Origin of the sequence: Mycobacterium sp. 852014-50255_SCH5639931 (genome assembly GCF_001665605.1) — a bacterium.
Classification (GTDB): domain Bacteria; phylum Actinomycetota; class Actinomycetes; order Mycobacteriales; family Mycobacteriaceae; genus Mycobacterium; species Mycobacterium paraffinicum.
In genome coordinates this window covers 56,821-114,491 of the sequence record NZ_LZSV01000003.1, presented here as the reverse complement: position 1 = coordinate 114,491, position 57,671 = coordinate 56,821, and the positions used below count along the sequence as shown (strand labels likewise).

Sequence of the window (57,671 nt, the reverse complement as noted above, 5' to 3'; positions counted from 1 at the left end):
ACGTCGGCCCGGTCGACGGCGACCACCAGCGACTCGCGGGCGGTGACCACCTGCGGCGGCAGGCCGTCGAGGAAGCCGCCCTCGCGCCACAGCCGCAGCGACTCCAGCCCTAGCTGCAGCAGCCGCTCCTCACCGGGCCAGCCCTCGCTGTGCGGGGCCAGCATGCCGCCGGCGACCCACGACGCGCCCTTGTCGGAAGTGCGGTGCACCCGGACCGACCAGCCGGCCTGCGCGGCGCGGCGCGCCACCGCCAGCCCGATGACGCCGCCGCCGATGACCGCCAACGACCCAAGGTCTGATGGCATCCCGTCCATTCTGGGCCCTCCCTTCGCCGGCATCACCCGGATCAGGTGTGACGGTAAGGGCAGGCGCGCCCATTCTCAGACCCCGTTCCCGGGACTCCCGTGTCTGCAAGTTCTTCGGCTTCCACGCTAGCGCGCTAGCGTCGCGGTGTGCATCAGCGAGTTATCCGCCTGGCGGCCGCGCGGTTATATCTGTGCACCGACGCGCGCCGGGAGCGCGGCGATTTGGCCGAGTTCGCCGACGCCGCGCTGGCCGGCGGGGTCGACATCATCCAGCTGCGCGACAAGGGGTCGCCCGGTGAGCAGCGGTTCGGGGCCCTCGAGGCGCGCGACGAGCTCGCGGCGTGCGAGATCCTGGCCGACGCGGCCCGCCGGCACGGCGCCCTGTTCGCGGTCAATGACCGGGCGGACATCGCCCGGGTCGCGGGTGCCGACGTGCTGCACCTGGGGCAGGGCGACCTGCCGCTGGAGGCGGCCCGCGAAATCGTCGGCCCCGACACGCTGCTCGGCCTGTCCAGCCATGACTCCGGCCAGGCCGCCGCGGCTAGTTCTCCGGGGCGGGCCGGGCCCGACTACTTCTGCGTCGGCCCCTGCTGGCCCACCCCGACCAAACCGGGCCGCGAGGCGCCGGGCCTGGGGCTGGTGCGGGCGGTCGCCAATCTCGGCGGCGCGAAGCCCTGGTTCGCGATCGGCGGCATCGACGAGCGGCGACTGCCCGAGGTGCTCGACGCCGGCGCCCGGCGGATCGTGGTGGTGCGTGCGATCACGGCGGCCGCCGACCCGCGGGCCGCGGCGCAGCGGCTCAGTTCGGCGCTTGCAGCAGCGAGCTGATGCGCCGACTGAGGTGCGACGGCTCCTCGTCGGCGTCCCCCGGCATGCACCAGACGAAGACGCCGTCCTCGATCTCGATGGTGCGGGGCAGGTGCCGCCGTCGTTCGTCGGCGTGGCCCAGCGGCACCAGCGCCGTGGCCGTGCGCAGCCGGTGCCAGCTCGCCGCGAAGCCGGGATGCAGCGGCAGCTCGGCCACCTCGTCCTCGGCGACCCAGCGCATCTCGGCGCTTTCCCCGTTGGGCACGGTGTGCAGCAACTCGGCCGCGTCGGCGACCACGGTGGTGTAGGTCCAACGCGCGCCGCCGAGCCCGCCGACCTCGGCCGTGACCACCGTCGACCGCACGGTCAGCAGCTCGCCGTGCAGGCCGGCCTCCTCGTGCGCTTCGCGGACCGCGGTCTCCTCCGGGGTCTCGTGGCTGTCGCGGGCACCGCCCGGCAGGCCCCAGGTTCCGCCCTGATGGCTCCACACCGCGCGGTGCTGCAGCAACACCGCGGGGGTGCCGTCCGGCCGCGGGGCCCGCAGCAGCAGACCGGCCGCGCCGTAGCGTCCCCAGTAATGGGCGCCGCTGTGGGAGACCACCCAACCGTCACCGTCGCCCTGCACGAGTTCAGGATATGCACGTGATCGCCTGGTCAATTGGTCTGCCTCCACCCATCCGCCGCAACATTCTCTTAGAATTCGCTTATAGAGGTTCGTGCATCGTTCCAGTGGCCGCGAAAGATGAGGGCTGATAACACGTGACGGTTGAGCTGGCGCACCCGTCGACAGAGCCGCAGGGGTCGCGGTCGCCGGCCGAACCAGCCCATCCGCGCTGGTGGTTCATCTCCACCACGCCCGGCCGCATCCTGACCATCGGGATCGTTCTGGCGGTGCTCGGCGGTATCTGCGCCTTCGCCACCTCGACCACCATCAACCACCGGCAGCAGGTGCTGACCACGGTCCTCAACCACACCGAGCCGCTGTCGTTCGCCGCCGGGCGGCTGTACACCACCCTGTCGGTGGCCGACGCTGCTGCGGCCACCGCGTTCATCGCCGAAGCCGAGCCGCCGCCCGTCCGGCAGCGCTACGAGCAGGCCATCACCGACGCGTCGGTCGCGGTGACCCGGGCATCGAGCGGGCTCACCGACGAACCGCTGGTGCAGCTGCTGGGCCGGATCAACGCCGAACTGGCCGTCTACACCGGCCTGATCGAAATCGCGCGCACCAACAATCGCGAGGGCAACCCCGTCGGGTCGTCGTACCTGTCGGAGGCCTCGGGCCTGATGCAGTCGACGATCCTGCCGGACGCGGCGCAGCTGTATCAGGCCACGTCGGAACGGGTGGACGCGGAAACCACCGCGTCCACGCAGATTCCGGCGCCGGTCATCCTGGTGGTCAGCGCCACCGCGGTCTTCGGCGCCTTCGCCCACCGATGGCTGGCCAGGCGCACCCGGCGCCGAATCAACCCCGGCCTGGTCGTCGGGGGCCTCGCTATCCTCGTCATGGTGGTATGGGTCGGAACGGCGCTGACCATCTCCACGGCCGCCAGCCGTAGCGCCAAGAACACGGCCGCCGATTCGCTGCGGATCGTGACCAACGTCGCGATCACCGCGCAGCAGGCGCGGGCCGACGAGACGCTATCGCTGATCCGCCGCGGGGACGAGGAGAAGCGCAAGCAGTCGTTCTATCAGCGGATCGACTCCATGCACCAACAGCTGGACCAGTACATGGTCCGCAGCGACGCCGTCGACAAACCCGACCTGGAAGGCGCCGACCAGCTGCTGTTGCGCTGGCGGCAGGCGAACGACCGGATCAACTCCTATATCTCGGTGGGCAACTACCGGGCGGCCACGCAGGTGGCCCTGGGCAGCAGCGAGGACGACTCCACCCCGGCGTTCGACAAGCTCGAGGACGAGTTGGGCAAGGCCATCGCCCAGAGCCGCACCCACCTGCGCAACGACGTCCTCAACGCGCGCAGCGGGCTGTCCGGCGCCCAGGTCGGCGGCGTGGTGCTCAGCCTCGGGGCCGCCATCGCCGTGGCGCTGGGCCTGTGGCCGCGGCTCAGAGAGTACCGATGAGGACGCGGCTGGCCCGGGCGGGCGCCGTCCTCGCGACGGCGGCCGTGCTGGCCGGATGCGGGCACACCGAATCGCTGACCGTGGCCAACGTGCCGACGCTGCCGCCGCCCACCCCGGTCGGCATGCAACAGCTGCCGCCGGAGCCGCCGCTGCCGGCGGACGACCCGGCCCAGGGCTGCGACCTGACGGCGAGCCTGCGGCCCTTCCCCACCAAGGCCCAGGCCGACGCCGCGGTCGCCGACATCCGGGCCCGCGGCCGGCTGATCGTCGGGCTCGACATCGGCAGCAACCTGTTCAGCTTCCGCGACCCGATCACCGGCGAGATCACCGGTTTCGACGTCGACATCGCCGGTGAGATCGCGCGCGACATCTTCGGCGCCCCGTCGCACGTCGAATACCGCATCCTGTCGTCCGACGAGCGCGTCACCGCGCTGCAGAGCTCCGAGGTCGACGTGGTGGTCAAGACCATGACGATCACCTGCGAGCGGCGCAAGCAGGTGAGCTTCTCGACCGTCTACCTCGACGCCAACCAGCGCATCCTGGCCCCGCGCGATTCGCCCATCACCAAGGTGGGCGACCTGTCCGGCAAACGGGTCTGCGTGGCGAAGGGCACGACCTCGCTGCACCGGATCCGCCAGATCGACCCGCCCCCGATCGTCGTGTCGGTGGTCAACTGGGCCGACTGCCTGGTGGCGATGCAGCAGCGCGAGATCGATGCCGTCAGCACCGACGACTCGATCCTGGCCGGGCTGGTCGAAGAGGACCCCTACCTGCACATCGTCGGGCCGAACATGGCGACCCAGCCCTACGGCATCGGGGTCAACCTCACCAACACGCCACTGGTGCGGTTCGTCAACGGCACGCTGGAGCGGATCCGGCGGGACGGCACGTGGAACACGTTGTACCGCAAGTGGTTAACGGTGCTGGGGCCGGCACCCGCCCCACCCACGCCGAGGTACCTGGACTGATGACCGAGTCAGAGAACACCGAACAGCCGGAATCCGGTTCCGAAGACGTGAGCCCGGGCACCCAACCGCCGGACACGCAGGGCGGCGGCCCGACGACGGGGCGCATCCAGGCCACCCAGGCGCTGTTTCGTCCCGATTTCGACGACGATGACGACGACTTTCCGCACATCTCGCTCGGCACCCCGGACAGCGAGCCGCAAGACCGGGTGACGATCGGCACTCGGGTGCTCCCGCCGGTCAGGCACCTCGGCGGCGGACTGGTCGAGATCCCCCGGGTCCGCGACATCGACCCGCTTGAGGCCCTGATGACCAGCCCGGTGGTGCCGGAGGCCAAGCGGTTCTGCTGGAACTGCGGAAAGCCGGTCGGCCGGTCCAGCAAGGAGGGCAAGGGAACATCGGAGGGCTGGTGCCCCGCCTGCGGCAGTGCGTATTCGTTTCTGCCACAACTGAATCCTGGAGAAATCGTCGCCCACCAGTATGAGGTGAAGGGCTGCATCGCGCACGGCGGCCTGGGGTGGGTGTATCTCGCGGTCGACCACAACGTCAACGACCGCCCGGTGGTCCTCAAGGGCTTGGTGCACTCCGGTGACGCCGAGGCGCAGGCGATCGCGATGGCCGAACGGCAGTTCCTCGCCGAGGTGGTGCACCCGCAGATCGTGCAGATCTTCAACTTCGTCGAGCACAAGGACCGGAACGGCAACCCGGTCGGCTACATCGTCATGGAGTACATCGGCGGGCAGCCCCTCAAACACGGCAAGGACAAGAAGCTGCCGGTCGCCGAGGCCATCGCCTACCTGCTGGAGATCCTGCCCGCGCTGACCTATCTGCATTCCATCGGCTTGGTCTACAACGACCTCAAGCCGGAGAACATCATGCTCACCGAGGAGCAACTCAAGCTGATCGACCTGGGCGCGGTGTCGCGGGTCAATTCCTTCGGCTACCTCTACGGCACCCCGGGCTTCCAGGCGCCCGAGATCGTGCGGACCGGCCCGACGATCGTGTCCGACATCTACACCGTGGGGCGCACCCTCGCCGCGCTCACGGTGAACCTGCCGACCCGCAACGGCCGCTACGTCGACGGCCTGCCCGAAGACGATCCCGTGCTGACCACCTACGACTCGTTCCGCCGGTTGCTGCGCCGGGCCACCGATCCCGACCCGCGGCGCCGGTTCGGCAGCACCGAGGAGATGTCAGCCCAGCTGATGGGCGTGCTGCGCGAGGTGGTCGCCCAGGACACCGGGATACCGCGGCCCGGCCTGTCGACGGTCTTCAGCCCCAGCCGCTCGACGTTCGGGGTGGACCTGCTCGTCGCGCACACCGATGTCTACCTGGACGGCCAGGTCCATTCGGAGCGGCTGACGGCCCGCGAGATCGTGACCGCGCTGCAGGTGCCGCTGGTCGATCCGGCCGACGTCGCCGCTTCCGTCCTGCAGGCGACGGTGCTCTCCCAGCCGGTCCAGACCCTGGACTCGTTGCGCGCGGCCCGGCACGGCACGCTGGACGCCGACGGCGTTGAGGTCTCCGAGTCGATCGAATTGCCGCTGATGGAGGTCCGCGCGCTGCTGGACCTGGGTGACGTGGCCAAGGCCACCAGGAAGCTGGACGACCTGGCCGATCGGGCGGGCTGGCAATGGCGATTGGTCTGGTACAAGGCCGTAGCCGACCTCCTTACCGGCGACTATGACTCCGCCACAACGCATTTCACCGAGGTGCTGGACACCTTCCCCGGTGAGCTGGCGCCGAAACTGGCGTTGGCCGCGACGGCCGAGCTGGCCGGCGACGTCGACGTGCAGAAGTATTACCAAACGGTGTGGAAGACCAACGACGGGGTGATCTCGGCGGCTTTCGGGCTGGCCCGATGGCTTTCCACCGAGGGTGATCGAGCCGCCGCGGTGCGCACCCTGGACGAGGTGCCGCCCACCTCAAGGCATTTCACCACCGCGCGCCTCACCAGTGCAGTCACCCTGCTGTCCGGGCGGACGAAGAGCGAGATCAGCGAGGAGGACATCCGCGACGCCGCCCGGCGCGTGGAGGCGCTGCCGCCCACCGAACCGCGCGTGCTGCAGATCCGCGCGCTGGTGCTGGGCTGCGCGATGGACTGGCTGGACGACAACGAAGCCAGCACCAACCACATCCTCGGCTTCCCGTTCACCGAGCACGGGCTGCGGCTGGGCGTCGAGGCCGCGCTGCGCAACCTGGCCCGGGTGGCGCCCACCCAGCGCCACCGCTACGCGCTGGTGGACATGGCGAACAGAGTGCGGCCCACGAGCACGTTCTAGATCGGCGGCTTTCGCGGCACTCTCCCCTCAACCGTTCTCCCCTGGCGTCGAGTGCGCGTCCAGGGCTTTGTGTGTGCATCGAGGGCGTGAAAATCGCCTAGATCCCACCGTGAGCGCACACTCAAAGCCGTGAACGCACACTCGATGCGGCCAATGCGGCCTTAACGCGGCGCACGATGGTGGCGGGCCGGTCCTCCGCGACGACCCGGACAATGATCCACCCCATCTGCTCGAGCATCTCAAGACGCCGAACGTCCTTGACGTATTGCCTTCTGTCCGTGCGGTGTTGGTCCTCCCAGCCAAGGTCAAGGTAGGCGAGGGGCATTCCGTCCACACCCAACACCGGGATCTGGGTGTGCGGCCGTGTGAGCCCGGCATCGATCAGGAGCAGGCGCAGGTAGCTCTCCCTGGGCGACTGGGCGCCGGCGTCGACCAATTCCAGCGCGGTCTCGAGTCGCCGCAGGCCGGGTGAGCCTGGATGGCACTTGGCGATGCGCTGCACGTCGTCGACCTTGAAGCCCGTTGCCCGCGCCAGCGCGTCGAGCCGCACCACGGCCGAGCGCACGGCCCCACGCCGGCCGATATCGAAAGCGGTGCGCTCGGGTGTGGTGACCGCATAGCCGCCCACGATCTGCGTCTCGCCGTCCAGCAGCGCGTCGCGCCGCGTCAGTACACCGCGGGGAGGACGGGCGTTGGCGTGATTCAGCTCGACGGGCACGTCGTCGGGAATCCATTCGGCGCCATGCAATCTGGCGGCCGCTGCGCCCACTATCGTCGCCGTCCGCCCAGACCACAGCCAAGCCGCCGAGATCCGCCGCTCGAGCGACAGCTGGGCATCGTTGGACACGTAGACGTTCGGGAAGACGGCACGATAACGCGTCCGCATTTGATGGCGGCTCAACGCGCCCGACGTCAATGCCTCGCTGCCGACAAACGGTTCCCCGGGTTCCATGCCGGAACGGTCGCACATCGACTACCCTCCGCGACTCCCGCTATGCACAGGGCAGTCGAGTGTGCACCAAGGGCGCTGCGCGTGCGCCCATGGCGGAAATCCGGGAATCTTCCCACCGTGAGCGCACACTCAAAGCCGTGAACGCACACACAGCGAAAGCGGAGACCGCTTGGAGCCCTTACCCGCTTAGCCCGCTCACGCACTCGCGGGCGATGGCGAGTTCTTCGTTGGTCGGGATCACCAGCACGGCGATCGGCGACGCCTCGGCGGAGATCTGCCGGGCGCCCTTGCCGCCGCCGAGGTTTCGGCGTTCGTCGAGCACGATGCCCAACTCCTCCAGCCCGGACACCGCGTCGCGGCGCACCGCCGCATCGTTTTCCCCGATCCCGGCGGTGAAGGTGATGACATCGGTGTGTCCGAGCACCGCCAGGTAGGCGCCGATGTACTTGCGCAGCCGGTGAGTGAACACGCTGTAGGCCAATTGGGCTGCGCCGTCGCCCGATTCGATCATGGTGCGCAGCCGGCGGAAGTCGCGCTCGCCGGACAGGCCCAGCATCCCCGACCGCTGGTTGAGCATGGACTCGACCTCGTCGACGCCCATCTTCGCGGTGTGGCAGAGATAGCTGACGATGCTCGGGTCGATGTCACCGCTGCGGGTGCCCATCACCAGGCCCTCGAGCGGCGTCAGGCCCATCGACGTGTCGAGGGGCCGGGTGCCGGCGATCGCCGAGGCGGAGCAGCCGTTACCCAGATGCAGCACAATCTGTTTCAGACCGCGCAGGGGCCGGCCCAAGAAGGCGGCGGCCTGCTCGCTGACATACCGGTGCGACGTGCCATGAAACCCATAGCGGCGGATCCGCCAGCGCTCGGCCAGGCTGCGGTCGATGGCATAGGTCGCGGCCGCGGGCGGCATGTCATGGAAGAACGCCGTGTCGAAGACCGCGATGTGCGGAATGTCCGGAAGCAGCTTGCGCGCCACCTCGATTCCTTTGACCGCGGGGGGATTGTGCAGCGGCGCCAGTTCCGATAATTCGTCCAGCTTGTCGAGCACAGCGTCGTCCACCGGTGTGGGCTTATAGAACGTCTGGCCGCCGTGCACGACCCGGTGGCCCACCGCCACCAAACCGCAATCGCGTAGGTCGATGCCCTGCTCCGACAGCGCGTCGAACGCTTGCCGCAGCGCCGTGTCGTGGTCGCGAACCGGGGACGACTCCTCCCCGATCCGTTCGACGTTGCCCGTCGCCCGGGCCTTGCCGGAGTCGGGTTCGACCAACTGGTATTTCAGCGAGGACGAGCCGGAGTTGATCACCAGCACAGTCCGGTTGGCGTTAACCACGGGCGCCCTGCGCCTGAATCGCGGTGATGGCAACCGTGTTGACGATGTCTTCGACCAACGCACCCCTGGACAAATCGTTCACCGGCTTGCGTAAGCCCTGCAGCACCGGCCCTATCGCGATCGCCCCCGCACTGCGCTGCACCGCCTTGTAGGTGTTGTTGCCGGTGTTGAGGTCGGGAAAGATCAGCACGGTGGCGCGGCCGGCTACCGGCGAGTCGCCCAGCTTGGCGGCCGCGACCGACGGCTCGATCGCGGCGTCGTACTGGATCGGACCCTCGACGGGCAGGTCGGGCGCCCGGGAACGCACTAATTCCGTTGCTGCCCTGACCTTTTCCACATCGGCTCCGGCACCGGAGTCGCCGGTGGAATAGGACAGCATGGCCACCCGCGGCTCGATGCCGAATTGCGCGGCGGTACGCGACGAAGAGATGGCGATGTCGGCCAGCTGTTCCGGCGTCGGGTTGGGGACGATCGCACAGTCACCGTAGGCCAGCACCCGGTCGGGCAGGCACATGAAGAAAACGCTGGAGACGGTGGAGACGTCGGGGATGGTCTTGATGATTTCGAACGCCGGCCGAACGGTGTGCGCGGTGGTGTGGGCCGCGCCGGACACCATCCCGTCGACCATGCCGTCGTGCACCATCATGGTGCCGAAGTACGTGGCGTCGCACATGATCTCGCGGGCGTGCTCGACCGTGATCCCCTTTGCCTTGCGTAACTCGGCGTACTGGTCGGCGAACTGATAGCGCAATTCGCTGGTGCGCGGGTCGATCACCTTCGTGTCACCGAGGTCCACGCCGAGTTCCGCTGCACGTAAACGGATTCCGGCTTCATCGCCGAGGATCGTCAGGCCGGCGATCTGGCGCTGCAGCAGGCGGCCGGCCGACTTGAGGATACGGTCGTCGTCGCCTTCGGGAAGCACGATGCGCTTGCGATCCGCGCGAGCCAGCAGGTGCAGACGGTGGGTGAACATCTGCGGGGTGGTCACGGTCGGGATCGGAATAGCGAGCTGCGCCAACATGTCCGCGATATCGACGTAGCGGTCCATCAGCTGCAGCGCGGTGTCGATCTTGCGCTGCGAGGTGGCCGTCACCCGGCCGCGAGCCGATGCCGCGGCGCTGGCCGTGTCGTAGGTGCCCAGCGTGGTGGTGACGATGGGCAGCCGGAGCCGCAGGCCGGCCACCAGAGCGCTGATCGACGGATGCAGCTCGAACCCGCCGTTGAGGACCATGCACGACAGCGACGGAAAGCCTTCGGCCGCATGGGCGCTGGCGACCGCCAGCACCACGTCCGAGCGGTCGCCGGGGGTGATGACCGCGACCCCGTCAGACAGCCGCTCCAGCACGTGATCGGCGGTCATACCCGCGACCATCACGCCCAGCACTTCACGTCCCATCAGCGCGGTGTCACCGCTGACCAGCGTTCCGTTCACCGCCTTCTGCAGGTCTGAGACCGCAGGAGCGGGCAGCAACGGCTCGTTCGGCAGCACGTAACTCTGCGGGATGAACGCGTGCAACGCCTCCGCGACTGCGCTCACCTGCGACGGCTCACAGCGGTTGGCCACCACCGCCGCGGTGTGGGCGTGCTGGGCGGCCAACTCGTCCAGACACGCCTGCACGACATGCACGACGTCCTCCGCGGTGCGCCCCTTGGCCCGCACCACCAGCAGCACCGGTGCGCCGAGGTTGACCGCGATACGGGCGTTGACGGAAAGCTCAGCGGGGCTGGCGACGTCCGTGTAGTCACTGCCGACGATCACCACCGCGTCGCACGCTTCGGCCATCGCGTGGTATCGGTCGACGATGTCGGCAAGCGCGGCGTCGCGGTCGGCGTGCAACTCCTGATAGGTCACGCCTACGCACCGCTCGTAGGGCAGGCCGGCGGTGCTGTGCGCCAGCAGCAGCTCGAGGATGTAGTCGCGGTCTTCGCCGAACCGGGTGATCGGCCGGAACACCCCGACCTTGGCCACGGTCGCGGCGAGGTGGTGCATGATTCCCAAAGCGATCGTTGACTTGCCGGTGTCCCCCTCGGGCGCGGCGATGTAGATCGCCGAGGGTTGGGAATCCGGCCGGGAGGCCTCGGGCACGCTGAACGCCTGCCCTATGAGGCCAGCCTGCGCAGCCTGGGCGCGAGGTCCTTCTCGAACAGCTCCAGGAAGCGACGCTGGTCGTGGCCGGGCGCGTGGAACACCAAGTGGTTCAGGCCCCATCCCACGTACTGGGCCACCTTCTCGACGGCCTCGTCGGGGTCCGACGCCACGATCCAGCGCTTGGCGACCTGCTCGATCGGCAGCGCGTCGGCCGCCTTCTCCATCTCGATCGGGTCGTCGATGCTGTGCTTCTGCTCGGCGGTCAACGACAGCGGCGCCCAGAACCGCGTGTTCTCCAGCGCCAGCTCGGGATCCGGGTCGTAGGAGATCTTGATCTCGATCATCTTGTCGACGTCGTCGATGTTGCGTTCCGCGGCGGCCGCTCCCTCCTTCACCGCCGGGATCAGCTTGTCCTTATACAGCTCTTCGCCCTTGCCGGACGTGCAGATGAAGCCGTCGCCCGCGCGACCGGCGTATTTGGCCACCGCCGGGCCGCCGGCGGCGATGTAGATGGGGACGCCACCCTCCGGCACGTCGTAGATCGAGGCGCCCTTGAGGCGGTAGTACTCGCCGTCGAAGTCGACGCGGTCACCGCGCCACAACTCCCGCATCAATCGCACCGATTCGCGTAGCCGGGCGAAGCGCTCCTTGAACTCCGGCCAGTCGCCCTCGTAGCCGGTGGCTATCTCGTTCAACGCCTCTCCGGTGCCGACGCCCAGGAAGATCCGGTTCGGGTACAGGCAGGCCATGGTGGCGAACGCCTGCGCGATCACCGCGGGGTTGTATCGGAACGTCGGGGTGAGCACCGAGGTGCCCAGCACGATCCGTTCGGTGCGCTCCCCGACCGCCGTCATCCAGGCCAGCGAGAACGGCGCATGCCCGCCCTCGTGCCGCCACGGCTGGAAATGGTCGCTGACGGTGGCGCTGTCCATGCCGTGGCCTTCGGCGGCCACGGCCAGTTCGACGAGCTCACGAGGTGCGAATTGTTCGGCGGACGCTTTGTATCCAAGTTTCAGTTCAGCCACGGGTCATTTCTACTCCTCGGGGCGAACGCTCCTAAACTCGCGGGCATGGGACCGGCGCCGACTCTCGTTCAAGTCACCGACACGGTGTACCTCGCTCAGGGCCACGCCGTGAACTGGACGGTGGTCGCCGACGACACCGGGGTGATGTTGATCGACGCCGGCTATCCCGGGGACCGCGACGACGTGCTCGCTTCGCTGCGGGAGCTGGGCTACGACGCCGGCGACGTGCGCGCCATCCTGCTGACGCACGCGCACATCGACCACCTGGGCTCGGCGATCTGGTTCGCCAACACCTACGGCACGAATGTGTATTGCCACGCGGACGAAGTGGGGCACGCGAAGCGCGAGTACCTGGAGCAGGTCTCGATTTTCGATGTCGCACTTCGCATTTGGCGCCCCCGATGGGCGGTGTGGGGTCTGCACGTGGTGCGCAGCGGCGGCCTGATCCGCGACGGCATCCCGTCCACCCGGCCGCTGACCCCCGAGGTGGCCGCCGGTCTGCCGGGGCGCCCGATGGCCATTCCAACCCCGGGACACACCGGCGGGCATTGCTCGTATCTGGTCGACGGGGTGCTGGCCAGTGGCGACGCCCTGATCACCGGCCATCCGTTGCTGCGTCGCGGTGGGCCGCAACTCCTGCCGGCGGTGTTCAGCCACAGCCAGGACGATTGCGTCCGCAGCCTGGCAGCGCTGGCCCTCCTGGAGACCGAGACGCTGGCGCCCGGCCACGGCGACCTGTGGCGCGGTCCGATCCGCGAAGCCACCGACCGGGCGACCGCGCTTGCCCGCGGGGGATGAGGTGGAAGCTCGCTGGCTCGCCATGGGCGAGGATGACCTACCCGCCGGTGAACGATGGCTGGCGCCGGCGGAGGCGGCCAGCCTGGCCGCGCTGCGGTTTACCAAGCGGCGCACCGAATATCTGCTGCGGCGGCTGGTCGCCAAGTACGCCGTCGCCGCAGTGACCGGCCGGCCCACCGACCCGGCGGCCCTCGCCGGCATCGAGATCCGCAACGCGCCCAGCGGCGCCCCATACGTCTGCGTCGAGGGAACCACGCTCGGGTTGGAGGTGTCGATCACCGACCGCGCGGGTTGGGCGGTCTGCGTGGCTCGCCCGGCGGGCGAGGGCGCGGAGTCGCCGGTTGGCTGCGACCTGGAGCTGGTGGAGCCGCGCACACCCGGCTTCGTGCTCGACTTCCTCACCGCGGCCGAGCGAGAACACGTTGCCTCGCGCGCCGCCGGGGACGAGCGTGACATGGCCGCGAACCTGATCTGGTCGGCGAAAGAAAGTGCGCTCAAGGTGTTGCGCACCGGACTGCGCCGGGACACCCGTTCCTTGGAGGTGACGCTGACGGCTCCGCGCGGTGACGGCTGGGGCGAGCTGACGGTGGGCGCCGCGGAGGGAACGGTATTTCCCGGCTGGTGGCGGCGAGACGGTCGTTTCGTGCTCACGGTGGCCACAGAGGTCACAGCGGTAGCGACCGAACCGCCTGTCGCCCTTGGCGATCCCGGCGTGCTGGCGGCGGCCCAACCGCGACATTCTTGGCTCGACCGGCCGCTACAGGGTTGACATGCCCCGGTCTAGAGCGTCGACGAGGTAGGGCCGCAGCCCGCGGGCGGTGATGATGTGGTTGACCGAGCCGACCGCCAGCGCGCGCTCGACCGTGTGCACGCGATCGAACTCGTCGGCCACTTCGCTGAGCTTCTCGGCGTGCACCGCCGCCCTGAGCTCGGCGAGGTGGGCCCGTGCGCTCGCGGCATCGGAACCCATTGCGTCGCGGGCTGTTTCGGTGGCCTCGCGGACCCGGGGATCGGAATCGGTGCGCGCCTCCACGTCCCGGACGAAGACGGTGGCGGCGGCCGGCGCACCGCCGATCACGGAGGCGAATGAGCCCTCGACGGCGGCGATCTCCAGCCGGTCGTTGAGTTTCGTCGAAAACACCACGAAGGCGCCACCGTGGTAGCGGGACACCACGACGAAGACGATCGGCCCGCGGAAATTCGTCACCGCGCGGCCGATTTCGGCCCCGTACTCCAGTTGCCAGCGGCGCATGGACTCCGGCGAGCCGTCGAAACCGGACAAGTTCGCCAGCACGACGACCGGGCGGTTGCCGCTGGCCGCGTTGATCGCGCGGGCGAGCTTGCGGGACGACTGGGGAAACAGCGTCCCCGACGACCACGCGGTGGGGCCGCCCGCGGGCACGAATCCGCGACGGGGCACGGCGTGCGACTCGATTCCGAGCAGGCACACCGGGATTCCGCCGATGTGGGCGTCCCACACGATCGCGGTCTCCGCGCCGCGCCAATGGCTCCAGCGTTCCAGCGGCGCGGAGTCGGCGTCGGCCGCGGCCCGCATCACCGAGCGCATGTCGAACGGCTTCTTACGCTCCGGATTGTGGTCGGCGGAGAAGATTTCGCCAACCGTCGCCATGTCGCACCCGGAGTGCGGCGCGGATCGCACGTCACGTTCCACCGGGTCGGTGGTGGTGCGCCGGCGCGGCCACCGCTCGCCGGGCGGCACGTAGGTGTACTCGTAATGGCGCAGCAGGATGTCGCAAGCGTCGGCCAGCGTGGGAGCCCAATACTGCCCCTGGCCGTTGGGCCCCATGATGCGGTCGAAACCGCCGATACCGAAGTTGTCTTCGGCGGACACCCCGCCGGAAAAGTCCAGCGCCTGTTTACCGGTAAGCACCATCGCGCTGGCCGGCGTCATCACCAGGATGCCCCGCGTGTGCATCAGCATCGTCGACTCGCCGTTCCAGTACGGCTGGGCGCCCACGTTCACCCCGGTGACAATGATGTTCACCTCCCCGCCGGCCTGGGTGAACTCGATGAGGCGGCGCAGCACGGCGGCAATCCAGTCCATGTTCTCCGTGCCGCTGTCCATCGCGATCTTCGCCCCGGACGACAGCGCGAACCACTCGACCGGCACCCGCATCCGCTCGGCCAGATCCAGCGCAGCGATGATGCGCCGGCACTCCGGCTCGGCCAGGTTGCCCAGCCCGCGGGTCGGATCGCCGAACAGCGCCACCCGGGACATGCCCTCCGGGATTTTCTCGGTGTCGTTGCCGAGCACGCCGACCACGATGTTGGCGCTGTTGTTTCCGTACGGCCGCGACACGGGCGCCAGGCTGCCCCGCTCGTCCAGGTCGTGTTCGACGAACCGCCCGGCGGGAAACCGTGAAACGGCACCAGGCGGAGGCGTAAGCATCCGCACGATCTCGTACGGATAGGGGGCACCAAAGCGATTGGCGCGCAATAGCTTCTGCTGATACGCCGTCAACGGACGGACGGGTTGCTTGTCCGGCGGGCGTTCGCGTATCGTCATGCCCCCGTCTAAGCCCTCCAGGTCGAGCACGGCATCGCGACCGTCCGGGTAGCGCACACGCAGCACCACCTTCTCCAGCCCGGCGCCGACCGCCAGCGGCGCCAACGATCCGGCCAGTTCGTCCCACGCCCCGCGGGAAACCTCCCACGGGGGCCGCACGTAGAGCACCATCCGGTTGGTGGCCGGCCGGTTGCGCGCCTCGAACGTGGTCAGCGCCTCCTGCATCGCCGACAGTGCCAGCAGACCCATCAGCTCCAGGCGCGGGTATCGCACCGCGCCGCCCGCGGCCCGCACCGGCGTCAGGTCACGCACTTCGGCGAGCGCGAAAAGCCGGTGATCGGTGGGATTGTCGTGGGCCACCGCGTGGAACACGTACACGTCTTCGGCCGAGCGCAGCCGCCGCAGTTCGAAGTTCGCCAGCCGCCATAACTCGAGCCGCTTGGCCAACATCGGATGCAGATTGCGATAAAGCGCGTCCTCGACGAATTGACCGTCCCGCTGCCGGTAGGTCATGTGGTGGGTGCGGAAGCGCTCCGGCGCGGCCCCGTCGAGGGTTGTCACGGTCAGATCCAGGCGCCACAACAGGCGCCCGAAATGGCATCCGGCAAGCAGCTTTTCGGCTTCCGCGATGACGGTGTCGATATCCGCCGCCTCGCCGTGCCGCCACAGCTCCAAATCCACCACGACATGCCGATCGGGATCGGCCGTCCGCAACTGCCCCGCGATCGCCGCGGACAGCTCGGGCAGTTCCGCCCAGGGCGCGTACGCGGTGACCAGGTGAATGTGCTTGTTCTCGAAGTCGTAGTCGGCGCTCCCCAACATCCAAGCGTCATGCTCACCGACGGACACGTTGCGCAGTCGCCGGATCCGGTAGAACCGGCGGATGTAGACCTCCGCCAACACCCGGTGCAGCCCCGGGTCGCGGCTGGAACGCCATCGCCGCAGCAGCTCCGCACGCAGCGGCTGCGCGCATGCGACGAGGCGGTCGATCCGGCGGGACCGGCCGGCGCCGTCGGGTTCGTCCCGCAGCCCATCGAGATCGCGCTGCACACGGGAGTACTCGTGGGTGATGGTCGCCGCCAGCAGCGGCTCGTCGAAGTAGTGGAACCGCACATCGCGAGCCAGGTCCGCGACGTTGCGCTGCCGACCCTGCATGGCCGCCAGCCGGTCCAGCCGGGACCGCATCTCGGGGTCGGCCACCTTCGCCAGCTCGGCGCGGTGGCGGAGTCGGCGCTCGAGGATGTCGGTCACCGCTCCGGCCAGCTCGCCGACCCGGCGAAATGAGCGGAACATCCAGACAACGGCTTCCTCGAGCTCGGGCGTGCGTTCCAGCCCACGCACCCCGTACCGCGACAGGGCGCGCTCCAGCCGGCCCCGATACGAGTCGGGCAGACCGGCCCGGTCCGCGTCCAGCCACTGCAGGAACGACAGCAGGTACTCCCGGGTGCTGCCGTCGACGAGCGCCTCCTCCGGCTCGACCTCGCCGCGCGGCCGGTACAGCGAACCGACGTCGGTGAACAGGTCCAGCAGGCTGTCCTCGCAGCGCAGCAGGTCGGTGTCGGTGGGGGTCGCGATCTCGCCCAGCCGGCGCTGCCGGGTCAGCATGGCCTGAACCGAGGTGGGATCCAGGTCGTAGCCGAGCAGATAGGAGCGCAGCGCGCCGTACACGCGCTCGCACGCCGGCGTTCCGGGTGGCTCCGCGACCCGCAGGCCGGTGAAGTCGACAGCGGCCGCGCCGACGCGCTGACGGGTGTCGGACGTCGCGATGCGGACCACCGGCGCTCCCGCTTCCACCTGCACGTTCGCGCCGGCTTCGACCGAGGCGACGGTGCCGGCGAACGGCGCCGTGAGAGTGGTTTCCATCTTCATGCTCTCCAGCACGGCGAGCCGGTCGCCCTCGACGACCTGGTCACCGGGCTCGACGAGGACCGACACCACGAACGCCGGCCCAGGGCTGCGCACCAGGCCCCCGTCGTCGCGCGACACGGTGTGCGCGACGCCGTCGATCTCGACGCGCAGGGTGGCACCTTCCACCACCGACAGCACCCGGTGCGCCACACCGCCGACCACCACCCGCCGCTCGTATCCGTCGCGGTCGGAGACCGTGACGTCCGCGGCGCCGGCGCCGGTGACGCGGTAGGTACGGACACCGGTGCGGTAAACGTCCACGATGTATCGCTGGCCCCGGTAACGCAGGCGGCATCGGTGTCCCACCTCTGCCGAGGTTTCGGCACCGCCGCGGGCGGCGCGGGCGTGGAACGCGGCCCGCTCGGCGGCCTCTTCAAGGTCGTACGACTCCACGGCGGCGACCAGCAGGGCGACCGGGTCCGGGGCGGGCAGGTGCGCCCCCTCCGCGGTCAGCCGGTCCAGCCAGTGGTTGTCGAAACACCCGTCGCGCACCTCCGGTCGATTGAGCAAACTCAGCAGGAACGAGCGGTTGGTGGTGCCGCCTTCCACCACGATCGTGGTGTCGAGCAGTGCACGACGCAGCCGGGCGAGGGCCTCGGTGCGATCACTTCCCCAGGCGACGATCTTGGCGATCATCGAGTCGAAGTCGGGCGGGATCCGGTCCCCTTCGCGCACGCCCGCGTCGACGCGGATGCCGTTGCCGGTCGGCAGGCGCAGGCAGGTCAACCGGCCCGGCGCGGGGGTGAACGCCTCCTCGGGATCCTCGGCGCATACCCGGGCCTCGATCGCATGCCCGAACACCTGCGGCGGCGCGCCGACCAGCCGCCCGCCCCGAGCCACGTGGAGCTGCAGCTTCACCAGGTCCAGCCCGGTGGTCACCTCGGTCACCGGGTGCTCGACCTGCAGCCGGGTGTTGACCTCCATGAACAGGAAGTCCCCGGTGCCCGGGTCGACCAGGAACTCCACCGTGCCGGCGTTGCGGTAGCCCGCCGCTGCGGCCAGGCGTACCGCCGCTTCGCGGATCGCCCGCTCCCCGGCGGCGTCGAGCACCGTTGACGCCGATTCCTCCAGCACCTTCTGCCTGCGGCGCTGCAAGGTGCAGTCGCGGACCCCTGCCGCCCACACGGTGCCGTAGTGGTCGGCGATCACCTGCACTTCGACGTGACGGGCGGCCGGCACGAGCTTCTCCAGGAACACCGTCGGGTCACCGAACGCCAGCTGCGCCTCGGCCCGCGCCGAGGGCAGTGCCGCGGCGAGTTCGGCGGCGCTGTAAACCGTTCGGATCCCGCGGCCGCCTCCGCCGGCGGCCGCCTTGACCAGCAGCGGATAGCCGAGCCTGGTCGCGAGTGCGCTGGCGTGGGCCACGTCGTCGACCGGCCCGCCGCTCCAGCACACCACCGGGACGTCGACCTGCTCGGCAAGCCGTTTGGCGGCCACCTTGTCCCCGAGCCGCCGGATGGTGGCGCTGCCCGGCCCGACGAAGACGATGCCGGCCTCCTCGCACGCCTGCGCGAAAGACGCGTGCTCGGCGAGGAATCCCCACCCGACCCACACGGCATCGGCCGCACTCTCGCGCAGCGCCGCCATCACCGCCGGCTGGTCGAGGTAGCGCGACCGGCGGGTGCCGTCGGCCGGGTCGGCGAAGGTTGCGGTCCCCAGCAGCACGGCCTCGTCGGCCTGGCGCACGTACCAGGCGTCGGCGTCGGCGTCCGTATAGAACACGATGGTCCGGATGGGCGGTTGGTCGCCGGCCTGATTGAGTTCGGCCACCGCGGTCAGCGCGCGGACCGCGGGTTCACCGCGGTTGACGATCGCCAGCCGGCGAATCTCGGTGTTCATAGCGATGCTTCCCCTCAGCCGCGCATGACGGAGCGGATCGGGGCGACGACGTCCGCAGGCGGTGGCTGCGGCAGCGGCACGGTGCGGTACCCGTCGACCCGCAGCACCGGCCTGCCTTCGTCGTCGCGGACAATGCAGACGAAACCGCCGCGCCCGTCCGGCCGCGCGGTGGCCACCAGCCCGGCCCCTTCGGTCGGGGTCCCGTTCAGGTGCACCGCATCGACATGCAGCGGCAAGGCCAGGACGCCCTCGGTGCCGGCCTCGAACAGCCCGACGGTCTGGAAGCACAGCTCGACCAGTCGCGGCCCGATCAGCACCGGCTCGTCGGTTTGCGGCGGCAGCTCGGCGGCGAATCGGGCGGCCGCGCCGTCGTCGCACCTCCACACCGAACCGACCACCCGATAGGCCGGGCCGTGGAAGTAGAGCCGGTAGACCTGCTCCGGGCTCAGCGCGGGCACTTCGCCGCCGCGACCAGCGCCGCCGTCGGCGAGGGTGGGTGGCTCGGCCGTCAGCCGCACCGAGCCGGTGAAGTGCACGGTGCGCTGCGGCACCTCGCTGCCGGGCAGCGTGCGCTCGGCCGACAGCCGGCATTCGGCGACCAGGTCGTCCCCGTCGGGGCGTACCAGGGCCGTCACCGTCAGGGTGCGCGGCTCGTCCCGATAGAACTTGAGCGGCGCCCGGAAGTCGACGTTCTCAATGGCGGCGACGTGCAGGTCGGGCGCCAGCAGCCGGGCGGCTTCGGCGAACGTCTCCATGCCCATCACGCCGGGCAGCACCGGCGTGCCCTCGATGCGGTGGTGATCCAGGAACGGCCGGGTGGCCGGGTCGAGGGTGGTGTGCAGCACCAACCCGTCGCGCACGCTGGCGCGGACGACCTCGCCGATCATCGGCCCGACCGCCGTCAGCGAGGCCGGGTTGATGCCGCCGGTGTCGTGCGGTTCGGCAGTGAGCGCGCCGAGCGCCCCGGCGACGACGACCTCGCCGTCGGTCAGGGCTGCGCCCAGTTCGCGCCTGATCCACGCCACCCCCGCCTCGGGCGGCAGCATCTCGACCCCGGCCGCCGCCATGATCTTCGGGATCGATCCGCGGGTGGCCATGCCGATGCCGCCCCAGGCGGTCCAGTCGATCGCCAGCGTCCTTACCTCCGGACGGGTGCGGCGCAAATTGCTCAGGATCTTGCACTGCAGGTCGTTGGCGGCGCTGTAGTCGGTCTGGCCCATGTTGCCGAACCGGCCTGCGACCGAGCTGAACGCCACGACGGCGCCCAGCGGAAGGTCGGCATGCAGCACGTTGAACAGGCCGTCGCCCTTGACGCCGAACACCAGGTCGAACTCGGCGGGCTCCTTGTCGGGAAGGCCGTGGCTGACCTCGACTCCGGCGGCGTGCAGCAGGACGTCGATGCGGCCGCTGGTCTCCCGCACTTGCGCCATCACTTTGTCCACCGCGGCCGCATCGGTGAGATCGACGCTGTGGTAGCGCGCCGAACCGCCGGCGGCCTCGACCGCACGAATTGCGGCCAGCGCGGCCTGCAAGCGCTCCAGGCGGGCCAGTTCCCGCTCGATCAGGACCGGTGTCGGGCGTTCGCCCCGCGCGCGCATCCGATCCGCCAGTTCGACCTTGAGCCCGTCGCGGTCTTCGGTGTACCGGCGCAGGTCGGGGTCGGCCGGGTCGGGTTCCGGCGTGAGGTCCAGCAGGTGGAAGGTGCCCCGCCAGGCCGCGGCGAGATCGGCGGTGATCGCCGACACGATGCTGCCGGCGGCCCCGGTGACGAGGAAGACCGGGTCGGGGCCGAGAGCCCCGCCCGCCTCGGCGGAAAACGGTCGCTCCGCCAGCCCGACGCCCCAGCGGCGGCCATCGGCGTGACCGACCTCGACGCAACCGGGATCGCGGAGGGTCTCGTCGATCAGCGCGTCGGCCAGCGCCGCGGTCTTGCGGTTGACCGGGAAGTCGACCGCCTTGACCAGCGCCTCGGGGCGCTCGCGCCGGTATGCCTTGGCGAACCCGGTGACCGCCCCGCCCAGCGGGCAGGTCGCCCCGGTCGCGTCGTAGCCGTGGTATCCGCCCAACCGGGTGGCCACGACCAGGAACGGGCTGCGCTCATACAGGTGTCGCATGGTGGTGTAGAGGTTGCGCACCCGGCGTCGCAGCGCTTCGTGCCAGCCGGCGAGGTCCAAGCGCTCCAGCGGGCCCTCGTCGTCGAGGGCCGCCAGCCAGTAGACGCCGTCGACCCCGTCGCTCAGGACGGCGCTGATGTCGTCGTCGGGCCGCAGCGCCACCACGTCGACGCCGAGCCGGGTCAGCCGCGCGATCAGCGCATCCGCGACGCCGCCTTCGTCGCCCATGACGGCGACGCGCGTGCCTTTGTCGAGCGTGACTCCGGTGGGCACGCAGGCCGCGAGCTCTGGTCGCAGCGCGGGTACGGGCACCTGCCGGGTGATCCGGTCGGTGGCGGCAATGTCACCTTCGATGGCCGGCGGCACCGTGACGGCGCTTTGCGCCGCCTTCGGTGACTCAGCGGGCGCTTTTGGGTGGGCCTGGGCCTCCGCCTTGTCGCGGATCCAGGCGATCACATGGTTCAGCGTCGGAAAATCACGCAGCTTGAGGTTCTCATCGCGAGCCACCCCGTAGTGCTCCCGGATCGCCGCGAAAATCTCGGCCTGCTTGACCGTGTCCACCCCAAGATCGGCCTCCAAATCCAGGTCCAAATCCAACAATTCACGCGGATAGCCGGTCAACTCCGCCACCGTGCCCACCACCACATCGATGACCTCGTCCCCCGCGGGCGCCGCCGGGGCGGCCGCCACCGGGGCCGGCTTTGGCGCAGACACCTCGGCGGGAGGAGCCGCCACACCGGCCTTGTCGCGGATCCAGGCGATCACATGGTTCAGCGTCGGAAAATCACGCAGCTTGAGGTTCTCATCGCGAGCCACCCCGTAGTGCTCCCGGATCGCCGCGAAAATCTCGGCCTGCTTGACCGTGTCCACCCCAAGATCGGCCTCCAAATCCAGGTCCAAATCCAACAATTCACGCGGATAGCCGGTCAACTCGGCCACCGTGCCCACCACCACATCGGTGATGTCGTCCCCGGCCGGCACCGCCGGCGGTTCCGGCGCCGACACCACCGCCGGTCCCTGCGCCGGGGCGGGCACCGCGGCGGCTACCGGAACCCGCGGAGCCGGCACCGGCGCTCCGGTGTCCACGATCCGCAGCCGGTGCTGCACGATCTCCAGGTCGGCATCGGGCCTGCCCGACACCTGGGCGAGCCAGCGCCGCCAGGCGGCGCGGTCGATGATCCGGTACTCGTAACCGAGTTCGTCCGGGGGCCGGTGGCGGCCGTCGGGAACTGGGGTCCAGCGCATCAGCGTCATCGCGATCTGCGAACCGAAACCGGCGCCCAACCGGAGCGCGTATTGCACCGGATAGCTTCCGCCCACCGACAGGTTCAGCCGGCCCAGCTCCGGGTCGGGTTCCTTGAAGTTCGGGACGGGGGGAACCAGACCGGTCTCCAGCGACTTGATCGCCACGATGTCCTCGATGCCGGCGCCCATCGCGTGCCCGGTGAAGCCCTTGGTGTTGGTGATGACCACGGCGTCTGCGTCAGACCCGAAAACCCTTCGCAGGGCATTGATTTCGGCCGCGGCGCTGCCCCCGCGGGCCGGCGTGTATGTCTCGTGGGAGACGAACATGGTGTTGGGCGCGATGGCGTGGCGGTCCACGCCGCGAGCTTCGGCCTGGGCAACCAGGTGTTCCATGACGCCGCCGATGTGCTCGACGTCGAGCCTGGTGCCGTGGAAGGCGCTGTTGGCGGTGACGGTGCCGAGCACCTCGCAGATGGGTTGCAGCCCGCGTTCGGCGGCGGACTCGGCGGACTCCACCACGAAGGCGGCCGCGCCCATGCCGAGGATCATTCCGTGCCGCCGCCGGTCGAACGGTGTGGCGGCCTCCTCGACGATGTCGTCGGTGGCGGCGGCGCCGGACGCCAAGAAGCCGGATCCCAGCCAGGGCAGCAGGGCGTCGGAGCTGGCGTCGTCGGCGGAGACGACGATCACCCGGCGGCAGCGGCCGACCCGGATCCAGTCCTCGGCGAGCGAGGTCGCCTGCGTGGTGCTCGCGCATGCGGCATTGACCTGCGTGTTGGGCCCGCGCGCGCCGATGATCTCGGCGAATTGTGAATGGCCCATCGCCAGGCAGCGGAAGATGAACCGGCGGTCGAACCGGTACGGGTTGGACTCGCACGCGTGACGCAGCTCGTGGATGCGCCGGTCGACCTCAGTCGCGGCGGGTTCATCGCCGCTCATCCGGGCGCGCACCGCCTCCAGTGCGAGGAGATGCTCCCGGTTGCCCCGGTCGACGTAGTAGTGCTCGAGGTCGCGGGCGAAGTTGTCGTAACCCGGGAACGCGGAGGCGAAGATGACGCCGGTGTCGTCGCGCATCGAGTCGGGCAGCCCCCACCGGTCGGGCAGCTGGGTGCCCAGCGTCGTGGTCTTGTAGTGCATGACCAGCGGGATTCCGGCGTCGCGCAGCGCGTCGAAGCCCGCCCCGATCGCCAGCTTGGTGGTCGAGTCCAGCGCGGCGTCGCGGGCGGTGTCGACCGCGAACTCGGCGACCACGTCCAGCGGTGCGCTGCGCCCGGCCAGTTTGATGACGTCGGCCTCGTTGTCGATCGTCTCGAACGTGGGGTCGCCCGATTCCCGCTTGACCAGGCGGGTGATGTGCCGGTCGAGCATCGACCGGCGCAGCCGGTGCGGGATGGTGTCGATGAACTGTTGACCGTCGAGGATCCGGGCGATGTTTTCGTCGTCGAAAACACGCTCGACACCGGGCAGCCCAAGCGCCGCACCGGTGATCACCACCGGCTGTTCGCTGATCATCGCGGACCTCCCATCCGGCATTGCGGCTTGCGGGGCGCTCGCCACGGCGGCGGTGTCCGTACCCGCCACGGCGGCGGTGTTCGTACCAGCCGCGGCAGGCGAGCCGAATCCCAGCCCGGCCGCGTACAGCCCGCACAGCGCCCGGTTGAACGAGGCGACATCGCCGGTTTTCGGGTGATTGGTGAAGAGCGCCGACACATCGTCACCGAGCACGTCTTCGACGAAGCCGTGCAGCGCCTTCTTGGGGCCAACCTCGACGAAGACGCGGGCGCCCGCGTCGTACAACGTGCGCAGTCCGTCGACGAACCGCACGGGCGAGGCCACCTGACGGGTGAGCAGGTCCAGCATGGTGTCGAGGTCGGCGTCCGCCGGATAGAAGTCACCGGTCACGTTGGACACCACCGGCAGCCGGGGCGCGCTCACGCCGAGCCGGCGCAGGACGGTCTTCAGCGGTTCGCTGACCGGCGCGACGATCGCGGTGTGGAACGCGTGGCTGACCGGGAGGCGGGAGGCGCTCATGCCGGCGGTCTGTAGTGCGGCGACGGCACGCTCGACGGCGTCGGTGGCGCCGCCGATGACAGCCTGATTGGTGCTGTTGATGTTGGCGATGACGACGTAGCCGTCGGTGGCCCCGACAATCCGCTCGATCTCGGACAGCGGACCGGTCACGGCCGCCATCGCACCGTTGTCGGGACCGGCCAGCTTGGCCATCGCCCGGCCGCGGACGCTGGCGGCTTCCAGGGCGGCATCCAGCGACAGCGCGTCGGCGGCCATCAAGGCGCCGTATTCGCCCAGGCTGTGGCCGATCACCATGTCCGGCCGCACGCCGTAGGCATCGAGCAGCCGGGCCAGGGCGAGATCCGTGGCCAGGACGGCCGGCTGGGTGATCTCGGTTTGCATGAGTTGCTGCGAGAGCCGTTGCGCGACAGCCTCATCGGTGCTGTCGGTGAAGATGTAGTCGGTGAGCGGCTTGTCCAGCAGATGTCTGGTGACGCGGTCGGCTTCGTCGAACATCGCCTGGACGATCGGCTCCCGGGCGCGCAGGTCGGAAAGCATGTTGACGTACTGCGAGCCCTGACCGGTGTAGAGGAACGCGACCTTGCCCGGTGCGCCGCGGCCGACGAAGACTCCCTGCGCCCGCAGCATCCGCCACACGGCCGGGTCACCGTGCCGCAGCGCGCCGGCCGCCTTCGTCGCCTTGGTGGCGAGGTCGGCCGCGTCGGCATAGTCGATGGCAACCCGAACGGGCGCGCTCGCCAGGGTGGGGTCCGGTGGGGCCACCGCGGGGGCCTGGCCGGCCGACGCCCGTGCGGCGAGCCGGTCCAGCTGGGCGGCCACGTCGGAGTCATCCGCGCCGCCGACCACCGCCGCGCCCCGCAGCGGGGCCTTCGCCCCGACGGGTGCGTCCGTCGCCGGCGCGGAGCGCTGCTCGATGGTCGCGCCCGGGTAGGAGCGGGCCTCCCCCGGCGGGCGATGCCGACCGGGCACGTACTCCTCGAGCACGGCATGGAAATTGGTGCCGCCGAACCCGAAGGCGCTGACCCCGGCGCACCGCACCCCGTTGTCCGGTGCCGGCCAATCGCTCAGTTCGGTGTTGACCCGGAACGGGATGTCATTCCAGTCCACGTTGGGGTTCGGCTGCTCGAAGTGCAGACTGGGCACCAGCACCTTGTCGTGCAGACTGAGCACCGTCTTGAACAGGCCCGCGGCACCGGCCGCGCCCTTGAGGTGGCCGATGTTGGACTTGACCGAGCCCAGCGCGATCGACCCGGGCTGCGCGCCGGCCTTACCGAAAACGTCTGTGAGGCTGGCCAGTTCGGTGGCGTCGCCCACCCGGGTGGACGTCCCGTGCGCCTCGACGCAGGTTGCCGCCGCCGGATCGAGGCCGGACACCGCCCAGGCTCGCTCCACCGCCAGCCGCTGGCCCACCGGATTGGGCGCGGTGATGCCCTTGCCGCGACCGTCACTGGAGCCGGCGATGCCGAGCAGCACCGCGTAGATCCGGTCGCCGTCGCGTTCCGCGTCGGACAACCGCTTGAGGACGAACAGCGCTGCGCCCTCGCCCATTACGAAGCCGTCGGCGCCCGCGTCGAACGGGCGGGTGCCGGTCGCCGACAGCGCACCGATCTTGCAGAACTTCACGAATCCCGCCGGGTCCATGTTGCGGTCGAGGCCGCCGGTCACGGCGGCATCGAAGTCGCCGGCCTGCAATCCCCGCACGGCGGCCGACATGGCGGCCATTCCCGAGGCGCACGCCGCGTCGGTGGTGAAGTTGGGGCCCCGGAAGTTGAACAGGTTCGCCACCCGGCCGGCTGCCACGTTCGCGAGCTCGCCGGGCATCGTGTCCTCGGTGATTTCGGAGATTCCACCCAGGAACGAGGCCCGGGTCTCGGCGAGCACGGCGTCGCGCACCGACTCCGGCAGCGCCGCGAATGACGGTGCGGCGCGTAACTTTTGAATGATCGCGGGAAACTGGATCCGGAGGTTGGTCTGGTGCTGCTTGTCGCCGCCGATGGCGCTGCCGATGATGACCGCGACTCGTTCGGGGTCCACCGTCCAGTCGGGCCACCCGGCTTCGAGCAGGGCGGAGCGGGCGGCAGCCACCACCCACTTCTGACCGTCGTCCATCTGCGCGCTGACCGCGGGCGGGATGGGTAGCCGCCACGCCAGCGGTTCCCACGTGAAGTCGCGGACCCACCCACCGATGCGGGAGTAGGTCTTGTCGGGCGCGTGGGGGTCGGGGTCGTAGTAAAGCTCCGGGTCCCAGCGCTCGGGCGGCACGTCGCTGATGCTGTAACGGCCGGCCTTGATGTTGGCCCAGAAGGTGGCGGCGTCGGGCGCGTCGGGCATGATCGCGCTGACGCCGATCACTGCGATCGGCTCCTGTTGCGTGGTCGTCATGATGATCCGGCCTCTCTTCGATACAGCGCGTCCCCCACCCGGTCCATGTCATCCAGCAGGCCGGTCTGCGCGGCCCGCACCCGGTCGAGCGGCAGCGCGACGGCGAGGTCGGACCCGGTGCCGGCGCCGGTCACCCAGCGTGAGCCCTCCTCGGCGACCTTCTGCGCCGCGTCGCGCGCGAAAACGCGGCTGATGGCGGCCAGCGCGGCCGCGTCGAAGCGGGTGTCCGATTTCGCCGGCAACGCACCGGTTGCCGCCGCGGCGGCGCGGCGCGCCAGTGCGCCCGCGCACTCGGCGTAGCTGATCAGTTCGCCCAGCCGCAACAACACGTGCTGGCTGCGGGTCAGCCGGCCGACGCGGCACGATTCCAGCACGGCGGCAAGGCATTCCAGCGCCAGCGCCGCCGTGGGCCCGCCACATTCACCGGGGACATCGTCAAGTGCGCGAGCCGCGTCGCGGTAATAGGCGCCGGACGTCTTGAGGTGCTGCTGCCAGCGGCCGCGCGCGATCGTCATCTCCATGATCTCCGAGGTGCCCTCGTAGATCGTGGTGATCCGGACGTCGCGCTTGATCTTCTCCACCAGGTACGGACGCGTGTAGCCGTATCCGCCGTGCGCCTGGATCGCCGCCTCCGCGGCCGCGTTACCGGCCTCGGTGGCCAGGTATTTGGCGATCGCGCCCTCGGTGTTGAGCGCGCCGCCGGCACCCTCGCCGCTGTCGATCCGGGTCGCGGTTTCCTCGATGAACGCGCGTGCCGCCTCCAGCCGCACCGCATGCGGCACGATCAGCTTGTGGGTAAAGCCTTGCTTGTTCGAGAGCGGCGCGCCGCCCTGCACCCGCTCGGTGGAGTAGGCGATCGCCCGGTCCAGGGCCGACCAGCCGCCACCGAGCCCGAATGCGGCGACCATCACCCGCGTGTAGCCGAAAACCTGCTGGGCCTGGGCAAGTCCGTGGCCCTCCTCCCGGCCCACCAAGTGCTCCGCCGGGACCAGCACGTCATCGAGGAATAGCGCCGCGGTGTCGGACAACCGGATGCCGTGCTTGTCCTCCGGGGGCGCCGCCGAGAAGCCGGGGGTGCCCTTCTCCACGACGAACCAGGACGGTCCGCCCGGCGCCAGGGCCAGGACGGAATAGGCATCCGCGATGGAGCCGTTGCTGATCCACTGTTTGCGCCCGTTGAGCCGGTAGCCGGTCACCTGACCGTCGGTTTCGACCGGTGTGGCGGTCGTCTTCATCGCGGCCAGGTCGCTTCCCGCCTCGGGTTCCGTTGCGGCGTAAGCGAATAGAATGCCCCGTTCGGCGATGCGCCCCAGCCACTCCTTGCGCTGCTGCGCGGTCGCGCCCACGACGATCGGGTCGCTGCCGAGGAACGTGGCCAGCACGGCGGTGGCTACGCCGATGTCGAACCGGGCGAGTCGTTCGCAGACCCGGTAGGAGTCGAAAGCCCCGCCGCCGAACCCGCCGTACTCCTCCGGGATGAAGACGAGCTGCACGCCGAGGCCTTCACCGCACATCGCGCGAACGGTTTCCTCCGGGCAGACGTCGTCGTGGTCGAGGTCCAACCGGCGAGCATCCGGCAGCGCCTCGGCGAGGAAATCATCGAGTGAGGCCAGCATCATTTCGAGGCTGTCGCGGTCCAGGCCGACGTCGGTGGTCATCGCATTGCCCCCGGCCCCCGACTGGCCATGACGATCAAGCGCCACGTGCCGGACGCGGCGGACGACATGGACCTTTTCATCGAAAATGTCCTCCCTAAGAGGCGGTGGCTCCCCTCCCACCGCTGCTATTAGTGATTCTTTGACCGTCCGGGTGTCGCGGGCGAGAGCCGAAAGTCCTATTGCCGGAGGAGACAAGGTCCTCGCTGGCCTGCATGAATTCGTGCTCGGCGGCATCGGTCAAGGTGTGCGTACACTCGGCGGGGTATTCAGTCCAACGGGGGGTTGGCGCGAAAGGGCGTGCATGACCGCCGTTGATGATCAGGGCCTGGGCTTTGCCGGGGTGGCGCGGCTGGCGCAGTTGGTGCGCGATCGTGAGGTTTCGCCGCGAGAGCTGGTGGAGTTCCACCTGGAGCGCATCGCTCAACTCGATCCGATTTTGAATGCGTTCCGAGTCGTGCTCGCCGAGCAGGCGCTGGCAGAAGCGGCGCAGGTCGAACGCCGGCTCGCCGCCGGCGAGGTGCTGCCGCTGGCGGGCGTGCCGATCGCGGTCAAAGACGACACCGATGTGGCGGGAGTGTCGTCGATGTGCGGCACCGCGATCGACACCGGCCCGGTGAGCCGCGACAGCGCCGCCGTGCGGCGCCTTCGGGAAGCCGGGGCGGTGATCATCGGCAAGACGAATCTGCCCGAGTTCGGCGCCGTCCCGATGTGCGAGTCCCCCACCTGGGGCGTTACCCGCAATCCTTGGCACCTGGAGCGGACAACCGGCGGTTCCAGCGGCGGTTCGGCGGCGGCGGTGGCGGCCGGCATGGTGCCCGGCGCGCTGGGCACCGACGGCGGCGGCTCGGTTCGCATCCCGGCCGCATGCTGCGGGGTGGTGGGCCTGAAAGGTCAGCGGGGGTGGATCAGCACCAAGCAGTCGCCGGAGCGGGCGTACCGATTCCACGGGCTGCATCACATCGGTGCACTGGCCCGCAGTGTGGCCGACGCGGCGCTGCTGCACGACGCGATGGCCGGCCTGGAGCCCAACGACGAAATCGTCTCTGCGACGCCGCCGCCGACACTGATCGAGGCGGTGTCGCGCGAGCCACGGCGCCTGCGGATCGCCATGTCCTTCAAACCGGTCATCCCGGTGCCGGTCAGCGACGAAGTGCGCCGGCCGGTATTAGAGACCGCCGAGCTGCTGCGCTCGCTCGGCCACGAGGTCGTCGAGCGCGATCCGGTCTATCCGCCGGCCGCCGTCCTTTCGGTGTTCGCGCTGATGATGCACGGCCTCGCCGATGAAATCGAGCGGCTGCCCACACCCGAGCTGCTGGAGCGGCGGATTCAGGCCGAGGGACGTACCGCCCGGCTGATCCCCGACTGGCTGGCGCACCGCGCGCTGGCCGCGCGCGACCGGATGAGCGAGCGCGGGCTGCGGCCCGTAGCCGATTTCGACGTGCTGATCACGCCGGTGTTGGGTAAGCCGCCGGTGCCCGTCGGGCATCTCGAGGGGCTGGGACCGACTCGCGCGATGGCGCGGGTGTTGGGGTTCATGCCATTCACCCCGACGCAGAACTACACCGGGCAGCCGGCGATGTCGGTCCCGGTCGGAATCTCGCCGAACGGGCTGCCCGAAGCGGTCCATCTGGTGGGGCGACCCGACGATGGGCTGACGCTCATTTCGCTTGCCGCACAACTAGAATCGGCGCGCCCGTGGGCACAGCACCGGCCACCGGCCGCGCGGTATCGCACACCGGCTTAGGGTTGGCTCCCCAAACACCATGCCTCAGCGGGCTAGCTGCCGAGGATCTGCTGCGAGGCCGGCCCGCCGTTGGCGAGGTCGAGGCCCAGCAGCCGCTCCCTGCACTGAGGCCATTTCCGTTGCGCCGCATGCCTTTCGAGCGGGCGGGTGATTCGCGGAATTGCACGACGAAAGACGTCTTATTTCGCCGCTAATGAATTCTTAGATACTCCAGAGCCCGGAAGGGGCCTCGACCCCGAAACAGGCGCTAGGCTGACATAATCATCGCCGCATTTATCGCGGTGTTTCCCGTTGAAAGGTTATTCATATGGTCACGTTTTCGTGGACCAGATTGGCAGTCGCGACTGGTGGTCTGGCGTTATCCCTCGCCACCGGAGCCGGCATCGCGTCCGCGGATCCCGCTCCTGCTCCCGATCCCGATCTGGAACGGGTCATCAACTCGACCTGTACGTACGATCAGGCGACGGCGGCGCTCAACACGCAATATCCGGACGATGCCGCGAAATTCAACGGATCGCCGATTGCGCAGGGCTTCTTGCATCAGTTCGTCGATTCGCCGCCGGATCAGCGCCGGCAATTGGCAGCACAGATCCAGGGCATGCCCGACGCGCAGCCGTACCTCCAGACGATGAAGAACGTCGCGAAAATCTGCAACAAGTACTGAGCACCGGGCCCGGGCCGTATACCAGGCGCAATGGCCGGCCCGGGCCAGGTTGGTCCAAGGTCCGAAGGGCCGAAGGGCCTCGGAATTTGGGCCGATTGGCGGGTTGTCGAACGGCGTGTGCGGGGTGAGGCTGTAGTTGGAACGAATCAACTACTGACCGAAAGAGGCGAGCTCCTTCAGATGTCGCCGAGATCGGCATCGACGCCTCAGTAAAAGGGGGGACAAATGTTCACATCAGCATCGGCCAAATTGGCCGTCGCAATTTTTGGGTTGGCGTTGCCGTTGACCGCTGGAATCGGAGTCGCATCCGCCGACCCTGACATCACTCCGGCCGTAAACAGCCCGTGCAATTTCCAGCAGGTGGTGGCGGCGCTGAATGCGGAGTTCCCGGGTCCCGCGGCGCAATTCAACGCCTCGCCGGAGGCGCAGGCCTGGTTGCACGACCTCGTCGCAGCGCCGCGGTCCAAGCGCCGCCAGATGCTGCAGGATATGGGAAGCAACCCCGACGCCGCCCCGTTCCACGACATCGTCGTGCCATTGGCCAACTCCTGCCGCAACTACTAGCTGTCCGCTGCGGGCTCGACGTTCTGGTTGAGGGCGAAGCGGTTGTCCGGATCGAGGCGCGCCTTCAGCCTGGCGAGCCGACGGTAGGTTGCTTCACCGAAGCTGGCCCGGATACGTAGCGGCCCTTCATCACCCACGAAATTGAGATACACGCCGGCCGGACCGAGGGGACGCAGCGTTTCGTACGCTTCGTCGGTCCACGACTTGCACCGTTCGGTGTCGGCGCGGTCGGTCCATGTGGTGATCAGATGGACGATGTAGGGGTAGTTGCGGGTCGAAAAGGCGGTCGCCTGCGGCGGAACGCGGCTCGGAACGCCGCCGAGCCGGATCAGGTGCACATGCGTCTGCGGCGCGGGGCGGGTCCGCCCGAGCACCGCGATCCGCCGGATGGCGTCGTCGGATAGCTCCGTGAGGAAAGTCGACTTCCAATAGTTCAGCCGCCCGAACGGGGCCGTGTGGTCGAGGGCCTGTTGCCAAGTGGGATAGGCGATTTCGCGTTGCAGCGCTATCACCGGTTCGGTGGTCATCCCGTGCACCTGCGCCAGCGCGCCGACGGCGGCCCGACCGATCTCGTCGGGCCTCGTCGAACAGCTCAGTATCGTGACCAGCCCGCGTCCCGAACCCTCATCGGTGCCGAAGTCGACGAGGGACGCGAGCTGGTCGTCGGCGTTGTTCATCTGGGCGCGAAAGTGTTTCAGCACGGCCTCGGCGTCGGTGTCGTCGTAGGCCTGGATGCCCCCGATGACCTGATCGACCGGGTGCAGGTCGAGCACGAAGTGTGCGACCACGCCGAAGTTGCCGCCGCCGCCGCGAAGTCCCCACAGGATCTCTTCGTTCTGTGCCGCACTGACGTACAGCACCTCTCCGTTGGCCGGCACGAGCTCAGCTGCGGCCAGATTGTCGCAGGTCAGGCCGTATGCGCGGGACAACCACCCGACCCCGCCGCCGAGCGTGAACCCGCCCACTCCCGTCGTGGACACCACCCCGCCGGGGCAGGCCAGACCGTGGCGGGCGGTGGCCCGGTCGATGTCGCGCCAGGTCGCGCCGGGCTGGACGACCGCGATCCGGTGTTCGGCGTCGACGACGACGCCGCGCATGAGGGAGAGGTCGATGAGGATGCCGCCATCGGTCGAGGAGTGTCCGGCGACGCTGTGCCCGCTGCACCGCACCGCGATCTCGGCCCCCGAGCCGACTGCGTAGCGGACGGCGGCGACGATGTCCGCTCGGGAGCGGCAGCGCAGCACGACGGCGGGCCGCTTGTCGACCAGGGCGTTGAAAACCTGCCGCGCCGAGTCGTAGTCGTGGCCGCCGGGGTGGACTATGTGGCCGGTGAAGCCGGGTATCGCGTCGATCGCGCGTGTCATCTCCGTATGCGCGCCCGGGAATCCGCGGGTTGTTCCGGCAGGTAGTGGTTTTCCAAGTACCAGTCGTAGGCACTCTGGGCGGCCGTCCGAAACGGCGTATAGGGGACGCCCAACTCGGTGCGGGCCCGACTGCCGTCGGCGTAGATGCCGACGGACGACAGCCGCATCTGCTTGCCCCCGACTGGCAGTCGTGGGCCGACCACGAAGCGGGCCGCGCCCACGGCCGCGGCTGCCACCGGTATGGTCCACGCGGGGAGCACGACCCGGGGCCCCGGCCGGCCGGCTATGTCGTTGACGGTTGCGAAAGCCTCAGGGAAGCTGAGGTTTTCGCCGGACAGGATGTAGTGTTCACCGGCGCGTCCTCGCTCCGCGGCCGCGATGTGACCCGCCACCACGTCGCCGACCGCCACGAAGTTGGTGCCCCCGGGTGCGGCGACCCGCAGCCGTCCGCGTGCGGCCTGGACGAACATCGCACTCTCCGTGCCGTTGAGGTCGCCCGGCCCGATGACGACCGATGGATTGACCGCCACGGCCGCAAGGCCCGCGGCGGCGGCGAGGCGCAGCTCGGATTCGGCGAGGTGCTTGCTGTAGCCGTATGGAAACTGGCGCGGACGCAGGTTGAATCGGTCGGACTCGGTGAGCAGGTGTCCTGGCTCCGGCACCCCCAGCGCGGCGAGGGAACTGGTGAGGACGAACCGTTTTACACCCGCGCGCAGGGCGGCGCCCAACATGTTGCGGGTGCCGCCAATGTTGGTGCGGTAGAGGAGGTTTTGCCCGCGGTAGCGCCAGTAGTCGGAGATCGCGGCGGTGTGGAACACCCAGTCGCAGCCGGCCATCGCGGCGGTGAGGGTGTCGATCTCGTCCAGCACGTCGCCGACGCACGTCTCGCAGTCCAGGCCGGCCAATGCAGCCAGCGACGACGTCGACCGCCGCAGCACGCGAACATCGATCCCTCGTTTGACCAAGGCGGCCACCAGGTTCGACCCCACGAACCCGGTTCCTCCGGTGACGAATGCGCGCATGGGATCAGAAACGGTAGGTCGTGCAGCCGATCTCGACACCCGAGCCGGCGGTGAGTATCAACGCGACGTCGCCCGGTTGCGCCAGCCCCTGCTGCCGGGCTTGCTCCAGCCCGTACGGCACGGACGACGTGAACGGGTCGCTGTCGGCGGCGAGCTCGACGAACCTCGATCTCGGGATGCCGAGCTGGGCGGCCAGTTCGTCGAGCGCCTCCGGGGATAGATATGGGGGGAGCACCGCCGCGATGTCGGTGGGGTTGAGTCCCTCGAGGGCCAGAAGTTCCTTGGCAGCGGCGGGAATACAACTCAGGTAGATCGCGGCGAGGTTGGGGTCCCGCTCGATCTGTAGCCCGGCCCGCCCGTCTCGCTGCTGGGTGTAGGTGGCCAGGGCACCGCTGTGCTCCGGGTGGTGCTGGAACACGAAGCGGCCGAAGCCTTCCGCGCCGTCGCTCCTGCGCAGCAGGACCGCCGAGCCCGTCTGGCTGATGCCGCGTTGCGGATAGCCGCTGTCGGGGCTGTTGTTTTCGATCTCCGAGGCCATCACCATGGCGTGCTCCACCTTTCCCGCCCCGATCATCCCCGCGGCGACCTGGCAGGCGTTGAGGAAGCCGACGGCGCCGTTGAGGACGTCGAAGGCGAAGGTCTTGGGCCCGTCCGGGGAGTCCACCTCCCCGTTGATGTCCAGTTCGCCGGCGACGAGCGCGGCGACTGCCGGCTCGCTGAGGAACTCGTCGCGGTAGATGCCGGAATTGATGATCAGCCCCAGCGAGCTCCGATCCAGGCCGCTGCGTTCGAGGCACGCCTCTGCGGCCTGGACCGCGAGCTGGATCGAGCTGGGGGAAGCCGGTTGCTCGGCCGGAGCGAGGCCGACGCCGTCGATGCGCACGCGGGGCATCGCCGGAACGGCTTTGTGGTTGCTCTCGGTCGCCCTGCCGGGGACGTGGCCGCCGGCGGCGCCCCGTCGCATCCTGTCGGGCAGGTCGTCGAAGGTATACAGCGCTGCGCCGACGGTCTGTCCGGAGCCGGTGATCGAAAAGACCACATTGTCACCGGAATTGATCCGATTGCTCAGGATGTAGTCGTTCAGCGCGACGATGTGGGTCGTGGTGGCGGTGTTCCCCCGCTCGGCGATGTTGTAGATGGTGTTGCCCCGGTGGGCCGCGCCGTCCCCGAACATCTGGTTGATGGCGACGACCGCGTCGTTGAGCGAGGCCTCGGACGTCTGGTGCATCACCAGGTGGTCGGTGGTCTCCGGCCGCCAGCCGTGTCGCTGCATTACCGCGGCGACGTAGGGCACCGCGTGCTTGACCGCGATCGCGGTCTGCGTGACGGAGTCGGTGAACATGATGGCACCGCCGTGCGGGCCGTCGGTCACCTTCGCGATGCACAGCTTGCTGTAGCGACTCAGGGTGGCCATATCGATGTCGTGGAAGCCGACCTTGTTGTTCGGCCCGCGCTCGAGGACCACAGCCGCACCGGCGTCGCCGAGGGTCAGGCACGCGATCCGCGGATCCATCGGCCCCTCGATCTCCTTCTGGGCGGTCTCGCACAGGTGACTGATGTACTCGCCGCTGACCACCAGGGCGTTCCGAATCAGCCCGGTCTGCAGGAATGCGTCGGCGACGGTGATGCCGGTGAACATTCCGGCGCACGCGTTGCTGATGTCGAAGGCCAGCGCATTGCCAAGGCCGCATTGGTCGCGCAGTCGCGTGGCGGTGCTGGGCTCGAAGCTGAACCGGTTCTCGAGTCCGTCACGCCGGGAGATGTTGCAGGCGATGACCAGGTCGATCTCCTCGCGCCGATAGCTGGATCGGGACAGGCAATCGTCGGCCGCCTTCCTGGCGAGGTCGATCGAGAACTCGTCCTCGCCGACCACCCGCCGGTTCTTGATGCCGGTCAGACGTTCCAGCGGTATGCGAATCTCGTTGGCGCACTCGGCCATAACCGTCTTCGTCGACACGGTTCGCGAGGGAAGGTACACGCCGATGCTTTCGATGACCGTGTTTCGCTTTTCCTCGGGTGTGGCCTGCACCGGTTGCGCCGGTGCCGGCGCCGTGACGACCGCCTCGGCGGGGGCTTCGGGGTGACCCGTTGCATCGCCGGCGAGCGGACCGTATTCGGCGGCGAGCTCGGCGATGGTGCCGTAGACGAACATCGACTCCGGCCGCAGCGGCAGGCCTGCCGCGTTCGCCCGCACCGCGACCTCCAGGCTTTGGGTCGAGGCACCACCGAGGGCGAAGAAGTCGTCGTTGACACCGACCCGTTCGAGATCCAGTACAGCGCGCCAGATTTCGGCCAGCAATTGTTCGGTAGGGGTGCGCGGAGCGACGAACACCGGCTCCTGCGGCCCCGATGCCCTGTCGGCCGCCATCAAGGCCTTGCGGTCCACCTTTCCGCTCGACGTGAGCGGCAGCGCGTCCGTCACCTCGAAGACCGCGGGCATCATGGCGGCGGGAAGCAGGTCAAGCAGGAACCGGCGCAACTCCGCTGTCGACGGAGCGGCGCCGCCGGCCGGCACGACATATGCGACGAGGATCGGATTTCCGCGGCTGTCGGTTCTGATCACCACCGCGTTCTCGGCCACCGCGGGGTGTTGGGCCAGCGCGGCCTCTATCTCGCCGGGCTCGATCCGGAAGCCGTGGACCTTGACCTGGAAGTCGATGCGTCCCAGGTAGTCGATGTTGCCGTCGGGCAGATACCTGGTCAGGTCGCCGGTGCGGTAGAGCCGCTGTCCGGGGTGCGCGGCATCGCCGCCGAACGGGTCGGCCACGAAGATGGCTCCCGTCAGATCCGGGCGGTTGAGGTAACCGCGGCCGAGCCCCACTCCGCCGATGTACAGCTCGCCGGGCACACCGATCGGCACCGGTTGCAGGTGCGCGTCCAGGATGTAGGCGCGGATGTTGGCGATCGGCCGCCCGATCGGCACCAGCGTGCCGGATTCGCCTCGCTCGCAGTGGAATCCGGTGACGTCGATCGCCGCCTCGGTGGGCCCATAGAGGTTGTAGAGCTCGGCGTCCAGCGTGGCCATGAAGTGGTCGCGCAGGTCGTAGGGCAGCGCCTCGCCACTGCAGATCACCCGGCGCAGTGCGGTGCACGCGGCCACCCCGGGCTCGGCGAGGAAGCGGCGCATCATCGACGGCACGAAATGCATTGTGGTGACGCGCTGTTCGACGATGGTCCGAACCAGGTACGCGGCATCCTTGTGCCCCTCGGGTTTGGCGATGACCACCCGGGCCCCGACGATCAAGGGCCAGAACAGCTCCCAGACGGACGGGTCGAAGCTCACCGGCGTCTTGTGCAGCACCCGGTCGTCGGCGGTCAGCCGGTAGGCATCCTGCATCCACAGCAGCCGGTTGCGAATCCCGGCGTGGGTGTTGAGCGTTCCCTTCGGCTTACCCGTGGAACCCGACGTGTGGATTACGTATGCGAGGTTTGCCGACGTCGTCTCGCAGACCGGGGCGGCGTCCTCGCCCGATGGCGCCGACGGCTCGTCCAGGCAGAGCCGGTGACCGGTGAAGCCGGCCGGCAGGTGCGCCAGTTTGCTCCGGTGGGTGACGCAGACCGGCGCGTCCGGTACGTCGTCCAACATCGCGGCCATGCGCTGTGCGGGCTGCGCGGAGTCGAGCGGCATGAAGGCGCCGCCGGCCTTGAGGACGCCCAGCACGGCCACCACCAGATCGTCGGAGCGGTCCAGCAGGACGGGCACGACGGTCTCGGGCCCCACGCCGAGCTCGCGCAGCCGGTGGGCGAGACCGTTGGCCCGGCGGTCGAGTTCCGCATAGGTCACGTCGCGGTCCTCACACGTCACCGCGACGGCGTCCGGGGTGCGCGCGACCGTGGCGGCGACCATCTCGTGCAGGCAGGCCGGGCCGTCGTAGGTGACCTCGGTTTGATTCCAGGCGGCCTGCTGGCGGCGCTCCGCCTCGGTGAGCAGCGGCAGCTGCGAGACCGGCCGGCCGGGGTCGGCGACGATGCCGCCGAGCAGGGTGGCGAAGTGCCCGGCCAGCCGCTCGATGGTGCCGGCGTCGAAGAGGTCGGTGTTGTATTGCAGTACGCCCGAAAGCTTTCCGTCGTGTTCACCGACCTCCATCATGAGGTCGAACGGCGCGCCGCCCTGCCCGACATGGAGGGTCTCGAGCGGCAGCCCCCCGGGTTCCGGGCCGGCGTCGTCGGTGAAGCGGCGCGTCTGTTCCCAGGCGAACGAGACTCCGAACAGCGGCGTGCGGCTGGGGTCGCGCGGCGGCCGAAGCCGCTCGACGAGCAGCGCGAAGGGATAGTCCTGGTGTTCGAGGGCACCCTGCACGGTGTCCTTGACGCGGCCGAGCAGGGTCATGAACGTCGGATCGTCGTGCAGGTCGGCCCGCAGGGCGACCGGGTTGGTGAGGTAGCCGACCAGGCCCTCAAGCGCGACCCGGTCACGGCAAGCGAACGGCGAGCCGATCACCAGGTGACCCTGGCCGCTGTAGCGGTGCAGCAACGCGGCGTAGGCCGCCAGCAGTGTCATGTAGGGCGTCGCGCCCACCTTGCGGCCCAGTTGAATGATCCCGGTCGTCACGGCGGGGTCGACGGTGAACCGGTGCACGGTGCCCGGGTAGGTCTGGACCGCGGGCCGCGGCCGGTCGGTGGGCAATTGCAGGACCGGCAGTTCGCCGGCCAACTGGTCACGCCAGTAGGTCCAGAGGTCCTCACCCTCGGCGCCCGCGAGCATCTGGGCCTGCTGCTCGGTGTATTCGACGAAGCTTTCCGCGGGTGGCGGAGGCGGGGTCGCGCCGTGCTCGGCGGCGTACAGCAAGCGCAGCTCGTCGAGAATGACGTCGATGGACCAGAAGTCGACGGCGATGTGGTGCAAACCCAAGAGCAACACGTGTTCCTCGGGCGTGCGCTCGAGCAGCGTCAGCCGCAGCACCGGGCCGGTGTACAGGTCGAAAGGACGGTTGGTCTCGCGCCGGATCCACTCGTCGACGTCGGGCTCACCGGGGCCGAGGCGGTGCCGGGCGATGCGCACCGGCCATTGCGGATGCACGAGCTGGACCGGTTGCCCGTCGCGTTCGGCGTACGTGGTCCGTAGCGCGGGATGCCGGTCGACGAGCGCCTGGGCCGCGCGTTCCAGCGCCGCGACGTCGAGCTCGCCCCGTATCCGCCCGGCATACGTGACGTTGTAGGCGGCGCTGGCCGGTGCGAGTTTGTGAATGAACCACATCGATCGCTGGCCGTACGACTGCGGATGCACCGAGGCCGACTCCTCGGCCTTCTGCATCAGCAGCTGAGCGAGCAGTGCCCGCTTCTTCTCCGGAGACAGGCCGGAGATGTTGATGGGCTTGTCAGTCATCGCCGGCGTCCTTCGCGGCAAGCTCGGCCCCTCTTTCGGCCAAGACCTTTTGAAGCAGTTCGTCCACGGCGTCGTCGGAAAGCTCCGGCACCCGGGTCAGCAGGTCGATGCCGCCCGACGGCGCGCCGTCGGCTTGCTGGTGGACCGTTGGCTCCGGGGTGGCCTGCCGCGAGACCGCCTCGTGCGTCGTGGGTGCGCCGGCCGCTTGCTCCGGCAGATGTTCGCGCAGCCACTCGGCGAGGCTGGCCACGCTGGGCCCCTCCAGCAGCCGGGTGACCGGCACCACGAGGCCCAGGTCGCGTTCGACCTGCATGCGCAGCTCGAGCGTGATGAGCGAGTCGACGCCGAGGGTGTTCAGCGGTGTCTGTTTATCCAGGTTCGCCGGTGCCAGACCGAGTTTGCCGGCGGCGAGCTCGGACAGATAGGTCTCCAACAGCCGTTGGCGATCCTCCGGCGACGCGCCCTGCAGTGCGTCGTAGAGTCCGGCTCCCGGCCCGGTTGCGGGCTCGGCCTCCGCCTTGTCGGCCGAGGGCGCGATTCCAAGGTCCGCGAGCAGCGGCGGCTGCATGTCGGGTTGCCAAACCGCCCAGTCGATGTCGAGAACCACGGCCTGCGTGGCCGACCGCTCCAGCAACGACGACAGCGCCCGGAGGCTGTCGGCCGCGGACATGGCCTCCACGCCGTATTGGGCGAAGTAGTCTTGCAGCTCGGACCGGGTGAAGAAGCCGAGCCCGGCCCATGGCCCCCAGTTCACGCTCAACGCCGGCCGGCCTTCGGCACGTCGGTGCCACGCCAGCGCGTCCAAGAAGGCGTTCGCCGCCGCGTAGTTGGCCGCCCCGGGCGGACCCAGCAGGGACGAGGCCGACGAGAACAGCACGAAGAGGTCCAGGTCGGCGTCTTTGGTCAGCGCGTGCAGGTTCCAGGCGCCCTGAACCTTGGGCGCCATGACCTTGCGCAGCTTCGCCTCGTCGAGGCATAGCAGGATGGCGTCGTCGGCGATCCCGGCCGCATGCACCACCCCACGCAGCGGCGGCATCGACTCGGCGATCGATTCCAGCATGGCCGCGACGTCGTCGGCTTTCGCGACGTCGCCCTTTGCGATGGTCACCTCGGTGCCGGCCGCGCGCAGGGCGTCCAGCGTTTCCTGCGCCTCCTCCGAGGCGCCGCCACGTCCCATCAGGACCAGGTGCCGGGCGCCGTGCTCGGCCATCCACTTGGCCACCACGAGCCCCAGCGCACCGAGCCCGCCGGTGACGACATAGGTGGCGTCTTCCTTGAATGACGCGGTCTCGGAGGGTTCCGGCTCGTCGTAGCGGGTCAGTCGTTCGACATAGCGGCGGTCGCCCCGCAGTGCCACGTCGCCGTCGCGGTCGTCGGCCCACATCTCCCGGAAGAGGGCTTGGATCTCTTGTTGGGCCTGTTCCGGACCGCCACCGGCGGACAGGTCGACACAGGTGCAGCGCAGTTCCGGTTGCTCGTGGTCGATCGTGCGGGCCATCCCCCACACCGGAGCCTGGGCGATCGACACGGGCTCGGCTTCGGCTGCCGAGGTATCGGCCACCTGCGTTCCCCGCGTCACCAGCCACAGCCGCGGCGACGCCGACCAACCGGCCCGCGCCAGCGCCTGGACGAGATGCACGACGCTGACCGGGCCCAAAGTTGTTGCCGAATCCAGGGATTCGAGTGAGGTTTCGGCCGGCGGTGCGGCCAGCAGGTCCCACAGGTGCACCACCCCCCGGCACGGTGGCCGGTCGTCGGTGAAGGCGTCTTCCAGCAGCTGCTTGAAGTGATCGGGCTGCGTCGGGTCAAGGCGGTAACTGTCCGGGGTGAGACGCTCGAAGTCGCCGTTCGATGCCGGCTCGACGAGCACGCACCGCTGAGAATGCGATTCGAGGTGTTTCCGGAGGGTGTCCGCGGTGTCCGCGCCGTCGCTCAAGATGAGCCAACTGCCGGCTTCGTCCGGCCGGCTCGACCCGTCCCGGTCCGCCGGACTGGGCGCGGGCTGCCAGCGCAGCCGATACATCCGGTCGCGCAAGCCCGCGGCCTCGGTCGCGCCGGGGGCCTGCGGCAGCGGGCCGGTGCCGTTCGGGGTGATCGGCCCGACTTCTAACCAGGAATGGACACGCTGCCACGGGTACGTCGGTGCGGTCACGTAGTGGCTGCCCGGGGGGTACACCGCCTCCCAGGTGACCGGCTGACCGAGGGTGTAGAGGGTGCCGAGCGACGTCAGCGCGGTCCCCCGTCCCCCGTCGTCGCGCCGCATCGACGGCAGCGCGGCGCAACTGGCCCCCAGGTCCTGGGCGTCCTCCCGGATGGAGTTCAGCAGGACCGGGTGCGGGCTGATCTCGACGACCGCGTCATGACCGCCCTCCAGCAGCCGGCGCAGCGCGGGCGAGAAATGCACGGGCGAGCGCAGGTTCTCCGCCCAGTAGTCGGGGTCGGCCAGGCGGTCGGTGAGCAGGTCGCCGGTCACCGTCGAGTAGATGGGTATCGCCGGTGCGGTCGGCCGCAGTCCGACGAGCCCGCCGCGCAGAGCGGGAACCAACGGGTCCATCTGCGGGCTGTGGGCGGCCACATCGACGTCGACCCATCGGCAGAACCGGTCGCGCTGCTGCAGCACCTCCATCAGCTTGGCCAAAACCTTTTGATCCCCGGACAACACCGTCGACCGGTAGCTGTTGCTGGCGGCGATCGAGACCTTGCTTTCCTGGCCGGCGATGAGCTCCTGCGCTTCGGCGGCGCTGAGTTCCGCGGCCATCATGGTTCCGCGGCCGCGCACGGTTCGGAGCATCAGTGCGCGGAAGCGGATCACCCGTGCGGCGTCTTCGAGGCTCAGCGCACCGGCGACGTGCGCCGCCGCAACCTCACCCATGCTGTGCCCCACCACGGCGGTCGGCTCGACCCCCCAGGAGCGCCATAGGGCGGCCAGCGCGACCTGCATGGCGAAGATCGCGGGCTGGATCAAGCTGATGTCGGTGATTTCCTCGTCCTTGGCCAGCAGCTCGACGATGGAATGTCCCAGGTGGGGCTTGAGCGCGCGGTCGCACGCCGCCAAGGCGTCACGGAACACGGGCTCCTCGGCCTGCAGTCGCCGCCCCATGCCGTGCCACTGTGAGCCCTGCCCGGGGAAGGCGAAGACCACCCTGGGACGCTGGCCGGGACGGCACTGTCCGACGGAGAACCCCTGCCGTGGCTGCCCGTGCCGGTAGGCGTCGAGGGTCTCCGACATCGTGGCGGGCGAGTCGGCGACGACGGACAACCGATGCTCGTAGTGCCCGCGACGGACGCCGGCCGTATAGCAGAGGTCGGCGAGCGCCACCCCGGACGCCAGCGCCGACTCATACCGGTCGGCCAGCGCGACGAGGGCCTCGGGGGACCGCGCCGAGATCGGCAGCAACTCGGCCCGATCCGGTGCCGTGCCGCGCTCGGCCGTGGCGGCCCGGGCCTGCGGGGCCTCGGTCAGCACGGCGTGCGCGTTGGTGCCGCCCATGCCGAAGGAGCTGATACTTGCGACCGCCCGCCCACCGTTTTTCGGCCACGGGGTCAGCGTTGTCGCCACCCGCACCGGCAGGGTGTCGAAGGGGATCTCCGGGTTGGGTTCGGCGAAGTTAAGGCTCGGTGGAATCTCCTTGTGCTGCAACGCCAATGCCACCTTGATCAGCCCGGCCACTCCGGCCGCCGCCTCCAGGTGCCCGATGTTGGTCTTGACCGAGCCCACCAGGCACTGACTGCCCGGCGGACGGCCGTCCGCCAGCACCGTTCCCAGCGCGTTCGCCTCCATCGCGTCGCCCAGGAATGTTCCGGTGCCGTGCGCCTCGACATACTGGGCGGTGCCCGGGGAGATACCGGCGCGGCGGTAGGCCGCGGCCACCACGGCTTCCTGTGCTCGCCGGTTGGGCGCGATCAGCCCGTTGGTCCGGCCATCCTGGTTGATGGCGGTGCCGCGGATCACCGCATAGATCGGGTCATTGTCGGCCAGCGCCCGGCTGAGCGGTTTCAGGACGACCATTCCGGCGCCTTCACCCCGTACGTACCCGTCCGCGCCGGCATCGAAGGTCTTGCAGCGGCCGTCGGGCGCCATCACCTTCGCCTTGCTGAAGTTGATCATCAGCGCCGGCGACAGGATGACGTTCACTCCTCCGGCCAGCGCCACCCCGCACTCGCCGTCGCGCAGGCTGCGGCACGCGAGGTGGACCGCGACCAACGACGACGAGCACGCCGTGTCGATCGCGATGCTCGGCCCGTGGAAGTCGTAGAAATAGGAGAGCCGGTTGGCGGCAATGCTCAACGCGTTTCCGGTGCCCGTGTAGGCATCGACAAGCTGCATCTGGTTGCCGTGCAGGTTCGCGTAGTCGGTGGTTGCGATGCCGACGAACACGCCGGTGTCGCTGCCGGCAAGCCGCTCCGGCACCTGCCCGGCGTCTTCCAATGCCTCCCAAGCCACCTCGAGGATCAGCCGCTGCTGCGGATCCATCTGCGCCGATTCCCGAGGCGAGATGCCGAAGAATCCGAAGTCGAACTCGTCGACCTCGGGCAGGAAACCCGCCCGGCGAGTGACGGACGTGCCCGGCACGGACGGATCGGGGTCGTAGAAGGCATCGGCGTCCCAGCGGTCCGGCGGGACCTCGCTGATCGCGTCCACGCCTTCCGACAACTCGCGCCAGAAGGCCGCCGGGCCGTCGGCGCCCGGAAAACGGCACCCGATGCCGATGATGGCGATCGGCTCGTCCGCGGCGGTCGGGCCGCTCTCACCGACGGTTTCGGCGGTGCGGTCGACCGCGGTGCCCTTGCCGCCCAGATGGCGGGCGAGCAGCTCGATCGTCGGGTGTTCGTAGGCGATGGTGGGCGAAAGTTCACATCCGAGCCAGGTTTCCAGAGCGCCGGTCAGCCTGACGGCACGAACCGAATCGAGGCCGTAGTAGGCGAACGGCCGGGATGGGTCGATATCCGTTGCGGGAATGCCGAGTTCACGAGCGAGCTGGCCGATCAACCATTCCTGGATCTCCGCGACGGTGCGCCCGGTCTGTTCCTGCGCGGCGGCTGCGGGGCGGATGTCGGGCAGCGGTGCGCGCCATTCGGCGACCGGCTCGAACTGGCCGTCGAGGAATTGCTGCCGGCAGGCGGATCGCTGGATCTTGCCGCTGGACGTGGTGGGAATCCGCAACGGGTCCACCAGAACAACGGTGTCCGCCTGGATCTCATGGTGTTCGGTGATCGCGGTCCGGATGGTGTCGACGATCTGGTTGAGGTCGGCGTCGCCGAGATGATAGCCGCTCACCTCCTGCACGACCACAACCCGTTCGGGGGCGTCCGGTCCGGCCGCGACCGAAAAGACCGCGCCCCGGCCGCGCATCAGTGCTGGGTGACAGGCCTGCACGGTGAGCTCGATGTCCTCGGGATAGTGATTGGTGCCGCGAATGATGATGAGATCCTTGACGCGACCCGTCACGAACAACTCACCGGAGCGGAAGAACCCGAGGTCCCCGGTGCGAAGGAACGGGCCCCGGCCGCTGTCCGAAAGATGCGCGCGCAACGCCTCTTCCGTCACTTCGGGCTTCCCCCAGTAACCCTGCGCCACGCTCGGCCCACCGACCCAGATCTCGCCGACCTCGTCAGCCCCACAGGGCCGCCGGGTCTGGGGATCGACGATGATGACCTCCTGGCCGCCCGGTGGCCGGCCGCAACCGACCAACGTCAACGCGCTCGGGTCTTCCGTCGGGATCTCGACGACCCGGCGTTCACCCAGCGCCGCGCGATCTATGTGCAGAACCACCGGGACCGGGGAGTCCGACCCGCCGGACACCAGCAGCGTCGCCTCCGCCAGCCCATAGACCGGCGCGAACGCCTCGGGCCGAAAACCCGCTGGGGCGAACGCCTCGGCGAAGCCCTGCATGGTCGAGGGACGTACCGGCTCGGCACCGCACATGGCCGTCGACCAGTTGGACAGGTCGAGGGCGGCCCGCTCCTCAGGGGTACTGAGTTCGATGCACAGGTCATAGGCGAAGTTGGGGGCGGCGGTGATTTTGGCGCGGTGCCGGGATATCGCTTCCAACCACCGCATCGGGCGCTTGATGAACGCGTTCGGCGGCATGAGGACGGAGGTACCGCCGACATAAATGGTTTCGAGGACGCCGCCGATGAGGCCCATGTCGTGGTAGGGCGGCAGCCAGAACACACCGGTTGCCTCCCGGTCGAATCCCGACTTCCACGACTGGCGGATGGTCTCCAGATTGTGGGCGAGGTTGCCATGCGACAGCACAACGCCTTTCGGTGCGGCCGTGGAGCCCGAGGTGTACTGGATCATCGCGATTGTGCTGGAGTCGATCTCGGGTGGAACCCACTGCGCCTCGTCGCCCCCCGTGTCGGTGACGAACCACCGCAGCGGACGCCCCTTGACCAGACCGTCCACCGTGGCCTTGATTCGCGCCTGCATCTCTGAGTTCGACAGAGCGAAGCGCGGTTTGGCATCCGCGACGATCGAGGCGACGCGCGGAACCAGGTGCTCGCGCGCCGGCGGATGCACCGGTACGGCGATCGCCCCCGCATAGAGGCAGCCGAACAGGCCGGCGATGAAATCCAGACCCGGCGGGCACAGGACCAGGACGCGCTCGCCCGCGGCACCGTAGCGTTGCAGGTTGGCTGCGATCCGCTTTGCCCTGGCATCCAGCTCGGCATAGGTCAGCTTGGTGACTTCGGTCTCCTCGCCATCGCGAGAGTAGGTGAACGCGACCCTGTCCCGATAGCGCTCGGCCCGGTACCGCAGCTGTCCGACCAGCGTCGGTGCCATGAGTAACGACGCATCATGCCCTGTTTCCGAGGCTGATTCGGCGTGGTCGTCTGCGTGCTCGGCCTGCTGCCTGTCGGCGGTGCTCATCTCGTTCCCTCTGTCGGTCCCGGGGCGGCTACTTCTTCGCCGAACCGTGACATCTGCGTCGCTCCATCGAGGAGTGAGTGGTTGTGATTGGTATTTCCTTGGCCCGCAGCGTTTTTCGATCTAGCCAGGGTGCCCTCGGTGTAGGTCTCGAGCAGTACGCGGAATTGCTCCACCGTGTAGCCGGTGACGACAGCGTCGGTGCGTGCGCGTACCGTCGCCGACCGGGCCATCCGGAACAACGGCCCGAGCTCGCCGACGTACTCGCCGGGGGAGGCGACCTTGACCAGTTCCTTGGTCCCGTCACCCGATTCGCGCATGACTTCCAGTTCGCCGTCGGTGACGAGGTAGATCAGGTCCCCCATGCTGCCCTGCTCGAACAGCACCGAACCGCTTGCCAGATGCAGCGTTTCGGGCTCGGAGTCGGTCAGTTGCACATCCGGCATCAGCCTGACCACGCGGTCGGCGAACGGCAGGATCCGGGTGTCATGGGTGGCGACCACGACAATGCGCTCGCCGCTCGCCAACTCCCTCAGCAGCCGCAGCACCCCTTCCGCGCGGGCATAGTCCAGGTGGGCCGTGGGTTCATCGGCCAGGATCAGCGGTGGGTCCAGCGCGATCGCGCGGGCCACCGCCACCCGTTCGCGCTCGCCGCCGCTGAGGTCACCGGGCCGGTGCGTCATGCGGTTCTGCAGCCCGGCGCGGGCCAGCAATTCCTTGGCGCGTTCGCGCGCCGCCCGCCGCGACCAGCCCGCCGCCCAGAGTGGCACCGCGACGTTCTCCACCGCGGAAAGGCTTGCCACCAGGTTGAACGACTGAAAGACGATGCCCACGGTGCGGCGCCGGTAGGTGGTCAGCCTACGGCGGTCCAGCGTCGTGACGTCGGTGTCGCCGACCTGGACGCGTCCGCTGGTCGGGCTGAGGATGCCGCCGATGCACGACAGCAGCGTGGTCTTCCCACATCCGCTGGGGCCCAACAGGATCACCAGCGATCCCGCCGCGACCTCCAGATTCAGACCGTCGATGACGCGGTTCGGCTCCCCGCCGTTCGAGTATTCGACGACGAGATCCTTGATGCGCAAATCGCCCATGACTATCCGGCCCCAAACGCCATTACCGGGTCGATCGCGACCGCGCGCCGCAATCCCACCAAACTCGCCAACAGGCCGACCCCCACCGCGGTCCCCACCAGCGACAGGAAGGCCGAGGGGGTCACCACCACCAGCATAGGAAACAGCGGGCCGAGCAGCACGGCCAGCAGCCCGCCCAGCATCGCCGCGACCAACGCGACGAGCACCGCCTGCAGCATGAGCCCGGCGAGCACCGACTGGGTGGCGACACCGAGGGCTTTGAACACCGCGAAGTCTCGGGTGCGCTCCAGCGCGGACAGGTAGATCAGCGATCCCACGATCGACGCGGCCACCGCCCACAGCAGGATCACCAGGTACGACATCGCCAGCCGAGCCATATGCAGCGGGCGAATCATGTCATCGACCGCGGCGGCGCGGTCCACGACGCGATAGCCGGCGGGCACTTGGGCGGGTACGCCGCGCAAGCCGATGGCCGAAATCACGTGCTGCGCGGAAAACATCAACCGCTGCGCCGTCGCGACGGTCACAAACGCATTGGGTTGACCTGCGAGCGTGGTGGACTTGTTGACCAGCCCGACGATCCGCAGCACTTGCGATCCCACCTCGACCTTGTCCCCGATGGACCGCTTCAGCGTGGTCGACATGGCGACCTCGTCGGGATTCGACGGTGCCCGCCCCGCCACGATCGGCGGCATCCCCTGTTCGGGCAGGCCGTAGACGTTCAGGTTTTCCGGTAGGCGCCGGTCTTGCAGGATCGTGTTGCCGTACACCACCGGGATCGCCGATTCGACGCCCGGAAGCTGGGCGACGTCCTCGAGTTCCGCCTGCGGGAACCTCGATGAACCAATGAAGGGTCCGACCGCGCCCGCCTTGATGAGGTAGTTGTCGATGCCTATCGAGTCGGCAAGGCGCTGGGCCTCGACCCGGGTCCCGATCATCAGCCCCGTGATGATGAGGGTCATCGCGAACACCATTCCGGTGCCGACGGCCGCGATGATGAAGCGTCGCTGCCGCCATTGCATGTCCCGTACGGCGGTGATCAACATCGGCGCGCGCAGCCGCTTTTGCAAGCCACCAATAGCCCACACGGCTGGACCTCCCTTTTCTTTCCCAGCAAGCGTCGCCCGGGACGCGGTAAGTCGCGTAGAGCCGAAGGGCCTTGATCGGACGGACCTACGCCCCGCTTTTCTGGCGGCCCGGATTCGATGTAGTTGAGCGATATCCACAGGTCAGGGCCATTCGAGCAGCTTATTCGGCGGGCGCGCGATTGGGCGCGATTGGGGGGAAATGTGACTGAAAACCCAATGACCGAATACGGTCCCTGCAATTAGCCGCGCGCCCAATAACAGCGAACGGGAGGCGCAAAGATATCGTCGCGGCCTCACTGACCGTCGGGAACCAGCCACTTCTCGAACGCGATCGGGACGAACGGCCCCCAGGACGGCAGCGGGTCGGCGGGCACCCGGGTGTACCCGGTCGCGTCGTACAGCGCCTCGGCCTCGGGTTGCCGGTTGCCGGTGATCAGGTAGAGCCGCCGGTACCCGCGCGCGGCGGTCTCCGCCTCCAGCGCCGCCAACAGCACTCGCGCGTACCCGCGGCGCCGATGAGCGCGGTCGGTCCAGATCCGCTTCAGCTCGGCGGTTTCGGCGTCGTAGCGCCGGAATGCCCCGCCGGTGACGGGCACGCCGTCCAGCACCCCGATCAGCAATCCGCCGTCCGGCGGGGCCAACTCGGCCTCCGGCACGGGCAGCCAGGACAGGTGCGTGCTGGGTGTGCCGCCGTAGCGCTGCGCGTACTCGTCGGCCAGTTCGGCCAGCAGGGGCCGCGCCAGCGGTTCGTCATGGGTCGCCGACACGAACCGCAGCCGGTGACTCGCGGCGGGCGGGCTTGATCGGTGCACCACGTGATCATCCAACGCCTCTGACCGCGACACATTCCATTCGGGCATCCTCCCGCCGGCGAAGCCGTGCCAGCGGTGCCGGCGCCCACCAGTTCAGGCCGCCGAAGACGTGCATGAAGGCCGGGACGAGCAGCATGCGCACCAACGTTGCGTCGACCAAGACGGCGAGAGTCAGCCCGACGCCGAACATCCGCATGAAGGAGACCTCCGCGGAAGTGAGGGCGGCGAACGAGATCGACATCAACAGCGCTGCCGCCGTGATGATCCGGCCCGTGCGCGCGACGCCCAGCGCGATGCTCTCGTCGTTGTCGACACGCGTGCGGTCCGAGGCCAGCCAGTACTCGCGGATGCGGGACAGCAGGAAGACCTCGTAGTCCATGGACAATCCGAATGCGATGCAGAACATCAACACCGGGATGTTGGCCACCAGCGTGCCGGTCGGAGTGGTGCCCAACGCGCCCAGATGCCCGTCCTGGAAGATCCACACCAACGCGCCGAATCCCGCCGTCAGCGACAGCATGTTGAGCAGCACCGCTTTGACGGGCAGCACCACGCTGCCGGTGAGCAGGAACAGCAACACCAGCATGACGCAGGCGACGAAACCGAACAGCCAGGGCAATCGCGACGTGATCGCGTTTATCGAGTCGCGATTCATCTGGGCCATCCCGGCCAGCTCGACGTGGCGGGCACCGGCCAACGGGATCGCATGCAAGCGATCCAACTGCGCGCCCGACGCCGGCGAATACAACGGCGCGCTGCTGGCCACCGTCAAATAGGCACTGCCGTCTGCCATTCCGGCGGGCGCCGACGGTGGCCCTTTCCGCTCACCGGCGATGAAGGTTCCGGTCGGTGCTGACACCGCCGAGACGTCGGGTACGCGCGACAGCCGTGCGGCGTACTCGTCAAGGTCTCCCGTCGTCAGGCCGTCCGTGCGGGGGATGACGACCCTGATGTCGGAATCGGCACCGAAGTCGTGCCGGATCCGGTCGCTGACGGCGCGCGCCGACGATGACGCCGGGAGCACCCGATCGTCGGGATAGCCCCATTTGATGCCGAGGAACGGCGCGCCCAAAGCGAGCAGGAGGGCGATGATCGCCAAGCCGATCGGAACCGCGTGCCGCATGGCCCGCTTGGCCATCCGGTACCAAAAGGTGCGCTCGATGGTCGCCGGCGGCGCTTGGGAATGCCGAAAGACCTTGCGGCCCAAGTCCCAAACGTTGAGTGCGTCAAGCCGGTCGCCCAGTAACACGATCACCGCGGGCGCGACCACCATCGCGGCCAGGGCCGCGAAAGCCACCACCGCAACGCCGGCATAGGCGAATGACCTCAGGAAGTACATCGGGAATATCACCAATGCGGCCAGTGCGAGGGCCACCGTCAGGGCGGAGAACAGCACGGTGCGTCCGGCCGTGGCCATGGTGCGCGGGAGGGCTTCGGCGGGGGGCAGCCCGTCGGCCAGTTCGTCGCGATAACGGCTGATGATCAGCAGCGTGTAGTCGATGCCCAGCGCCAGAGCCAATGCCACCGCCACGTTCACCGCGAAGATGGACACGTCGGCGACCAAAGCGACCGCGCGCAAAACCGCGAGGGAACCCAGGATTGCGAAGCCGCCGACGAGAATCGGCAGTGCCGCGGCCAGCAAGCCGCCGAATACCCATACCAGCGCGGCGAAGCTCAACGGGATCGCAATGGATTCCATTCGCAACAGGTCGTTTTGGGTCTGCCGGTTGAGCTCTTCATAGATGATCGCCATGCCTCCGGCCTGCACGGTCACGCCGTCGCGATCGCGCGCCACCCGGTCCGCGAGCTCCCGGGCATGCTTGGGCGCGCTGCTTTCCCCACCGGTGAGGGCGGCCACGATCAGCGCGGACTTGCCGTCGCCGCTGACCAACCCCGGCCGGGGCGCATCCCACGGCGACGCCACCTGCGCGACGAACGGCGACTGGGCCAGCTGCCGGACGATGTCCACGCCCACCATCCGAGCGGGTCCTTGGGTGACCCCGCTCTGCGAGTGCACCAGCAGCGTCATCTCCATGTCGCCTTGATGGAACTTCTCGGCGAGAACCGCTGTGGCACGCGCGGATTCGGCCGTCTGGTCCAGAAATCCACCGCCGGGCAGCGTCACTGCGGCCGGGATACCGAAGATGGCGGCGAGGACCGCCAGGAACATCGCGCTTGCGATCACTCGTCGCGGAGCGGCGATGGCGATAAGGGCCAGTCGCGATAACATGCGTGTCCTCCGGGATGATTAGCTGTCGATCCCCCCGATCGGTCTGGGTCAAGTCCTCCGGCCCCCCGGTGTGGTCCGCTATTCGCGGCGCTGCACGCACGCGACCGCCATCTCGGCCAAAGCGGTGCAGACGGCTTCGTTGATCTCCATGCCATCCACGTCATTGAGTGCGGATGCCACCCGCCGGCTGATCATCTGTTCGATCATCTCCACGGCCCCCGTCGCGGCGATCAATCGCTTCCAACGCCGCAGCGCGGCGTCATCGAGTTCGTCGAGATCCATGAGCTCGACGAGAAGACGGCGGGTCGGCGCGTCGGCCAGCTGGTAAGCGGCCACGACGAGGCTGGTCGCTTTGCGCTCGAGCAGGTCTCCCCCGGTTGGCTTCCCAGTCGCCGCGGGCGAGCCGAAGACCCCCAATACGTCGTCGCGGAGCTGGAACGCCTCCCCGACAGCGGCGCCGTAGCGGCCAAGCCGTGCCAGCGTTCGGTCGCCGCAGCCGGCCATGGCCGCGCCCAATTCCATCGGACGGCGCACCGTGTAGTTGCCCGATTTGCGCCGCGCCACGTCCAGCACCGCTTCGAGCGGCGGGAAGCTGCGCAGATCTGCCGCGAGATCGGCGAATTGACCTATCGCCAATTCGGTCCGCATGGCGTCGTAGCGCGGCCACACCCGCTGCAGGCGGCGGGCTTCAATACCGCTTTCGCGCAGCATCTGCTCCGCCCAAATGAGGCAAAGATCGCCCAGCAGAACGGCCGCCGACTCGCCGAATTTCTCTGCGCACGACGCTAGTTCGCGTTCGCGGTGCCACCGGGCCAGTAGCACGTGCGCCGCCGGACGACCCCGCCGTTGCGCCGAACGGTCCATGACATCGTCCTGGATCAGCGCGAAGGCGTGCAGTAACTCCAGACTCGCCGCGGCCGTTAACGCGGCTCCGCTCGGCGGGGCGCCACACAACCACCCGAGATACATGAAGGTCGACCGTAGACATTTGCCGTTAGACACGAACTGCGCCAGCATGTCGCCGACCGCATCGAGGCCCGCGCCAGCGAGGTCGGTGGCGCGGCGGGCCGAGACAAACTCCGCGACCGTGGCCAGCACCGCGGTGCGCATGCCCGCGCGCCACTCTTCGCCTCCCGGAGCGCCGCTCGCGGGCCACAACGAGGGGGCGAGCTGCGGGGCGCGGACCGCCGGTTGCGAAAGTACGCCAGGTAGACCGTTCGAAACACGCAAGCTCAACGTTTCATGCCCCTTTCATCGCGGCTCATAAAGCGGGTACGACGTTAGGGCGTATCGGGTTCAAGGATTCGGCCGATTAATTTAAGTTAATTAACCGTTAATCAAATTAAAGAGAGCGCGACCTGTGGTTATGCCCGCGTGGCGGTGAGGTATTCGGGGACGAACTCCGTGTCGCCGGGGCGGTGGCGCCGCCTTACCGGCCGTCCCACCGCCCCCAGCAGCTCGGTGACGTTGCGCTGCACCGTCTCCCAACCGTGGGCGGTCAAATACTCCGGTACGTAATGGTATTGCCCCGGATGGGTCAGGCTGGCCAGGTCGACGTCCACCCCGTTCTGGCGCAAGCCATCGACAAACGACCGCTCCGCCTCCAGCTGTAACGGCGTCCAGATGGGCATGTGGTCGGCGGCGAACCGGCTGCCGGTGGCGCTCATCGCGGTGACGCCCTGCAGCACGCGGTCCTGCACGGCGGGAGTCAGGTACCCGATCAGCAGCTGCTCGGCGATCCACACCGCGGGCGCGGTGGCGTCGAAGCCGACCCGCCGCAGGGCGGCCGGCCAATCCTGATGCAGAGCGACGCCCACGGCGCGCCGGCTCGCCGTCAGTTCGGCGCCCAATGCGCGCAGCGCTTCGGATTTGAAGTCGAGCACCTCGGGCCGGTCGATCTCGTAAACGGTTGTCCCCGGCGGCCACCACAGCCGGTACGGCCGGGTGTCCAGACCCGATGCCAGGATCACCACCTGGCGAAGGCCCGCCCTCCCCGCGTCGGCGACGAACTCGTCGACGAACCGGGTGTGCGCCGCGCAGACGTCCAGGAACCACGGACCCTCGGCGTCGTCGGCGCCGAACCGGTCGTCGTCGATCACGCGCACGAAGTGGTCGACCCCGGCGGCCCGCACCAACGGTTCGGCGAACGGATCGTCCAGCGTCCCCTTGTTCGTGGCTACCGCCCGCGCGGCGGCACCGAATGCCGCGGTCACCGCCACGCCCGTCGTTGCTGCCATGGGCGCTACACGCCGGACCGGCGCCGCAGGGTCAGCACGACCACCGCCCGCCAGCCGAGCAACAACAACCCGGTGACCGACGCCGCCACCACCACGAAACTCGCGGCAACGCCGGCGGAACTGGCCTTGCGCAACACCATGCCGACGACGACGGTGCACAGCCAGACGACCACCCCGGTCGGCACCACCTCGGTGGGGCGCCGCCAGGCGCGGGATGCCAGCCAGCCCACGACGGTTCCGGTGAGAAACGGCCAGGCGGTCGTCGCGACGCCGGCGAGGTTGAGTCCTTCGTCGTGGCTGCGACGCCCGGCGGCGCAGAACACCAGCACACCGATGACATCCATGGCCAGCCACAGCAGCCGTCGCATGCAGCGAGAGTACCGGGCAGGCCGCCGACCTTGACCCCGCCGCCACGCTGAACTTACATTCGTCAGAAATGAACGCACATTCACAAGGGCGCCTGGCCGTGGTGACCGGCGCCGGTTCGGGCATCGGCAAGGCGATCGCGCTGGCGTTCGCCGCACAGGGCGACCGGGTGATCGCCGCCGACCTCGACGAGGCCGCCGGCGCGGCCACCGCCAAGGAGCACCCCGGGCTGATCACCGCGCTGCCGGTGGACGTCGCCGACCCGGCCCAGGTCGACGCCCTGCGGGACGCGACGCACGGCGAAGCCGGCGTGCCCGACATCGTCATCAACTCCGCGGGATGGGATCGCACCGATCAATTCCTCAACGCCACACCGGAATTCGCGGCCAAGGTGGTGGCGATCAACTACCTGGGACCGGTGCACGTCTGCGCCGCGTTCCTGCCGGGAATGATCGAGACGCACGCCGGCGGGCGGGTCGTCAACGTGGCCAGCGACGCGGGCCGGGTCGGCAGCGCCGGGGAATCCATCTACGCCGGCGCCAAGGGCGGGGTGATCGCGCTGACCAAGTCGCTGGCCCGGGAGATGGCCCGTCATCAGATCACGGTCAACTGTGTGTGCCCCGGCCCGACCGACACACCGCTGTTCCACGCCCAGCCCGAGAAGCTGAAAGAAGCGCTGGTCAAAGCCATCCCGTTTCGCCGCCTAGCGCGACCCGAGGAGGTCGCCGCGGCCGTGCTGTTCTTTGCGTCGCCCGCCGCGTCGTTCATCACCGGACAGGTGATCAGCGTCAGCGGTGGCCTGACGATGGCTGGTTAAAGGCCGGTTAGTGGCAGGCTGAAACCTATGAGCACGCACAAACCTCCCGCCTTCGACCGGTACGACCCCCTGGGCCTGGACGCCTCGCTGTCCGACGACGAGCTCGCGGTGCGCGCCACCGTCAGAGAGTTCTGCGCCGAGCACGTCCTTCCCTACGTCGCGGAGTGGTTCGAGATCGGCGACCTGCCGGTGCGCGAACTCGCCAAAGGGTTCGGACAGCTCGGCCTGCTCGGCATGCACCTGGAGGGGTACGGGTGCGGCGGCGCCTCCGCCGTGCACTACGGCCTGGCGTGCGTGGAGCTGGAGGCCGCCGACTCCGGCCTGCGGTCGATGGTCTCGGTGCAGGGATCGCTGGCGATGTTCGCGATCTGGAACTTCGGGTCCGAGGAGCAAAAGCAGGAGTGGCTGCCCGGTATGGCGACCGGCGAACTGCTGGGGTGTTTCGGGCTGACCGAACCCGACGTGGGATCCGATCCGGCCGCGATGAAAACCCGTGCGCGACGCGACGGTTCGGATTGGGTGCTCAATGGCCGAAAGCTGTGGATCACCAACGGCTCGGTCGCCGATGTCGCGGTCGTGTGGGCGGCCACCGACGAGGGAATTCGGGGCTTTCTGGTGCCGCCCAGGACACCGGGATTCACCGCCAACACCATCCACCACAAGCTGTCGCTGCGGGCATCGATCACCAGCGAGCTGGTGCTCGACGACGTGCGGGTGCCCGCCGATGCGATGCTGCCCGAGGCGAAAGGCCTGCGGGGGCCGCTGTCCTGTTTGTCCGAGGCGCGCTACGGAATCATCTGGGGTGCCATGGGCGCGGCGCGGTCGGCCTGGCAGGCCGCGCTCGACTACGCCACGCAGCGCACCCAATTCGGGCGGCCGATCGCCGGATTCCAGTTGACCCAGGCAAAGCTCGTCGACATGGCGGTCGAGTTGCACAAGGGTCAGCTGCTGTCGCTGCAACTGGGCCGCCTCAAGGACAGCGTCGGACTGCGTCCCGAGCAGGTCAGCTTCGGCAAGCTGAACAACACCCGGGAGGCCATCAAGATCTGCCGGACCGCTCGAACGATTCTGGGCGGCAACGGCATATCGCTCGAGTACCCGGTCATCCGGCACATGGTCAACCTGGAGTCGGTGCTCACCTACGAAGGCACCCCAGAGATGCATCAGCTCGTCCTGGGCCAGGCGTTCACCGGTAGCGACGCCTTCCGGTAACCGGGGGAAGACATGGCCGCACGTCCGGAGTACACCGAAGAGCACCGGCAGTTCAGGGCGCTCGTCCGCGAGTTCGTGCAGCGGGTGGTGGTCCCGGCGCACGAGCGGGCCGAAACGCGGGGACAGTGGGACCGCTCGCTGTTCATCGAAGCGGGAAAGCTTGGGCTGCTCGGCTTTTCGGTGCCCGAGCAGCTCGGCGGCCCGGGAGTCAACGACTTTCGCTACAACGCGATCGTCATCGACGAACTGCAGCGGGCCGGCGCGGCGGCAGAGGCGATCGCGTTCACGCTGCAGAACGACGTGGTGCTGCCCTATCTCACCGACCTGGCCACGCCCGAGCAACAACGGCGCTGGCTGCCCGGCGTGGTGACCGGCGAGACGGTGCTCGGCATCGCCATGACCGAACCCGGCACCGGCAGCGACCTGGCCGGGATCCGCACCGCGGCGGTCCGAGACGGCGACCACTACGTCGTCAACGGCGCCAAGACGTTCATCTCCAACGGCCAGTGCGGCGACCTGTTCGTCGTCGCCGTGCGGACGTCACCCGATCGACACAAAGGCCTGTCGCTGCTGGTGGTCGACGCCGACACCCCGGGTTTCTCCCGGGGCCGCAACCTGGACAAGATCGGCCTGCACGCCCAGGACACCAGCGAGCTGACGTTCACCGACCTGCGGGTGCCCGCGGCCAATCTGCTCGGGGAAGAGGGCGCCGGCTTCTACCAGCTGATGCAGAACCTGCCGCAGGAGCGCCTTGCGCTGGGGGTGGGGGCGGTGGCCGCCGCCGAGGCCATCCTGGCCGAGACGCTGGAGTACGTGCGCGGACGCAAGGCGTTCGGCACGCCGATCGCCGGCTTCCAGCACAGCCAATTCGTTCTCGCCGAGGTGGCGACCGAAATCGACGTCGCCCGAACCTATCTCGACGACTGCCTGGCCCAGCACCTGACCGGCGAGCTGACGGCCGCGCGGGCCGCCCGGTTGAAATGGTGGACCACCGAACTGCAGGTGCGCACGGCCGATCGCTGCCTGCAGCTGCACGGCGGCTACGGCTACATGCGCGAGTACGCCGTGGCGCGCGCGTTCGTCGACGCCCGCATCCAGACGATCTACGGCGGGACCAACGAGATCATGAAGACGATCGTCGCCAAGGACCTGGGCATCTGATGGCGGTCGACTATGGCGCCCTGCCCGTCGAGGAGGCCGTCCGTGCGGCCCGGGCCAGCGCGCGGCGCCGCCAGGTGCTCGACGCCGCGGTCAAGGTCATGGGAACACACGGCTTCCACCAGATGTCCATGCAGGATCTGGCCGCCGAGGCCAAGGTCAGCGTTGGCCTCATCTACACCTATTTCGGCGGCAAGGAGGACCTGCTGCTGGCCACTATCGTGCGGATCCTCGACGTGTTCCGCGACCAGCTGGCGCCCGTGATGGCCGCCGCCGGCGACGACGTCGTGGACCAGCTGGCCGCGGGCATCAGCCGCTACATCCAGATCGTGGACGAGAACCTCGACGGCGTGGTGCTGACCTATCGGGAGAGCCGGACGCTGGCGCCGGCCGACCGGGCCAGGATCAAGGAACTCGAAATCGCCTCCGCCGCACCGCTGCGCGCGGTCATCGAAACCGGTATCGCCGCGGGCGTCTTCCGCGATGTCGACGTCGACCTCACCGTGTTCGACATCATGCTGCTCGCCCACGGCTGGGCGCTCAAGCACTGGCATTTCGGTCCCGCCTACACCCGCGACGAGTACATCCGGCTGCAGACCCGCCACCTGCTCCACGCATTGGTGCGCGACGACCGTCGCGCCGATTACGAACACGTGCTGGAATGAAGCCATGAGACTCACCGCGCTCCGTAACATGGCCGCCGCGTTCGCGCTGGGCGCCGTCGTCGTGGCGCCGACGGCCGGCGCCGACCCCACCGTCGCGC

Annotated in this window: 33 protein-coding genes, 1 pseudogene and 1 riboswitch (2 of these 35 only partly in view); of the genes and pseudogenes, 14 read left to right on the top strand and 20 right to left on the bottom strand. The window is 69.0% G+C overall.

What is annotated here, in order from left to right:
• Positions 1 to 305 carry the start of a glycine oxidase ThiO gene (gene thiO / locus A5758_RS03220; RefSeq protein WP_067736419.1) on the bottom strand. It extends 709 nt beyond the left edge of the window, so 305 of the gene's 1,014 nt are visible here — the first part of the coding sequence; its start codon is at positions 303 to 305; the stop codon falls past the left edge of the window.
• A riboswitch (TPP riboswitch) is annotated at positions 306 to 416 on the bottom strand. It lies immediately after the preceding gene.
• Between the two features lie 36 nt (positions 417 to 452).
• Between thiO and thiE the strand changes: the two genes are divergently transcribed.
• Positions 453 to 1,133 (top strand): thiamine phosphate synthase, encoded by a 681-nt coding sequence (thiE, locus tag A5758_RS03215; RefSeq protein ID WP_067736357.1) that lies wholly within the window; start codon positions 453 to 455, stop codon positions 1,131 to 1,133.
• Here the strand turns inward: thiE and A5758_RS03210 are convergent.
• Positions 1,105 to 1,737 (bottom strand): NUDIX hydrolase, encoded by a 633-nt coding sequence (locus tag A5758_RS03210; RefSeq protein WP_067210309.1) that lies wholly within the window; start codon positions 1,735 to 1,737, stop codon positions 1,105 to 1,107. The two genes, thiE and A5758_RS03210, sit on opposite strands and share 29 nt — an antisense overlap.
• A gap of 134 nt (positions 1,738 to 1,871) precedes the next feature.
• Here A5758_RS03210 and glnX point away from each other — a divergent pair, with 134 nt between their 5' ends.
• Genes glnX through A5758_RS03195 form a run of 3 tightly spaced genes read left to right on the top strand, consistent with a single transcriptional unit; the run spans position 1,872 to position 6,438 of the window.
• A complete protein-coding gene (gene glnX, locus A5758_RS03205) occupies positions 1,872 to 3,191 on the top strand; it encodes a protein kinase G-activating protein GlnX (protein ID WP_067210313.1) in 1,320 nt (439 codons plus the stop codon).
• Positions 3,188 to 4,159 (top strand): glutamate ABC transporter substrate-binding protein, encoded by a 972-nt coding sequence (locus tag A5758_RS03200; RefSeq protein WP_067210317.1) that lies wholly within the window; start codon positions 3,188 to 3,190, stop codon positions 4,157 to 4,159. Before glnX ends, A5758_RS03200 begins: the two co-directional genes overlap by 4 nt.
• On the top strand, positions 4,159 to 6,438 hold the full coding sequence (locus A5758_RS03195; protein WP_067210322.1) for a serine/threonine-protein kinase PknG: 2,280 nt from the start codon (positions 4,159 to 4,161) through the stop codon (positions 6,436 to 6,438). Before A5758_RS03200 ends, A5758_RS03195 begins: the two co-directional genes overlap by 1 nt.
• Before the next feature lie 121 nt (positions 6,439 to 6,559).
• Here A5758_RS03195 and A5758_RS03190 read toward each other — a convergent pair whose 3' ends face one another.
• The 4 genes from A5758_RS03190 to fgd form a co-directional block, all read right to left on the bottom strand.
• A complete protein-coding gene (locus A5758_RS03190) occupies positions 6,560 to 7,390 on the bottom strand; it encodes a hypothetical protein (RefSeq protein ID WP_197503713.1) in 831 nt (276 codons plus the stop codon).
• Between the two features lie 178 nt (positions 7,391 to 7,568).
• Positions 7,569 to 8,726 carry an acetate kinase gene (locus A5758_RS03185; RefSeq protein ID WP_156622479.1) on the bottom strand — a complete coding sequence of 386 codons (1,158 nt, stop codon included), beginning with the start codon at positions 8,724 to 8,726 and terminating at the stop codon, positions 7,569 to 7,571.
• Positions 8,719 to 10,812, bottom strand: a complete 2,094-nt coding sequence (gene pta / locus A5758_RS03180) for a phosphate acetyltransferase (protein WP_067736343.1) — start codon at positions 10,810 to 10,812, stop codon at positions 8,719 to 8,721. The genes A5758_RS03185 and pta overlap by 8 nt, the downstream gene beginning before the upstream one ends.
• Positions 10,813 to 10,826: 14 nt before the next feature.
• On the bottom strand, positions 10,827 to 11,840 hold the full coding sequence (fgd, locus tag A5758_RS03175) for a glucose-6-phosphate dehydrogenase (coenzyme-F420) (protein WP_067736340.1): 1,014 nt from the start codon (positions 11,838 to 11,840) through the stop codon (positions 10,827 to 10,829).
• 45 nt (positions 11,841 to 11,885) lie between these two features.
• Here fgd and A5758_RS03170 point away from each other — a divergent pair, with 45 nt between their 5' ends.
• Positions 11,886 to 12,638, top strand: coding sequence for an MBL fold metallo-hydrolase (locus A5758_RS03170; protein WP_067736338.1), 753 nt, complete (start codon positions 11,886 to 11,888; stop codon positions 12,636 to 12,638).
• 1 nt (position 12,639) lies between these two features.
• Entirely contained in the window at positions 12,640 to 13,407 is a 768-nt protein-coding gene (locus A5758_RS03165; protein ID WP_067736335.1) for a 4'-phosphopantetheinyl transferase superfamily protein, read from the top strand.
• Here A5758_RS03165 and A5758_RS03160 read toward each other — a convergent pair.
• From A5758_RS03160 to A5758_RS03150, 3 genes are read right to left on the bottom strand one after another with little or no spacing between them, the layout of a single operon-like run.
• Complete coding sequence (locus A5758_RS03160; protein WP_067736332.1) at positions 13,396 to 18,912, bottom strand: biotin carboxylase N-terminal domain-containing protein; 5,517 nt, start codon at positions 18,910 to 18,912, stop codon at positions 13,396 to 13,398. The two genes, A5758_RS03165 and A5758_RS03160, sit on opposite strands and share 12 nt — an antisense overlap.
• Before the next feature lie 14 nt (positions 18,913 to 18,926).
• Positions 18,927 to 26,684 (bottom strand): type I polyketide synthase, encoded by a 7,758-nt coding sequence (locus tag A5758_RS03155; protein WP_067736329.1) that lies wholly within the window; start codon positions 26,682 to 26,684, stop codon positions 18,927 to 18,929.
• Positions 26,681 to 28,342: an acyl-CoA dehydrogenase family protein gene (locus A5758_RS03150; protein ID WP_067736326.1), complete on the bottom strand. Its 1,662-nt coding sequence runs from the start codon at positions 28,340 to 28,342 to the stop codon at positions 26,681 to 26,683. Before A5758_RS03150 ends, A5758_RS03155 begins: the two co-directional genes overlap by 4 nt.
• Positions 28,343 to 28,643: 301 nt before the next feature.
• Here A5758_RS03150 and A5758_RS03145 point away from each other — a divergent pair, with 301 nt between their 5' ends.
• The 3 genes from A5758_RS03145 (at position 28,644) to A5758_RS03135 (ending at position 31,314) form a co-directional block, all read left to right on the top strand.
• Positions 28,644 to 30,086, top strand: a complete 1,443-nt coding sequence (locus A5758_RS03145) for an amidase family protein (RefSeq protein ID WP_067736323.1) — start codon at positions 28,644 to 28,646, stop codon at positions 30,084 to 30,086.
• Positions 30,087 to 30,393: 307 nt separating this feature from the next.
• Positions 30,394 to 30,750 carry a hemophore-related protein gene (locus A5758_RS03140; protein WP_067212839.1) on the top strand — a complete coding sequence of 119 codons (357 nt, stop codon included), beginning with the start codon at positions 30,394 to 30,396 and terminating at the stop codon, positions 30,748 to 30,750.
• Positions 30,751 to 30,975: 225 nt separating this feature from the next.
• Positions 30,976 to 31,314, top strand: a complete 339-nt coding sequence (locus tag A5758_RS03135; protein ID WP_067212836.1) for a hemophore-related protein — start codon at positions 30,976 to 30,978, stop codon at positions 31,312 to 31,314.
• On the opposite strand, the gene A5758_RS03130 is transcribed toward A5758_RS03135, so the two are convergent.
• From A5758_RS03130 to A5758_RS03080, 11 genes and pseudogenes are all read right to left on the bottom strand, one after another.
• The gene (locus tag A5758_RS03130) at positions 31,311 to 32,678 is read right to left on the bottom strand and encodes an FAD-binding oxidoreductase (protein ID WP_067736319.1); all 1,368 of its coding nucleotides are present in this window, start codon (positions 32,676 to 32,678) and stop codon (positions 31,311 to 31,313) included. The genes A5758_RS03135 and A5758_RS03130 overlap by 4 nt on opposite strands.
• Positions 32,675 to 33,700, bottom strand: coding sequence for an NAD-dependent epimerase/dehydratase family protein (locus A5758_RS03125; protein WP_067736316.1), 1,026 nt, complete (start codon positions 33,698 to 33,700; stop codon positions 32,675 to 32,677). Before A5758_RS03125 ends, A5758_RS03130 begins: the two co-directional genes overlap by 4 nt.
• 4 nt (positions 33,701 to 33,704) lie before the next feature.
• Positions 33,705 to 39,026, bottom strand: a complete 5,322-nt coding sequence (locus A5758_RS03120; RefSeq protein ID WP_067736313.1) for a non-ribosomal peptide synthetase — start codon at positions 39,024 to 39,026, stop codon at positions 33,705 to 33,707.
• Positions 39,019 to 45,900, bottom strand: a complete 6,882-nt coding sequence (locus A5758_RS03115; protein WP_082939552.1) for a type I polyketide synthase — start codon at positions 45,898 to 45,900, stop codon at positions 39,019 to 39,021. The genes A5758_RS03120 and A5758_RS03115 overlap by 8 nt, the downstream gene beginning before the upstream one ends.
• A 149-nt stretch (positions 45,901 to 46,049) precedes the next feature.
• Positions 46,050 to 46,988: pseudogene (locus tag A5758_RS03110) on the bottom strand (ATP-binding cassette domain-containing protein); the annotation flags it as partial.
• Positions 46,989 to 46,990: 2 nt separating this feature from the next.
• Complete coding sequence (locus tag A5758_RS03105) at positions 46,991 to 48,034, bottom strand: ABC transporter permease (protein WP_067736307.1); 1,044 nt, start codon at positions 48,032 to 48,034, stop codon at positions 46,991 to 46,993.
• A gap of 335 nt (positions 48,035 to 48,369) precedes the next feature.
• A complete protein-coding gene (locus tag A5758_RS03100; protein ID WP_156622478.1) occupies positions 48,370 to 48,891 on the bottom strand; it encodes a GNAT family N-acetyltransferase in 522 nt (173 codons plus the stop codon).
• A 4-nt stretch (positions 48,892 to 48,895) separates the two neighbouring features.
• A complete protein-coding gene (locus tag A5758_RS03095) occupies positions 48,896 to 51,118 on the bottom strand; it encodes an MMPL family transporter (RefSeq protein WP_067736302.1) in 2,223 nt (740 codons plus the stop codon).
• 78 nt (positions 51,119 to 51,196) lie between these two features.
• Positions 51,197 to 52,228, bottom strand: a complete 1,032-nt coding sequence (locus A5758_RS03090) for a polyprenyl synthetase family protein (RefSeq protein ID WP_067736299.1) — start codon at positions 52,226 to 52,228, stop codon at positions 51,197 to 51,199.
• Positions 52,229 to 52,482: 254 nt separating this feature from the next.
• Positions 52,483 to 53,355, bottom strand: a complete 873-nt coding sequence (locus A5758_RS03085; RefSeq protein ID WP_067736296.1) for an SAM-dependent methyltransferase — start codon at positions 53,353 to 53,355, stop codon at positions 52,483 to 52,485.
• Positions 53,356 to 53,360: 5 nt separating this feature from the next.
• A complete protein-coding gene (locus tag A5758_RS03080) occupies positions 53,361 to 53,723 on the bottom strand; it encodes a DUF3054 domain-containing protein (RefSeq protein WP_231987209.1) in 363 nt (120 codons plus the stop codon).
• 68 nt (positions 53,724 to 53,791) lie between these two features.
• Here A5758_RS03080 and A5758_RS03075 point away from each other — a divergent pair, with 68 nt between their 5' ends.
• The 5 genes in view from A5758_RS03075 to A5758_RS03055 are tightly spaced (at most 27 nt apart) and all read left to right on the top strand, a layout consistent with a single transcriptional unit that may run on beyond the window.
• Positions 53,792 to 54,538 (top strand): SDR family NAD(P)-dependent oxidoreductase, encoded by a 747-nt coding sequence (locus A5758_RS03075; RefSeq protein WP_067736293.1) that lies wholly within the window; start codon positions 53,792 to 53,794, stop codon positions 54,536 to 54,538.
• Positions 54,539 to 54,565: 27 nt separating this feature from the next.
• Positions 54,566 to 55,750: an acyl-CoA dehydrogenase family protein gene (locus A5758_RS03070; RefSeq protein WP_067212802.1), complete on the top strand. Its 1,185-nt coding sequence runs from the start codon at positions 54,566 to 54,568 to the stop codon at positions 55,748 to 55,750.
• Between the two features lie 12 nt (positions 55,751 to 55,762).
• Complete coding sequence (locus tag A5758_RS03065) at positions 55,763 to 56,911, top strand: acyl-CoA dehydrogenase family protein (protein ID WP_067736290.1); 1,149 nt, start codon at positions 55,763 to 55,765, stop codon at positions 56,909 to 56,911.
• Entirely contained in the window at positions 56,911 to 57,573 is a 663-nt protein-coding gene (locus A5758_RS03060; RefSeq protein WP_067736287.1) for a TetR/AcrR family transcriptional regulator, read from the top strand. The genes A5758_RS03065 and A5758_RS03060 overlap by 1 nt, the downstream gene beginning before the upstream one ends.
• A 4-nt stretch (positions 57,574 to 57,577) precedes the next feature.
• Positions 57,578 to 57,671 carry the 5' portion of a hypothetical protein gene (locus A5758_RS03055; RefSeq protein WP_067736284.1) on the top strand. 518 nt of this gene lie beyond the right edge of the window, so 94 of the gene's 612 nt are visible here — the first part of the coding sequence; the start codon lies at positions 57,578 to 57,580; the stop codon falls past the right edge of the window.

Excerpts from the sequence above, each read along its gene's own strand:
- A5758_RS03200 (WP_067210317.1), top strand. The coding sequence starts at position 3,188 with ATGAGGACGCGGCTGGCCCGGGCGGGCGCCGTCCTCGCGACGGCGGCC.
- A5758_RS03195 (WP_067210322.1), top strand. The coding sequence starts at position 4,159 with ATGACCGAGTCAGAGAACACCGAACAGCCGGAATCCGGTTCCGAAGAC.
- A5758_RS03190 (WP_197503713.1), bottom strand. The coding sequence starts at position 7,390 with ATGGAACCCGGGGAACCGTTTGTCGGCAGCGAGGCATTGACGTCGGGC.
- A5758_RS03170 (WP_067736338.1), top strand. The coding sequence starts at position 11,886 with ATGGGACCGGCGCCGACTCTCGTTCAAGTCACCGACACGGTGTACCTC.
- A5758_RS03160 (WP_067736332.1), bottom strand. The coding sequence starts at position 18,912 with ATGAACACCGAGATTCGCCGGCTGGCGATCGTCAACCGCGGTGAACCC.
- A5758_RS03155 (WP_067736329.1), bottom strand. The coding sequence starts at position 26,684 with ATGACGACCACGCAACAGGAGCCGATCGCAGTGATCGGCGTCAGCGCG.
- A5758_RS03150 (WP_067736326.1), bottom strand. The coding sequence starts at position 28,342 with ATGACCACCGACGTCGGCCTGGACCGCGACAGCCTCGAAATGATGCTG.
- A5758_RS03145 (WP_067736323.1), top strand. The coding sequence starts at position 28,644 with ATGACCGCCGTTGATGATCAGGGCCTGGGCTTTGCCGGGGTGGCGCGG.
- A5758_RS03140 (WP_067212839.1), top strand. The coding sequence starts at position 30,394 with ATGGTCACGTTTTCGTGGACCAGATTGGCAGTCGCGACTGGTGGTCTG.
- A5758_RS03135 (WP_067212836.1), top strand. The coding sequence starts at position 30,976 with ATGTTCACATCAGCATCGGCCAAATTGGCCGTCGCAATTTTTGGGTTG.
- A5758_RS03130 (WP_067736319.1), bottom strand. The coding sequence starts at position 32,678 with ATGACACGCGCGATCGACGCGATACCCGGCTTCACCGGCCACATAGTC.
- A5758_RS03125 (WP_067736316.1), bottom strand. The coding sequence starts at position 33,700 with ATGCGCGCATTCGTCACCGGAGGAACCGGGTTCGTGGGGTCGAACCTG.
- A5758_RS03120 (WP_067736313.1), bottom strand. The coding sequence starts at position 39,026 with ATGACTGACAAGCCCATCAACATCTCCGGCCTGTCTCCGGAGAAGAAG.
- A5758_RS03115 (WP_082939552.1), bottom strand. The coding sequence starts at position 45,900 with ATGAGCACCGCCGACAGGCAGCAGGCCGAGCACGCAGACGACCACGCC.
- A5758_RS03105 (WP_067736307.1), bottom strand. The coding sequence starts at position 48,034 with ATGTTGATCACCGCCGTACGGGACATGCAATGGCGGCAGCGACGCTTC.
- A5758_RS03095 (WP_067736302.1), bottom strand. The coding sequence starts at position 51,118 with ATGTTATCGCGACTGGCCCTTATCGCCATCGCCGCTCCGCGACGAGTG.
- A5758_RS03090 (WP_067736299.1), bottom strand. The coding sequence starts at position 52,228 with ATGCGCACCGCGGTGCTGGCCACGGTCGCGGAGTTTGTCTCGGCCCGC.
- A5758_RS03085 (WP_067736296.1), bottom strand. The coding sequence starts at position 53,355 with ATGGCAGCAACGACGGGCGTGGCGGTGACCGCGGCATTCGGTGCCGCC.
- A5758_RS03080 (WP_231987209.1), bottom strand. The coding sequence starts at position 53,723 with ATGCGACGGCTGCTGTGGCTGGCCATGGATGTCATCGGTGTGCTGGTG.
- A5758_RS03075 (WP_067736293.1), top strand. The coding sequence starts at position 53,792 with ATGAACGCACATTCACAAGGGCGCCTGGCCGTGGTGACCGGCGCCGGT.
- A5758_RS03070 (WP_067212802.1), top strand. The coding sequence starts at position 54,566 with ATGAGCACGCACAAACCTCCCGCCTTCGACCGGTACGACCCCCTGGGC.
- A5758_RS03065 (WP_067736290.1), top strand. The coding sequence starts at position 55,763 with ATGGCCGCACGTCCGGAGTACACCGAAGAGCACCGGCAGTTCAGGGCG.
- A5758_RS03060 (WP_067736287.1), top strand. The coding sequence starts at position 56,911 with ATGGCGGTCGACTATGGCGCCCTGCCCGTCGAGGAGGCCGTCCGTGCG.